This is a genomic window from Streptomyces sp. A0642 (genome assembly GCF_004795105.1).
Taxonomy (GTDB): domain Bacteria; phylum Actinomycetota; class Actinomycetes; order Streptomycetales; family Streptomycetaceae; genus Streptomyces.
Window position 1 is genome coordinate 1 of sequence record NZ_SSBL01000016.1, and the last position, 55868, is coordinate 55868.

The following is a 55868-nucleotide window of genomic DNA, read 5'->3' on the forward strand; positions in this document are numbered from 1 at the left end:
CGCCGGCCCCGCGGCGGTGAAAGGGCTTTGCGCTCCCCGCGACCGCCGTGGATGCTGGTGTGCCGGAGGTGGGGAAGATGACCGATGTCGTGCTGAGGCTCTCGGCCCGCGATCTGGTGCACGCGGATCTGGCCTCGTGCGGATGGGCGGGGTCCGCCCACCACCTGGCCAACGTGGCGCGGCAGTTGGAGCGCGTCCGAGCCGGTGAGGTCGACTACCTCGCGGTCTGCCCGCCGACCGGCATCCCCGTGGCGAAGGGCGGCGTCGACTACCGGGCCAAGGAGAACGCCGGCACTCTGTGGCAGCTGGCGGTCCACCCCGCGTTGCAGTCGTGCGGGATCGGGACGTTCCTCGTCCGGGCCGCGGAGGAGCGGATCAGGAACCGCGGGCTGCGCCACGCCGAACTGGCCGTGGAGGAGAGCAACCCGCGGGCCCGTGCGCTGTACGAACGACTGGGTTACACGGCGTACGACCGGCAGCCGGACTCGTGGGACGAACAGCGCCCCGACGGGTCGGTGCGCCGGTACGAGACGGTGTGCGCGTTGATGCGGAAGGAACTCTCCTAGACCGCGGGCTCTCTCAGACCGACGCCGGGAGCACGTCCTCCAGTTCCTGGAGCAGCCGGCGCTTGGGGCGGGCGCCGACCATCGACTTCACGGGTGCGCCGTCCCGGAAGACCATCAGGGTCGGCATCGACAGCACCGCGTAGCGGCCGGCGGTCTCCGGGTTGTGGTCCACGTCGATCTGCACCACCTTGAGCCGGCCGGTCTCCTCCTGGGCGATCGCGCTGAGCACCGGGGCCAGCTGGCGGCAGGGGCCGCACCAGTCGGCGGTGAATTCGACCAGGACCGGCAGCCCGGCTGCCAGCACCTCCGCGTCGAACGTCGTGTCGGTGACCTCGGCGACACCTTCTGCGTGGATCATCTCTCGTCCTCCCAGTTCAGTTCACATCGTGGTTCGGGGCCGCCCGGAAGCTCGGCGGACGCGTCGATCTCGGCCCGGGCCAGCTGGGCGCCCACCTCCGCGCGCACCGACTGCAGCCGGCCGATGAGGTCGTCCAGCTCGCCGAGCTTGCGCCGGTAGACGGCCAGCGAGGCCGGGCAGGAGTCGCCCGCCGGATGGCCGGCGCGCAGACAGTCGACGAAGGGGCGGGTCTCCTCCAGGTCGAACCCGAAGTCCTGGAGGGTCCGGATCTGCCGGATCAGCCGCAGGTCACCCTCGTCGTAGGTGCGGTAGCCGTTCTCCGCGCGGCGTGCCGGCAGCAGGCCTCGTGACTCGTAGTACCGCAGCGTCCGTGTCGTCGTCCCGGCGCGTTCGGCCAGTTCCCCGATTCGCATGCCACGACGGTAATCCTTGACGTCGGCGTCAAGGCAAGGGCGGTGGGGAACCTTCGGGAAGTAAAGCGGCCGAAGTCATTGACGCCCGGTCCGGGTGCAACTAAATAACTCTGAGAGCGCTCTCAACGGCAACCTTCCCGGCACCGTCCCCACCGGAGGTTCTTTTGCGTACGAGCCGCACCACCCCCCACAGACGCACCACCGTCCTCGCCGCCCTCACCGCGCTGGCCCTCTCCCTCGCCGGCGCGCTCACCGTCGCCGGCTCCGGGCCCGCCCGCGGCGACGTGCCGCCCGCCACCGGCTGGAACCTTCAGTGGAGTGACGACTTCAACGGCGCGAACGGCAGCCTGCCGTCCTCCGCGAACTGGCAGATCGACACCGGTCACGGCTACCCCGGCGGTCCTGGCAACTGGGGCACGGGAGAGATCCAGAACTACACCGCCAGCCCCGACAACGTCAGCCTCGACGGCAGCGGCAACCTCCGCATCACCCCGCTCCGCGACGGCGCGGGCAACTGGACCTCGGGCCGCGTCGAGACCAGGCGGGCGGACTTCAAGGCACCGGCCGGCGGCACCCTGCGCATCGAGGGCCGCGTACAGATGCCGAACGTCCCCGGCAACGCGGCGCTCGGCTACTGGCCGGCCTTCTGGGCGCTCGGCTCCCCGTACCGGGGCAACTACTGGAACTGGCCGGGCATCGGCGAATTCGACATCATGGAGAACGTCAACGGGATCAACTCCGTCTGGGGCGTGCTGCACTGCGGGGTCAACCCCGGCGGCCCCTGCAACGAGACCACCGGCCTCGGCAACAGCCGCACCTGCCCGGGGGCGAGCTGCCAGTCCGCGTTCCACACGTACCGCTTCGAGTGGGACCGCGCCGTCACCCCCAACGCCCTGCGCTGGTACGTCGACGACCAGCTCTTCCACAGCGTCACCCAGAACCAGCTGGACGCCACGACGTGGGCGAACATGACGGACCACGCCGGGTACTTCCTCCTGCTGAACCTCGCGATCGGCGGAGCCTTCCCGAACGCGCTCGGCGGCTCCACCCCGACCGCCGAGACCGTGCCGGGCCGGCCCATGCTGGTGGACTACGTGGGCGTCTGGACCAAGGGCGGCGGAGGCGGCACCCAGCCGCCGACCGACCCGCCCACGGATCCGCCGACCGGCTCCTCCACCCTCGCCCTGCGCAGCGCCGGCGGCCTCGGCGCCGCCCAGTCCACCGCCTCGTCGGTGACGGTCGCCTCGGCCGGGGGCGCCAACTACGACGGCACCCCGCACAGTCCGCAGACCTTCACCGCGACCGGCATCACCCGGGCGTACGACGGCGGCTCCACCCAGTTCGACGTCTTCGCCGACTCGGGCACCACCATCGCGAACGGCCAGCAGGTGCGGGTGAGTTACGACCGGACGGGCGACGGGACCTGGGACCGCACGGAGACGTACCACTACTTCGCCACCGATCCGGTCAACGGGTACGAGCACTACACCCAGGCCAAGGGACTCATGTCGTCCACCGGGAGCCACGGCAACCTGGTCAACGGCAAGGTGAAGGTCGAGATCTGGAACGCGATCGGCAACGGCACCAGCACGGTGGGCGTCGGCAACCAGTCCGTCGTCCACATCCCGTACGGCTGAGGCAGGGGCCGCCCGGGCGCACGGGTGCGGCCGGTACGGGAGCCCCGTGCCGGCCGCACCCGCGCCGCGTCAGACCTTCGCGAGCGAGGGCTGCTCGTCGCCGCCGTTCCTGGCCTCGGGGACGTGCGGCTCGTCACGGCCCTCGTCCGTGAGCATCGTCTCGTCGAACGGCAGTGACCCGGACAGGACCTGGTCCACCCGCTCCCTGTCGATCTCCTTGGTCCAGGTGCCGACGAGCACCGTGGCCACCGCGTTGCCCGCGAAGTTCGTGAGGGCGCGGGCCTCGCTCATGAAGCGGTCGATGCCGACGATCAGGCCGACGCCGTCCACCAGCTCGGGGCGGTGCGACTGGAGACCTCCGGCGAGGGTGGCGAGGCCGGCGCCGGTGACGCCCGCCGCGCCCTTGGAGGCGATCACCATGAAGACCAGCAGGGAGATCTGCTCGCCGATGCTCAGCGGGTCACCCGTCGCGTTGGCGATGAAGAGGGAGGCCATCGTGAGGTAGATCGCGGTGCCGTCGAGGTTGAACGAGTAGCCGGTCGGCACGGTGATGCCGACGACGGGCTTGCTGACGCCCATGTGTTCCATCTTCGCGATCAGCCGCGGCAGGGCCGACTCGGAGGAGGAGGAGGTGGACAGGATGAGCAGGAACTCCCGGCCCAGGTACTTCAGCAGCGCGAAGATGTTGACCCCCGCCACCAGGCGCAGGATCGTGCCCAGGATCAGGAACACGAAGAGCGCGCAGGTGATGTAGAAGCCGATCATGATGACCGCGAGGGATTTCAGCGCGTCCACGCCGGTCTCGCCGACCACGGCCGCCATCGCGCCGAACGCGCCGACCGGGGCCATCCACATGATCATGGCGAGGATGCGGAAGACGAGCCGCTGGATGTGGCCGATGCCGCGCAGCACCGGCTCGCCGGCCGAGCCCAGCGCCTGGAGCGCGAACCCCGCGAGCAGGGCGATGAGCAGGGTCTGCAGGACCTCGCCCTCGGTGAAGGCCGACACCATGGTGGTGGGGATGATGCCGAGCAGGAAGTCCGCGGTGGACTCACTGGCCCCCGAAGCCTGCTTCTCACCCGCGGCGCGGGCCGCCTCGGTGAGGTGGAGGCTGGAGCCGGGCTCCAGGAGGTTGCCGACGACCAGGCCGATGGCCAGGGCCACGGTCGACATCACCAGGAAGTAGCCGAGGGCCAGACCGCCGACGGCTCCGACCTTGGCGGCCTTGCGCACGGAGCCGACGCCCAGCACGATCGTGCAGAAGATGATGGGCGAGATCATCATCTTGATGAGGTTGACGAAGCCGGTTCCGATCGGCTTGAGCTCGACGGCGGCATCCGGGGCCACGAGGCCCACCAGGATTCCGAGGCCCACCGCCGCGATCACGGCGAGATACAGATATTTCGTACGGTCCCGCTTGGCGGCGGCCACTGGCACGGGGGTCTCCTCGGCTCGTCCTTGTCCCTCCCCCGTCCCTGGGGGCCCCGGCGACTATTCCGTCCTCTGTGACGGGGAGCACGCTTACGTGCATTTCGTTCACAAGAGGGGCCGCCCCCCGGTGCCCGGCCCCTCCGGATCTCCGCCCGGGGCAGACTGGGGGAATGCGTCTCCCGCTCCCCCGTACCCGCCCGCGCAGCCTCGCGGGCCAGCTCTTCGCCATGCAGGTGGTGCTGGTCGCGGCCGTCGTGGCGGGGTGCGCCTTCTTCGCGTACGTCTCCGGCAGCGGCCAGGCCAAGGAGACGGCGACGCGGCAGGTGCGGACGGCCGCGCTGGCGATAGCGGGTTCGCCGTCGGTGCGGGAGGCGATCCGCACCCCGGACCCGTCGGCGGTGCTCCAGCCGTACGCGGAACGGGTCCGCAAGGACACCGGGATCGCCTTCGTCACCATCATGGATCCGCACGGGGTCCGCTGGACGCACCCGCACGCCGAGCGGATCGGCGAGAGCTTCCTCGGGCACACCGCGCGCGCCCTGCGCGGTGAGACCTTCTCCGAGACGTACACCGGCACGCTCGGCCCGTCGATCCGGGTCGTCACCCCGGTGCGGGACGGCGGCCGGATCGTGGGCCTCGTCAGTGCGGGCATCACGGTCGAACGCGTCTCCTCGCAGGTGCGGGCCCAGCTCGGCGCCCTGGGACTCGCGGCGGGCGCGGCACTGGCGCTCGGCGGCCTCGGCACGTACGTGATCAACGCCCGGCTGCGCCGGCACACCCACGGGATGAACGCCGCCGAGCTGAGCCGGCTGCACGACTACCACGAGGCCACGCTGCACGCGGTGCGCGAGGGGCTGCTGATGCTCGACGGACAGCGCAGGATCGCCCTGATCAACGACGCGGGCCGCGAACTGCTGGGCCTGGCGCCCGGCACGGTCGGCCGCCGGGTCGCCGACCTCGACCTGCCCGCGCCGCTGACCGGGGCCCTGCTCGCCTCCGAGGAGCGGGTCGACGAGGTGCACCTGACGGCGGACCGGGTGATCGTGGTCAACACCCGCCCCGTGGTGGGCGGGGAGCGGCGCGGCACCGTCGTCACGCTGCGGGACCACACGGAACTCCAGGCGCTGTCCGGTGAGCTGGACTCGGAACGCGGGTTCACCCAGGCGCTGCGCTCGCAGGCGCACGAGGCGGCGAACCGGCTGCACACGGTGGTCTCGCTGATCGAGCTGGGCCGGCAGGAGGAGGCGGTCGGCTTCGCGACGGCGGAGCTTGAGCTGGCCCAGGCGCTCACCGACCGGGTCGTCGGCGCGGTCGGTGAACCGGTGCTGGCGGCTCTGCTGCTCGGCAAGGCGGCGCAGGCGAACGAACGCGGGGTGGAGCTGGTGCTGGCCGAGGACAGCCTGATCGACGACGGGGCGCTGCCGGCGACACTGCCGCAGCGCGACCTGGTGACCATTCTCGGCAACCTGGTCGACAACGCGGTGGAGGCGGCGTCGGAAGCGGTGACGGGCACGCCCGCCGACGGCGTCCCCGTCCAGCGCACGGGGCCCCGGCCGGCCCGGGCCCGGGTCACGGTCACCGCGCTCGCCGGCGACGGGGAGCTCCTGCTGCGCGTGGCCGACAACGGGGCGGGCGTCGGACCGGCCGAGGCCGATGAGGTCTTCCGCCGCGGCTGGTCGACGCACGGCGCGGGCCGGGGCCTCGGCCTGGCCCTCGTACGGCAGGCCGCGCACCGCAACGGCGGGTCCGTGTCGCTGGAGCGGGGCCCGGAGGGCGGCGCGGAGTTCACCGTACGGCTCCCCCTGCCGCAGGGCAGCGGTGCGCGGAAGGAGGCGGCCCTGTGACCTCCGTGATCCGGGTGCTGGTCGTCGAGGACGACCCCGTGGCCGCCGACGCCCATCAGCTGTACGTGAACCGCGTCCCGGGCTTCTCCGTGGCGGCGGTCGCGCACACCCGGGCGGAGGCGGTGCGGGCGCTGGACCGCGTCCCGGTCGATCTGCTGCTCCTGGACCTGTATCTGCCCGACGGGCACGGGCTGCAGCTCCTGCGTGCCCTGCGCGCGGCCGGGCACGCCGCCGATGTGATCGCGGTGACCTCGGCCCGCGACCTGGCCGTGGTCCGCGAGGGGGTCTCGCTCGGCGTCGTCCAGTACGTGCTGAAGCCCTTCACCTTCGCCACGTTGCGCGACCGGCTCGTGCGCTACGCCGAGTTCCGCGCCACGGCCGGTGAGGCGAGCGGCCAGGACGAGGTGGACCGGGCCCTGGCCACCCTCCGCTCCCCGCAGCCGGCCCGGCTGCCCAAGGGCCTCAGCGGCCCGACGCTGGAGGCGGTGACCCGGGTGCTGCGCGCGGCCCCGGACGGCGTGACGGCGGCGGCGGCCGGTCTGGAGCTCGGCATCTCCCGGATCACCGCGCGCCGCTACCTGGAACACCTGGTGACCGCCGGGCGGGCGGTGCGCAGTCCACAGTACGGACAGATCGGACGCCCGGAACTGCACTACAGATGGCTGCCGGAAGGGCGCTGACCAGGCACGCAGCACCCCGGGAGGAGTCCCCGGGGCCGCCTGGATGTTCCTACGAGCCGTGTTCCGGTGTGAACCCACCGTAGTCAGACCGCCTCCGACCTCCTACGGTGGGCCCGTGCACCCCACTCCGCCTTTCAACGCCCCCGCCGCGCGAAGACTTCGCGAGGCCCTGGGTATGGCTCCCGGTCATGTCGCATATGGCCTCGGCGCCCAGTACGGCCTCCGCGTCACCGCTGAGACGGTCGCGTCCTGGGAGCGCGGACTCGCCTGGCCGACCGACTACGAACTCACCGCGCTGGCAGGGGTGTTGTGGTGCGCCCCCGGCGAACTCCTCACCGCCGCGCGTACGCTGCGCGAGCACCGGGTCGCCCGGGAGGTGACCCCGGAGGAGCTGGCGGGACGGCTCGGGATGTCCGCGTCCGCGTATCTGCGGATGGAGGAGTCGGGCAGGTGGCGGGGCAATGAACGCCAGTCCGCCGCACTCAGCGAGGCGCTGGGCCTCAGCGCCGCCGCGTTCGTGACGGTCTCCGGACGGGACGAGGAACTGGCGGAACTGCTGCGCAGCGCGGTGACGACCCGCTGGCAGGGATACGTCAAGCCGGTGTCGAAGCTCGCACCGGTGGACCGGTCGGTGGTCCAGGAGATGCTCGACCGGCTGCACGCCGACTACCAGGCGCTCATGGTGTCCACGCTCAGCTGGAGCAGCACGGGCGCGGAGCGGTCGGGCGCGAGCGGGGACGCCGGCCGGGCGTTCCTCGCGGGGATCGTGGACCGGTTCTGGGAGACGGCGGACGCGTAGGTCGCACCGCGCCCGCCGGTACCGGCTCGCAACACCCGCGCCGGCACCGGCTCGGACACCGGCTCAGAAGACCGATTCGGCCTCGTGCATCCGGGCCAGGGGCACGGTCTTGAGCTGGGTGGTCGCGTGGGCCAGCGGCACCATCTCGATGTCGTTGCCCCGCAGCGCCGTCATGTTCCCGAAGTCGCCCCGGTGCGCCGCCTCCACCGCGTGCCAGCCGAAGCGGGTGGCGAGCACCCTGTCGTACGCGGTCGGCGTGCCGCCGCGCTGGACGTGACCGAGGATGACCGGGCGGGCCTCCTTGCCGAGCCTGGTCTCCAGCTCGACGGCGAGGCGGTTGCCGATGCCCTGGAAGCGCTCGTGGCCGTACTGGTCGATCTCGCCCTTGGCGTACGGCATGGAGCCCTCGGCCGGGTGCGCACCCTCGGCGACGCAGATGACCGCGAACTTCTTGCCGCGCGCGAAGCGCTCCTCGACCATCTTGACCAGGTCTTCGACCTCGAACTTCCGCTCGGGCAGGCAGATGCCGTGCGCGCCGCCGGCCATCCCGGACTCCAGCGCGATCCATCCCGCGTGGCGGCCCATCACCTCGACGACCATGACCCGCTGGTGCGATTCGGCGGTGGTCTTCAGACGGTCTATGGCCTCGGTCGCGACGCCCACGGCGGTGTCGAAGCCGAAGGTGCGGTCGGTGGCGGAGATGTCGTTGTCGATGGTCTTCGGGACGCCGACGACGGGCATACCGGCGTCCGACAGCATCCGGGCGGCCGTGAGGGTGCCCTCGCCGCCGATCGGGATCAGTGCGTCCATGCCGTAACGGCGGCTCAGCTCGGCGCAGTTCTCCGCGGCTTCGCGCAGCCGGGCGCGCTCCAGACGGGCGGAGCCGAGGATGGTGCCGCCGCGGGCGAGGATGCCGCTCACCGCGTTCAGGTCCAGGGGGCGGAAGTGGCCGTCGAGGAGGCCCTTGAAACCGTCCTCGAACCCGATGACCTCATCGCCGTGACCCACCACGGCACGGTGCACGACCGAGCGGATCACTGCGTTCAGGCCTGGGCAGTCGCCGCCTGCGGTGAGAACTCCGATGCGCATCGTGCTGTATCTCCTGCTCGCTGGGGCCCGTCGTGTGCCGTGCGGGCCGGGGGCAACGGCATCATCCCCCGTACCGTGAGTCACGACGATTGTCCCACGCCAGGCGCGCACCTCGCGCTTCCGGCTGCTCCGGGGGCGCGCGGGACGGCCGACGCGGCGTTGCGGCGGCCTCGGCCAGGGCATTCGTCCGGCGGGCGGCCCCTTGGTCCCCGCAGGTATCGTCAAACAGGCGATACGACTCGAACCGGACAACGTACCGGACAAGAGATGACGGGAGAGCACGCGTGACGCGCAGCGTGTACGTGACCGGGATCGACCGGGGAGACGGCCGCCAGGTCGTCGATCTGGGAGTCATGGAACTCCTGACGCGCCAGGTGGACCGGGTCGGGGTCTTCCGGCCCCTGGTCCACGACGACCCCGACCGGCTCTTCGAACTGCTGCGGGCGCGCTACCGCCTCTCGCAGGACCCGGGGACCGTCTACGGGCTCGACTACCACGAGGCCTCCGCGATACAGGCCGAACAGGGTACGGACGAGCTGGTCTCGCGGCTCGTCGAACGCTTCCACCGGGTGGCGGCCGCCTACGAGGTGGTGCTCGTCCTCGGCACCGATTTCGCCGCCACGCAGCTCCCCGACGAGCTGGCCCTGAACGCCCGCCTCGCCAACGAGTTCGGCGCCTCGGTGATCGCGGTGGTCGGCGGCCAGAAGCAGGACGCGGAGTCCGTGCGGGCCGAGACCCGCAACGCGTACCGCGCGTACGCCGGTCTGGGCTGCGACGTGCTGGCGATGATCGTGAACCGGGTGGCGTCCGCCGACCGCGAGGTCATCGCGGAGCGGCTCTCGGCCACCCTGCCGGTGCCCTGCTCGGTGCTGCCCGACGACCCGGCCCTGTCGGCGCCGACGGTCGCGCAGATCACCGCGGCGCTGGACGGCACGGTGCTGCTGGGCGACGACTCGGGCCTGGCCAGGGACGCGCTGGACTTCGTGTTCGGCGGCGCGATGCTGCCGAACCTGCTGAAGGCGCTGACCCCGGGGTGCCTCGTGGTGACGCCCGGGGACCGGGCCGACCTGGTGGTCGGGTCCCTGGCCGCGCACAGTGCCGGGACGCCGCCCATCGCGGGGCTGCTGCTGACGCTCGACGAGCGGCCGGGCGAGGAGATACTCAAGCTGGCCGCGCGCCTCGCTCCGGGCACCCCGGTCGTCTCGGTGGCCGGCGGCTCCTTCCCGACGGCCGGGGAGCTGTTCGCTCTGGAGGGCAAGCTGAACGCGGCGACGCCGCGCAAGGCCGAGACCGCCCTGGGGCTCTTCGAGCGACATGTCGACACAGCCGCGCTCCTGGACCGGATCTCGGTCGCCCGCAGCGGCCGGGTCACGCCGATGATGTTCGAGCACGAGCTGCTGGAGCAGGCACGCGCGGACCGGCGCCGGGTGGTGCTGCCGGAGGGCGGCGAGGAAAGGGTGCTGCGCGCCGCCGACGTGCTGCTGCGCCGCGACGTCTGCGAGCTCACGCTCCTCGGCGATCCCGACGCCATCCGCAAGAAGGCGGCCGACCTCGGCATCGACCTGGCCGGCACCCAGCTCATCGACCCGCAGACCTCCGAACTGCGCCAGGCGTTCGCCGAGCGGTACGCGCAGCTGCGCGCCCACCGCGGGGTGACGGTCGAGCTCGCGTACGACGTCGTCTCGGACGTGAACTACTTCGGCACCCTGATGGTCCAGGAGGGGCTCGCGGACGGCATGGTCTCCGGGGCCGTGCACTCCACGGCGGCGACGATCCGCCCCGCGTTCGAGATCATCAAGACGAAGCCGGATGCCTCGATCGTCTCGTCCGTGTTCTTCATGTGCCTCGCCGACAAGGTCCTGGTGTACGGCGACTGCGCGGTCAACCCCGACCCCGACGCGGAGCAGCTCGCGGACATCGCCGTCCAGTCCGCGGTCACCGCCGCCCGCTTCGGCGTGGAGCCCCGGATCGCGATGCTCTCCTACTCGACCGGGACCTCCGGCACGGGCGCCGACGTCGACAAGGTCCGCGAGGCGACGGACCGGGTGCGCGCGAGCCGCCCGGACCTGATGATCGAGGGCCCGATCCAGTACGACGCCGCGGTGGAGCCGAGCGTGGCGGCCACGAAACTGCCCGGCTCCGAGGTGGCGGGCCAGGCGACGGTCCTGATCTTCCCGGACCTGAACACCGGCAACAACACCTACAAGGCCGTGCAGCGCTCGGCGGGGGCCGTGGCCGTCGGCCCCGTCCTCCAGGGGCTGCGCAAGCCCGTCAACGACCTGTCCAGGGGCGCGCTCGTCCAGGACATCGTCAATACCGTGGCCATCACGGCGATCCAGGCACAGGGCGAGGAGCGACCCGCATGACCACCGAGAAGACCGAAGGCACCACCCCCGGAGCGACCCGGGTGCTCGTCCTCAACTCCGGCTCCTCCTCCGTGAAGTACCAGCTCCTCGACATGCGCGACCGCAGCCGCCTCGCGTCGGGCCTGGTGGAGCGCATCGGCGAGGAGACCTCCCGCCTCGTCCACACCCCGCTGGCCGGCGGCGGCGAGAGCCGGGAGCGCCACGGCCGGATCCCCGACCACGAAGCGGCACTCAAGGCCGCCGCCGAGGAGCTCGCGGCCGACGGGCTCGGCCTGGACTCCCCCGAGCTCGCCGCGATCGGCCACCGGGTGGTGCACGGCGGGCTGCGGTTCACCGAGCCGACCGTGATCACCGACGAGGTACTGAAGGAGATCGAGCGCCTGGTCCCGGTCGCGCCGCTGCACAACCCGGCGAACATCACCGGCATCCGCACGGCCCGGGCGCTGCGCCCCGACCTGCCGCAGGTGGCGGTCTTCGACACGGCGTTCCACACGACGATGCCGGAGTACGCGGCGCGCTACGCGATCGACGTGGAGACGGCCGACGCCCACCGGATCCGCCGTTACGGATTCCACGGCACCTCACACGCGTACGTCTCCCGCAAGGCGGCCGAGCTGCTGGAGAAGGCCCCCGAGGACGTCAACGTCATCGTGCTGCACCTGGGGAACGGCGCCTCGGCCTCGGCGGTGGCCGGCGGCCGGTGCGTGGAGACCTCGATGGGACTGACCCCCTTGGAGGGGCTGGTCATGGGTACGCGTTCCGGAGACATCGATCCGGCGGTCACCTTCCACCTCAAGCGGGTGGCGGGTATGTCGGCCGACGAGATCGATGAACTTCTCAACAAGAAGAGCGGTCTGGTCGGCCTCTGCGGCGACAACGACATGCGGGAGATCAGGCGCCGGGTCGACGAGGGCGACGAGCGGGCAGCGCTCGCCTTCGACATCTACGTCCACCGGCTGAAGAAGTACATCGGCGCGTATTCGGCCGTCCTCGGCCGGGTGGACGCCGTGGTCTTCACGGCGGGGGTCGGTGAGAACTCGGCTCCCGTGCGCCAGGCCGCCATCGCGGGCCTGGAGGAGCTGGGGCTCGTGGTGGACGCGGATCTCAACGCCGTACGATCCGGCGAACCCCGTCTGATCTCGCCGAATTACGCCCGCGTCGCCGTCGCCGTGGTGCCGACGGACGAAGAGCTGGAGATCGCCGGCCAGACCTTCGCACTGGTCGACAACTGAGCACCCCCGCGCCCCTTTGTATCTTCCACCAGACGGAATATTCCGCAGCGAAACAAACCGATAGGATCCGCCTCATGCGCCGTTCCAAAATCGTCTGCACCCTCGGTCCCGCCGTCGACTCCCATGAGCAGCTCGTCGCTCTGATCGAGGCCGGCATGAGCGTGGCCCGATTCAACTTCAGTCACGGTTCCCACGCGGAGCACCAGGGTCGTTACGACCGGGTCCGCAAGGCCGCCGCCGAGACCGGGCGGGCGGTCGGCGTGCTCGCCGACCTCCAGGGCCCGAAGATCCGCCTCGCGAAGTTCGCCGAGGGGCCGGTCGAACTGGTCCGCGGGGACGAGTTCGTCATCACCTCCGAGGACGTCCCCGGGGACAAGTCGATCTGCGGTACGACCTACAAGGGCCTGCCCGGCGACGTCGCCAAGGGCGACCCGATCCTGATCAACGACGGCAACGTCGAGCTGAAGGTCGTCTCCGTGGACGGCCCCCGCGTCCACACCATCGTCATCGAGGGCGGGGTGATCTCCGACCACAAGGGGATCAACCTCCCGGGTGCGGCGGTCAACGTCCCGGCCCTGTCCGAGAAGGACATCGACGACCTGCGCTTCGCCCTGGCGATGGGCTGCGACCTGGTCGCGCTCTCCTTCGTGCGCGACGCGAGCGACGTCAAGGACGTCCACAAGATCATGGACGAGGAGGGCCGCCGGGTCCCCGTCATCGCCAAGGTCGAGAAGCCGCAGGCCGTCGAGAACATGGAGGGCGTCGTCGCGGCGTTCGACGGCGTGATGGTCGCCCGTGGCGACCTCGCCGTCGAATACCCGCTGGAGAAGGTCCCGATGGTGCAGAAGCGCCTGGTGGAGCTCTGCCGGCGCAACGCGAAGCCGGTGATCGTGGCGACCCAGATGATGGAGTCGATGATCACCAACTCGCGGCCGACCCGCGCCGAGGCGTCCGACGTCGCCAACGCGATCCTGGACGGCGCGGACGCGGTCATGCTCTCCGCCGAGTCCTCGGTGGGCGCGTACCCGATCGAGACGGTCAAGACGATGTCGAAGATCGTCGTCGCCGCCGAGGAGGAGCTGCTCTCCAAGGGCCTCCAGCCCCTGGTCCCGGGCAAGAAGCCCCGCACCCAGGGCGGTTCGGTCGCCCGGGCCGCCGCCGAGATCGCGGACTTCCTGAACGGCAAGGCCCTGGTCGCCTTCACCAAGTCCGGCGACACCGCCCGCCGCCTCTCCCGCTACCGCGCCGCCCAGCCCATCCTGGCCTTCACCACCGACGAGGCGACCCGCAACCAGCTGGCCCTCAGCTGGGGCGTCGAGGCCTACGTGGTCCCGCACGTGGACAACACGGACGCGATGGTGGACCTGGTCGACGGGGAACTGCGGAAGCTGAACCGTTACAGCAACGGCGACACGATGGTCATCACGGCCGGCTCGCCTCCCGGCATCCCCGGCACCACCAACATGGTGCGCGTGCACCAGGTGGGCGGCCAGACCCGCGACTGACCGCCCAGCGGTCCCCTACGCGAGACGAGGGCGGCGCCCCGGTTCAGATCGAACCGGGGCGCCGCCCTCGGGCGTTGGATGGGTCCGGACGGGTCGAGCCCTGGGGTTCTCGCTCCAAGGGACGACTCCGGTCGGACTTCAGCGATCAGGAGAACATGACCCGGGAGGTGTTGTAGCCATGCCCGATCTCTCACCAAGTGCCGGTGGCGTCGCGCGCGACGATGTCCGTCTCGCCGTCGCCCGTGCGGTCGCCCTTGCCTGAGATCTGGGTGTACTGACCCAGCCGTTGCTTACGAAGCCGTGACTGCTGGCGCACCCGCCGGCCGTCGTCCAGACCCAGGTGTCGTCCGAGATGGACGTCTGCACGGTGTGCCCGGGGTAGGGAGAGGACCGATGGATCGTTCTACGGAGTTCACTTTCGGCATCCCGTGGGTCACGAGCTTCTTCCATCAGGACTGGAAGCTGGACGCGTCCACGGAAGCGAAAGCCGTGGCCGGTGAGTTCGTGGAGGAGCTGGATCCGGAAGCGGTGCTGTTGGTGCGCCGTGACGCCCGGCTCCTCCACGAGGGGCTCCCCGCCGGGCAGATCACCGTCCTGTGGGAGGGGTGTGTGGAGGGCGGGGAGTACTTCTTCCACTGCGGTCGCCTCACGGACGGTGCCGAGTGGATGCGACAGGTGATCGAGGTGTGCGACGCATGGCTCGCCCGCCGTCGGGACACTGTGACGCTCTCCGAGGCGGACCGCTACGAGGGGCGGGAGCTGACCGGTCAGGTCCGGTCCGCCATTGAGCTGTTCGACGGCTGGCTCCGCCGGGAGATGATCGAGGCGCTCACCGAGTGCGTCGGGCGCTGCACCCCTGATCTCGCCTTCCGGTTGCTTCTGCGAGCTCTGCCCAGGAGGAGCGCCGCGCTATCCCCGCATTACCTGTACCTGTCGAAGGAGCAGTACGCGCGGCTCGCCTCGCTAGGGCAGGAGTTCCGGTACGGGGAGTACGTCGTGAGTGACGTCAAGTACCTCGTGGACGCGTAGCCCTGCCTTCGATGGAGCCGGCCGCCACGTCCGGTGCCACCGGGAAACACGGCTGTGGGCCGCGCCTCCTGAAGAGGCGCGGCCCACAGCCGTTGTGCGGCTCCCGAACGGGTTCAGGGTGGGTCAGCCGTCGTGCGTGAAGTAGTTCTGCAGACCCGGCACCGTCAGCGTCCCGCCGAACTGGCCCGCCTGCTTCAGCTTCACGTTGGTGAAGAACGCGAACGGCACGTTCAGCGGCGGGGGCGTCTGAGGGCTGAAGGTGATCGGGATGAGGCCGAAGAGGTTGCCCTTCAGCTCGTCCGTGTACATCGTCACCTCACCGTCGCGGATGGTGGAGGTGGAGCCCTTGCGCGCCTTCACGTGGCCCGTCACGCCCGGCTGCGGGCCGACGGTCAGCTGGTGGAGGTCCTTGATGTCGATGGAGGAGGCGGTGAACTTCAGCACCTTCTTCGTGCTGCCGTCGCCCTTCTCCACCTCGACGATGCCCTTGTAGTCGAGCCCGACCAGGGTGAGCAGCGAGCTCTCCAGGACCCACGGGTCGTTCGGGAGGCGGGGGATGCCCGGCTCCAGCTTGGCGTTGGCCAGGGCCTCCGGGTCGGCGGTCGGGCACGGGAAGGGCTGCTTGGCCCCGTCCGCTATGTCCTCGTCCGCCTTCGGGTCGAGCCCCTTGACGTCCTCGTCGAGCTCCTCGACCGGCTTGCCGGCCTTGTCCGCAGCTTCGCGGATGGCGTCGGTGGTCTTGTCGACCGTGTCCTTCGCCGCGTCCGTGACCTTCTCGACGGGCTTGTCGGCCGCCTTCTCCGTGGGCTCCTCGGTGGCGGACTTCGAGGGCTCCGGAGTCGCCGTGGTGGCGCTGGGGGACGGGCTCGCCGTCTCCTGGTCCGGTCCGTCGAAGAGGTCCTTGAGCGCGTCGCCCACTCCCAGCGGGTCGAGCGGGTTCGTCGACTCCGTGGCGGTGGGACTCGGGCTGGCCGTCGCGGCAGGGGCGTCGGCGCTCTTCCGGTCCGTGTCAGCCGTGTCCGACGTGTCGGCCGTCGCTTCGTCCGTGGCGCTCGCCGACGCCGACGGGGTGGCGGTGGGCTTCGGAGTTGCCTCATCGCTCGCGTCCGGCGCGGGCTTGCTGCTCTCGGAGGCCGACGGGGAGGGCGTCTTCGACGCCGAGGGCGACGGGTCCGCCGACTCGCTCGGCTCGTCGGAACGGGTCACACAGGGGCCGGGCGCGAAGGGGATGTCGGTGGCGTCGTCGGCCATCGCGAGCCTGGGGGTGAGCCCCATCCCGACGAAGACGGCCGTCGGCATCGCGGCGAGCGCGAACGCCTTCTTGCCGGCGGGCATGTGCAGCTTCGTCAGCAGCGACTTCTTGGGGGCCGCGTGGCGCGGGCCCCGCTGCTCCTGGAGGCCACCCTCGCCCAGGGCGTTCACCTGCCTGTCGTCACCCCGCACGATGCCTCCCGCCGTCGGCTTCGACTGTCGTGTCGTACTGCGCCGGCTGCTGCTGCTCCGGGACTCCCATCCCGTGGAACGCGCCCTCGGGCTGGGCAGGGGCCTGCTGGTCGTTCCCGTACGAGAAGGCGTCCGGCGCTTCCGCACCGAGGAGTTCCGGCTCCTCCTCCTCACCCAGGAGGCGCTGCTCGGGATCGGCTTCGCCCGCGTTCGGGTCGCCCGGGACCCAGGACACGGAGAGCGCGCCACCGATCAGGGCGAAGAGGAAGCCGATGAGGAAGCCGCCGATGTTGGCGACGGGTATGGAGATCAGCGCCAGCAGAATCGAGGCGACACCGGCGAAGACCCGGACGATGCTGTGGAACCACATCGTCAGGCCCAGCGTGATGAGCAGGACCCCGATGATGAGCGATCCGGCGCCCGCGGTGGTGGACATGGCCAGCGTCATGTTGCCGAGGTGCATGTTCGCGTACGGGAAGTACGCGATGGGTACACCACCCAGCATGGTGAACAGGCCCGCCCAGAACGGCCGGTTACCCCGCCAGGTGCGGAACGCCCGCCGCGAGACGCTGAGTTGGTGCTCGTTCTGCCCTTGGGATTCGGGGCTCATGGAAAACAGCTCCCTGGAACCGGTACTGCTGTGAGAAAGAGAAGGGTGGGTGGCCGGGGATCCGCCGCGAGGCGTGCCCCGGCCACCCGGGCGAGTGCTTAGTAGCACTCCTTGACGCCCTTGTGCAGCTTCAGCGACAGGTCGGGAAGCTTGAACGTTCCTGCCGTGGTGGCCCATGCCTGCTGGCGAACCTTCGACAGCTTGGCGACCTCGGCGCGCTGCGAGAACCCGTACGGGTTGGCCTGCGTGCCGGGCTGGATGCCCGGGTTCTTCAGCGAACCGGCGGCCACACCGATGTCGATGTTCGTGAACTCGGCGTCCGCGTCGAGCTGCGAGACGTCGAGGTACAGGTCCTTGGCGTAGACCTTGTCCTTGCCCGTGCCGGCGTTGAGCTGCAGCGTGATGCTGCCGAGCCCGAACGGCAGGTCGGGCGTGACGACCGACTGGCACATGTTGGTGATGGTGGCCTCGCTGAACCCGGACACGGCGACCGGAGCGGCCATGTCCTTGCCCTTGAGGTCCTTGCCCGTCGCCACACTGCCGTACTGGACGAAGTCCTGGCCGACCAGCTCATCCGCGCTGACCTTGAACTCCTGGCCGGACACGCTGAACGACGCGGCGAGCGCGCCCTGTGCCAGACCGACACCCACCGCGGCGGTGGCTATGACGCTCGGCACCATGACGACAGCGAAACGCTTCCATCTCGTGCCACCGCGAACCTGGGAACTCATACTTTTCCTCCTTCTCGGACGTACATCTCCGGCCTGGCATCCTGCCCGACCTGGGAGGGGAGAAGTGCTACGTCCTCGGAAAGGAGAGCGCCTGCGGAAGGGGCCTGAACCATGCCCGAATCACCGGCGATCACCCCCGAGCGACAACCACTGGCCACGCGTTCGCGCAACCTGTTTCGGACAGGCCCTGCGGTCAGCAGGAACCCCCCTGTCCGGAATCGGCGCCACTGCCGCCGATCCACTCGGTGGGGACCCAACAGTGCCGCCGCACCGACTGGCAGCCGGACTGGCGTTATTGGACCGAGCGTGGCCGATCGTGGTCCATTCGCGGCCGTGGCACAAGGGGGTTCGTTACTCGCTAGTAACGGCCCGATAACCGACCCACGACCGCGCGACACCGGGCGGCCACACAGGGTTGCCCCGAGTGGGCAGACGAAAGCCACCATTGGTGAGCGAAGCCGGACAGATCCCAAAGATCGATTTACTGGGAGTAACAGGCCGTCGTTTTATCAAGATTTGGTAAAGCGGAGGGCTCTCTTATCGCCGGAACGCGAAAACGGCCGTGACCCCCACCCGGGGCCACGGCCGTGTTGTCAGATCAGAACAAGACGCGCGCGAGCGCGGTGCGCGCGGCGCCGACGCGCGGGTCGTCGGGGCCGATCACCTCGAAGAGCTCCAGCAGACGGACCCTCACCCGGTCCCGGTCGTCGCCGAAATTGCGGCGGACCGTCTCGACGAGACGCCCGAACGCGTCCTCGACATGACCGCCGACCAGATCGAGATCGGCCGCGGCGATCTGCGCGTCCGCGTCCCCCGGATTCTCCGCGGCTTCCTTGCGGACCTGCTGCGGGTCCATCTTCTGGACCCGGCCGAGCAGTTCCGCCTGCGCCAGGCCGAGCTTCGCCTCGCTGTTGGCCGGGTCGTCGGAGAGGACGTTCTTGTACGCCTGGACGGCCCCGGCGAAGTCATTGGCGTCCAGCGCCTGCGCGGCCGCCTCCAGCAGCGAGTCGTACGGCCCCGCGGGGGCCTCGGGGGCCTGCGCGGCCGCGTCCGCGCCCGCCGCGCCCTGGTCGACCGCGATGCCGGTGAGCCCGAACCGCTCCTCACCGACCTGGATCAGCTGGTCCAGGGTCTCGCGGATCTGGGCCTCCGGGGCCGCGCCCTGGAAGAGGGGCAGCGCCTGTCCCGCGACGACGGCGAAGACGGCCGGGATGCCCTGGATCCCGAACTGCTGCATCAGCATCTGGTTGGCGTCGACATCGACCTTGGCCAGCAGGAAGCGGCCGTTGTACTCACGGGCCAGGCGCTCCAGGAGCGGACCCAGCTGCTTGCACGGCTCGCACCACTCGGCCCAGAAGTCGATGACGACCGGGACTTCGGCGGAGCGCTGGAGGACGTCGCTCTCGAAGCCCGCCTCATCGACGTCGATCACGAGGGAGGAGGGGGACACGGCTGCGGGGCCGCCCTGCCGGGCGGACTCGGCGCGCGCCTGCTCCGCCTTCGCCTTGGCCTCACCGGCCGCCTTCACCGCGGCGAGGTCGACGACGCCGCTCATGGACATGTTCCTAGGCTGCATACGTACATCCTCCCCCCTCGGCACGCTGTTCCGGAAAGCGATGGGCGAACCGCACCCGTCCGCAGTCCTCGCCGGCATGCGAGGTGGGCGGACAGACACGGCCCAGGGGCCCCTGAAAGACCCGGTTCGGCGCCCGGTCCCCACCCGGCGCCTGTGGTTGTAGCTCGTTCGCAGCGCCACGACGGCAGGGCCATCGTTCTTACGCTACGACCCGTAGCGTAACTGGCCACCGCCCTCGGTGCACAAGAGTGTTCGGTGATCTGTCTCACGGGGAGCAGGGTCGGCTGAAACCAGTGCCTCGACCGGCAATGTCTGCCCATGGAGGAGCGTCGTCCAGTGCGTGCGATCGCAAGGCGGCCGAGAGTCCTCGTAGCGGAGCTACTGGGGCTTTCGGCCAACGCGGCGAGCGTGCGTGCTGGACGGCGCGACGGGGCAAAGCTTGCCGGTCGCGGCGCTGGCTACCGGCGGGTATGGTCGCGGGATGCTGAGCCGCAGCCACCCCAAACCCTCACGAACGGGACGTCCCCGCAGCGCCGCCGCCGACGAGGCGATCCTCGAAGCCACCAGAGCCTCGCTGGTCGACCTCGGCTGGTCGAAGCTGACGATGGGCGATGTGGCGACGCGTGCGGGGGTCGCGAAGACGACCCTGTACCGGCGGTGGGCGGGCAAGAACGAACTGGTCGTGGACGCCGTGGCGGTGCTCTTCGACGAGCTGGAACTCCCGGACCTGGGCAGCCTGTCCGCCGACGTGCAGGCGATGGTCCTGCAGTTCGCCGCACTGCTGGAACGGCCGGAGACCCAGACCGCGCTGATGGCGGTGGTCGCGGAGTCCACCCGTGACGAGGCGTTGCGCACCCGGATCCGCGACTCGATCGTGAACCGGCAGAAGCGCCTCGTCCTCCAGGGGCGGCAGCGTGCGCAGGAGCGCGGGGAGCTGCCCGTCGAGCCGGACGAGGCCACGGCGGCGCTGACCGCGGACCTGGTCTTCGACGTGATCGCCGGCGCGGTGGTGCACCGGGCACTGGTCAGCGCCGAGCCCGTCGACGCGGAATGGGCCCGGCGCTTCACACTGCTGCTGCTGGCAGGGCTGGGCGCGGCCGCCACGGGGTAGCGGCCGGCCGCGGTCCTGCGGGGCCGTCAGAAGCCCGGCGGCTCCGTGTACGTGCCCCACTCCTCACGGAGCACCCCGCAGATCTCGCCCAGCGTCGCCTCCGCGCGGACCGCGTCGAGCATCGGCGCGATCATGTTGGAGCCGTCGCGGGCGGCGGCCAGCATCGCGTCCAGCGCCGCGGTCACCCGGGCGTCGTCGCGGCCCTCCTTGCGGCCGGCCAGCTCGCGGACCTGCTCGCGCTCGACCTCGTGACTGACCCGCAGGATCTCCAGGTCGCCGGTGACCGAGCCGTGCGCCACGTTGACGCCGACGACCCGCTTGTCGCCCTTCTCCAGCGACTGCTGGTACCGGAAGGCGGACTCGGCGATCTCGCCGGTGAACCAGCCGTCCTCGATGCCGCGCAGGATGCCCGACGTCATCGGCCCGATCGGGTGCTGTCCGTCCGGGTGGGCGCGGGTGCCCCGCTCCTTGATCTGGTCGAAGATCTTCTCGGCTTCCGCCTCGATCCGGTCGGTGAGCTGTTCCACGTACCAGGAACCGCCCAGCGGATCGGCCACGTTGGCGACGCCGGTCTCCTCCATCAGCACCTGCTGGGTGCGCAGCGCGATCTCGGCGGCCTGCTCGGAGGGGAGCGCGAGGGTCTCGTCGAGGGCGTTGGTGTGCAGGGAGTTGGTGCCGCCGAGGACCGCGGACAGCGCCTCGACGGCGGTCCGTACGACGTTGTTGTACGGCTGCTGCGCGGTCAGCGAGACACCGGCGGTCTGGGTGTGGAAGCGGAGCCACTGCGCCTTGTCGGTCTTCGCTCCGTACGTCTCCTTCATCCAGCGGGCCCAGATCCGGCGGGCCGCGCGGAACTTGGCGATCTCCTCGAAGAAGTCGAGGTGCGCGTCGAAGAAGAAGGAGAGGCCGGGGGCGAAGGTGTCGACGTCGAGGCCGCGGGAGAGGCCGAGCTCCACGTAGCCGAAGCCGTCGGCGAGGGTGTACGCGAGCTCCTGCGCGGCCGTGGCTCCGGCCTCGCGGATGTGGTAGCCGGAGACGGAGAGCGGCTTGTAGGCGGGGATGTCGCGGGCGCAGTGCTCCATCAGGTCGCCGATGAGGCGCAGGTGGGGCTCGGGCTGGAAGAGCCACTCCTTCTGTGCGATGTACTCCTTGAAGATGTCCGTCTGCAGCGTGCCGTTGAGCACGGCCGGGTCGACGCCCTGGCGCTCGGCGGCGACCAGGTACATGCAGAAGACGGGCACGGCGGGACCGCTGATCGTCATCGAGGTGGTGACGTCGCCGAGCGGGATGTCCTGGAACAGGACCTCCATGTCGGCGGCGGAGTCGATGGCCACACCGCAGTGGCCGACCTCGCCGAGTGCGCGGGGGTCGTCGGAGTCCCGGCCCATCAGCGTCGGCATGTCGAAGGCGACGCTCAGCCCGCCGCCGCCCGCGGCGAGGATCATCTTGTAGCGCTCATTGGTCTGCTCGGCGTTGCCGAAGCCGGCGAACTGGCGGATGGTCCAGGTGCGGCCGCGGTAGCCGGTCGGGTGCAGGCCCCGGGTGAAGGGGTACTCGCCGGGCCAGCCGATCCGCTCGAAGCCCTCGTACGCGTCCCCGGGGCGGGGGCCGTAGACGGGGTCGACCGGGTCCCCGGAGAGCGTGGTGAAGTCCGCGTCACGCTTGCGGGCCTTGTCGTAACGGGCCTGCCAGCGGCGGCGGCCTTCCTCGATCGCGTCAGCGTCCATGCCACCAATTTACTAGGACGTCCTAGTAAATGTCGATGACAAACCGCCCGGCGCTTCGCGCGGGGCGGTTCGGGGTCAGCTGTCAGGCCTTCGCGGGGGCCGCGGGCGTCGGGTCCGCGATCAGAGGCTCGACCTCGCGGACGACCTTGCGCTCGACGAAGAACGCGGCCGTCGGGATCGTGCCGGAGAGCAGCACCCAGGCCAGCTTGCCCATCGGCCACTTCGCCTTGGACCCGAGGTCGAAGGCGAAGATCAGGTAGATGATGTACAGCACGCCGTGGATCTGGGAGACGACGAGGGTCAGCCCCTCACCCTTCTCGAAGCCGTATTTGAAGATCATGCACACGCAGAGGATCAGCAACATGACGGCGGTGACGTAAGCCATCACCCGATAGCGGGTCAGCACACTGCGTTTCATGCCATCGAGCGTAACCGGCAGCCCGGGGCGATCTTGCGGCGGGCCCGCGGCCGGAGAGGGCCCGCTCAGTTCTCCTCGAAGTCGTGGGCGGCGATGCGCAGCGGACGCAGGAGCGCGAAGATCTCCTCGCACTCCTCGGCGTCGTACACGCCGAGGCCGAACTCCATCGCGACCAGGTCACGGGTGGCGGACTCCACGACCTCGCGGCCCTTGTCCGTGATGGACGCGAGCGTTCCGCGGCCGTCGTTCGGGTTGGGGCGCTTGGCGACGAGCCCGGAGCGCACCAGCCGGTCCACGGTGTTCGTCACGGAGGTGGGGTGGACCATCAGCCGCTCGCCGATCTTGGACATCGGCAGCTCGCCGGCCTTCGAGAAGGTGAGCAGCACCAGCGCCTCGTACCGCGCGAAGGTCAGTCCGTACGGTCTGACGACCGCGTCCACCTCGGCGAGCAGGATCTGCTGCGCCCGCATGATCGAGGTGATCGCCCCCATCGAGGGCACCGGGCCCCAGCGCTGCTGCCAGAGTTCGTCGGCGCGGGCGATGGGATCGAAGGGGAGACTGAGGGGCTTCGGCACGGCCACGACCTTACCCATGAGGAACTTCCGGCTCCTCCCCGTCTCGAACTTCGGTCCGATCACGGGCCGCGGGCACGATTCTGCGCACCTCGGCGACGAGCGGGACGAGGCACAGGGTGCCGATCAGCCCCGCACCGGCGACGACCTGGTGCACCGGGAAGAACTCGGCGGCCAGCCCCGCCAGGGCCATGCCGACGCCCTGGAGCGTCATCAGCCCGGAGGTGAGCAGGGTCATCGCCCGGCCGCGCAGCGCTTCGGGTACGGCGTCGACGAACCACTGGTCGAGCCCGATGTTGTACGCCGCTCCCACCCCGGCCAGCGCGAGTGCCACCAGCGTCAGCACGAGGCCGGGGCGCGTGGCGTACAGCAGGAGCGGCAGCAGCCCCGTGGCGGCGACCGGCAGGACGATCCGCGAGCGCACACGCGGGGTCAGCCGGCCGCCCACGTACAGCTCGGCGGCGATGTGCCCGACCGGCATCGCACACATCAGCAGACCGAGCGCGGCCGGGCCGAGGCCGATCGCGTCCGCGTACGGGGCGGCGAGGGCCTCCGGTGCGACGACGAACAGGGCGGGCACCCAGAAGAGCAGCATCAGCGCGCGGATGCGGCGGTCGGCGAGGACTGCGCGGGCCCCGGCCGGCGACCCCTTGAGCAGCGCTCCGCCTCGCTCGCCCCCGGTCCTGGCGGGCCGGTCGCGGGTGCCGAACCGGAGCAGGGCCGCGGAGCAGAGGAACGTGCCGGCGGTGAGGGTGATCGCCCCGCGCGCGGAGAGCGCCGCGAGCAGCACACCGCCGACGCCGAAGCCGGTCAGCAGCGCGCTCTGGGAGACGATGCGCAGCAGCGAGCGGCCCAGTACGTAGAGGTCTCCCTCGCCGAGGATGTCGGTGAGGGCGGCCATCCGCGTCCCGGTGAAGACCGGCGAGACGGCGGCGACGAGACAACGCAGCGCGAGGAGCCCGCCGACCGGGGTGCCCGGCAGCACCATGACCGCGACGCAGCCCGCGCAGATCAGATCGCAGGTGACCAGGACCCGGCGGGCCGGGTAGCGGTCGGCGACCCCGGCGAAGAGGGTGCCGCCGACGAGATACGGGAGGAAGCCGAGCGCGAAGGTGAGGGCGCTGAGCAGGGGCGAGGCGGTGAGGTCGTAGACGAGGACGGTGAGCGCGAGTTCGCTGACGACGACGCCGAGCAGCGAGAGCAGATGGGCGGCGAAGACGGCCCGGAACTCCCGCACCGCGAAGACCGCGCGGTATCCGCGGGGGGAGGGCTCGGAGGGTGCTTCGGGTGCCCGGTCCCGGAGCGCGGGCGACGGCTTCGGGTCAAGGGGGTCGGCGCGCTCCGGGGAAGGGGCCGGGGCCGGCACCGGTACGGAGGGGTGGGCGGTCGCGGCGCGGGGTGGGGCCGGCGCGGCGCAGGGGCCCGCCGGACCGGGTGGGGTGTCCGTCACGTCGCGGGGGCCGCCCGCCGGAGAGGAGCTGTTGCTCGGCATGACGGCAGCTTGGAGGCGCCGGGGCCCCCGTCCGTAGACTTTCGGCTGACGCCGAATCCCCGCGAGGCCCTTCATGCCGTTCCATCTCCATTTCGACGAGAACGACCTGCTCCGCTGCCGGTTCGCGCTCTCGCCGCTCTGGGAGACGCAGGCCGCGGTGCGCACCCTTCTGCGGCCCGGGCGGCACGGGTACCACGAGCCGTGGCTGCGGCGCATCCGGGAGGCGGCCGCGGGTCTCGACCTCGGACCGCTCTGGTCGTTGATGACGGACGGCGGACACAATCCGGACTTTCTCTGTCCGCCGCCGCTGGGGCCCTACGCCTCGTTCGAGGAGGAGATCGCCGGCGTACGCGCCACCGACCCCGCACTCATCCGGGAGGACCTGGCCCTGACGCTCGCCGACCAGCCCGGCGGGCTGGACTCCCCCGCCGGGCAGGCGCTGCTCGCCGACCCCGCGCGGGCGCTGCACGAGCTCACCGCGCTGCTCGAAGAGGCCTGGGGGACCCTGGTCGAGCCCGACTGGCCACGTCTGCGCGCCCTGCTGGAGGCCGACATCGCGTACCACTCGCGCCGGCTGGCCGAGGTCGGCTTCGCGCGGCTGCTCGGTGAGCTGAGCCCCCAGCTCCGGTGGACGGACTCCACCCTCACCCTGGTCGGGATGCGGGGCCGGCACTCGCGGGTGCTCGGGGGGCAGGGGCTCGTCCTGATGCCGAGCGTGTTCGCCTGGCCGGATGTGGTCAGCGGGTACGAACCGCCCTGGCTCCCCGCGGTGATCTACCCCGCGCGCGGGATCGGCGGGCTGTGGACCGAGGCGGGCGACAGCACCCCGGACGCCCTCGCCCGGCTGCTGGGACGGGCCAGGGCCGATGTGCTGTGCGCACTCGGCGAACCGGCCGGGACGAGCGCGCTCGCCCACCGGCTGGGCCTCGCCCCGTCCTCCGTCTCGGCCCATCTCTCGGTGCTGCGGGCGGCGGGACTGCTGACGTCGCGGCGGTACGGACACCAGGTGCTGTACGAACGGACACCGCTGGGGATCGCGCTGGCAGCGCCGCAATGACGGAAGCCCCCGCCCGGTGGGCGGAGGCTCCGGACGCGCGGCGCGGGGGCGTCAGTCCGCCAGGTAACGCTCCACCGTCTCGACCTTGGAGGTCAGACCGTCGGTGACGCCCGGGCGGATATCGGCCTTCAGCACGAGGGAGACGCGTCCGGCACGCGCCTCGACGGCCGCGACGGCGCGCTTGACGACGTCCATGACCTCGTCCCACTCCCCCTCGATGGACGTGAACATGGCGTCGGTGCGGTTGGGCAGCCCCGATTCGCGGACCACCCGGACGGCGTCGGCGACGTACTCGCCGACGTCCTCGCCGACCCCCAGCGGGCTGACGGAGAAGGCGACGATCATGCGCTGACCGTGCCTTCCCGGCGGGCGCGGGCGGCGATGACGCCGTCGGCCTCGTAGCGCTTGAGAACCTTGTCGCCGTACAGGCCGCCGAACGGCAGCACGCAGAGCAGGAAGAAGAACGCGACGCGCTTGAACGGCCACTTGGTCTTGTTCCAGACGTCCAGCAGCAGGACGACGTAGATCACGAACAGCACGCCGTGCAGCATGCCGAGCGGCATCATCAGGAAGTCGATGTCGGAGACCCGGCTCAGGACCGAGCCGAAGATGATCAGCGCGGGGAAGGACAGCGCCTCGGGAATCGAGATGAGGCGCAGCCGGTGCAGGGCGGTAGCGGTCTTGATGTCCACGGGGGCACCTTCGGTGGGAGGACGGTGACAGCTTGTGAACGCAGGCACAAGCGGCACCCATTGTGGCATCGCCGCGTGCGCTGCCCGGCGGCGGGGGCGGCACGCGCGGCCTCGCCGCCGCGTCCGTTCCGCAAGGGATACGTCCCGATAGCGTCCGCATCGGGTACCGGATCCGTATCAGGGGTGATTCAGGGGCCTGATCGCGTCCCCGGCCCTGTTCCGGCGGCGGTCCGTACCGCTACCTTCGCCGGGTGGCAATGTTCCGACTCCAAGGCAGCAAGACGCTCGCCGTCGACCTGGCCGGCGACGCCGTCAAGGCGAAGAACGGTTCGATGGTCGCGTACGACGGCCGGATGACCTTCAAGAAGATGACCGGCGGCGGTGAGGGCCTGCGCGGCATGGTGACCCGCCGGCTGACCGGTGAACAGATGGCCGTGATGGAGGTGTCGGGGCACGGCACCTGCTATTTCGCCGACCGCGCGACGGAGATCAACCTGGTCTCGCTGCGCGGCGAGAAGCTGTACGTCGAGGCGAGCAATCTGCTCTGCACCGACGCCGGGCTGCGCACCGGCACCACCTTCACCGGGCTGCGCGGCGGCGGGGCGGGCAACGGCCTGTTCACCACCACGGTCGAGGGCACCGGCCAGGCGGCGATCATGTCGGACGGCTCAGCGGTGGCCCTGCGCGTGTCCGCCCCGTACCCGCTCTCCGTGGACCCGGGCGCCTACATCGCCCACCAGGGCAACCTCCAGCAGCACTTCCAGTCCGGGGTGAACTTCCGGACGCTGATGGGCGAGGGGTCCGGCGAGTCCTTCCAGATCCGGTTCGAGGGCGAGGGGCTCGTCTACGTCCAGCCCAGCGAGCGGAACACGATCGGGGGTGATGTCTGATGCCGTTCCGAGAGATCAACTCGAAGATGGTCGAGGCGACGGTGGTCCCCGGCCAGAAGATGTTCAGCCAGCGCGGTGCGATGCTCGCCTACCGAGGCGAGGTCTCGTTCACGCCGAACATCCAGGGCGGGCAGGGCGGCGTGATGTCGATGATCGGCCGCCGGATGGCCAACGAGGCGACCCCGCTGATGACGGTCGAAGGCAGCGGCACGGTGATGTTCGGCCACGGCGGCCATCACATCCAGGTGATCAACCTGACCGGGGAGACCCTGTACGTGGAGGCCGACCGGCTGCTCGCCTTCGACGGGACGCTCCAGCAGGGCACCATGTTCATGGGCTCGCAGGGCGGGGTGATGGGCATGGTGCGCGGCCAGGTGACCGGGCAGGGCCTGTTCACCACCACCCTCAAGGGCCACGGCGCGGTGGCGGTGATGGCGCACGGCGGAGTCGTCGAGCTGCCGATCACTCCGGGCCGCGAGGTGCATGTGGATCCGCAGGCGTACGTCGCGCACCACGGCGACGTGACCAACAAGCTGTCCACCGCGCTCGGCTGGCGGGAGATGGTGGGGCGCGGTTCCGGCGAGGGGTTCCAGCTGGAGCTCAGCGGCAGTGGTGCGGTGTACGTCCAGGCGTCGGAGGAGAAGCTGTGAGCGGGCCCGTGGTCTTCGACCCGATGACGCTGCCGTCGGACGACAACGTCAACGCGTACACCTTCTGTGTGGAGCTCAAGGGGAGCCAGTGGTTCCTCCAGAAGGGGAAGATGATCGCCTACTACGGGCGGATCGACTTCAACGGCATCGGCCACGGCCGCTTCCAGGGCCTGGTCCGCACGAGCTTCCACTCGCCGCTGCACGCGAGCGACTGGGTGGTGGCCGAGGGCAGCGGCAAGATGCTGCTCGCGGACCGGGCCTTCGATGTGAACTCGTACGACCTGGACGACGGCAATCTGACGATCCGGTCCGGCAACCTCCTCGCGTACCAGCCGACGCTGGCCCTGAAGCAGTCGATCGTGCCGGGGTTCCTGACGCTGATCGGCACGGGGAAGTTCGTCGCCGCGTCCAACGGTCCGGTGGTCTTCATGGAGCCGCCGCTGCGGGTCGACCCGCAGGCGCTGGTCGGCTGGGCGGACTGCCCGTCGCCGTGCCACCACTACGACCACGGCTACATGGCGGGCGTGCTGGGCGGGCTGCGGGCGTTCACGGGGATCGGGGGCGCCTCGGGCGAGGAGCACCAGTTCGAGTTCGTGGGGGCCGGTACGGTGCTGCTCCAGTCCACCGAGGTGCTGATGGCCGAGCGCCAGGTGGGGGTTGTGGCGCAGCATTAGGGCTCGGGGGGCAGGGGTCAACCTGGATCCGTGCCCGGATGCCGGGCCGGCCGGGGACCTCCGGCACCGCTTCGGTCGGTGAGCGGTAGTCTGCGGAGTGTGACGTCGAACGTGTGCGCCCAGCCTGCGAGCGCGTGCCGGGCGTCACATCCCCCACTTCGTCCGGCTTTCAACTTCTTAGGTAGAATCCATATATGGAGACCGAGACGGCCACCCGCTGGCTGAGCGACGCGGAGCAGTGCGCCTGGCGCACCCACCTGGACGTCAGCAGGCTGCTGATGCACCAACTGGAGAAGGACCTCCAGCCGTTCGGCCTGACCAACAACGACTACGAGATCCTGGTGAATCTCTCCGAGTCGGACGACCAGCGCATGCGGATGAGCGACCTCGCCGGCGCCACCCTGCAGTCCAAGAGCAGGCTCTCGCACCAGATCACCCGCATGGAGACCGCGGGCCTGGTCCGCCGGGAGAACTGCGAGTCCGACCGCCGGGGACTGTACGCGGTCCTCACCGAAGCCGGCGCCGAGACGATGCGCAAGGTCGCGCCGCACCACGTCGCGTCGGTCCGCAAGCACTTCATGGACCTGCTCACGCCGGAGGCCCTGGAACAGCTGCACGCTGCCCTGACACCCGTCGCCGAGCACCTCCGCGGGCGGCGCGGCAAGCTCTGACCCCCCGGGGTCGTCAGCGGGCGTCCGGCAGCCACAGCGCGAACCGGGCGCCCCGCTCCCCCGCATCCGCCACCGTCAGCCGGCCCCCGTGCCGCACGGCCACATCGCGCGCGATGGCCAGGCCCAGGCCCGCCCCTCCCTCGTCGCGGCTGCGGGCGTCGTCGAGGCGGACGAACCGTTCGAAGATCCGCTCGCGCTCCGCCGCGGGCACCCCGTCCCCGTCGTCGGCGACCTCGACGGCCACGCCCCCGCCCTCCGCGCGCACGGCGACCGTCACCGCGGCCCGGGCGTGCCGTTCGGCGTTGTCCAGCAGATTGCCGATCACCCGGGCCAGCTGCGCACGCGAGCCGGCCACCTCGAAGCCCCCGCCCCCTCCCGGCACGGACACGGTGACCGGAATGCGGTCGCCGGTGCGCTGCGCGACCTCCTCACGGACCAGCGCGCCGAGATTTAGCACGGCCCCGCCCGGCCGCTCCCCGGCGTCCAGCCGGGCCAGCAGCAGCAGGTCGGCGGCCAGCGCCTGGAGCCGTACGGTGTCGGCGACCGCGCCCGGCACGTCCAGCAGCTGCGGGTGCGCGGCGCCCACCTCCAGCTGGGTGCGCAACGAGGCGATGGGGCTGCGCAGTTCGTGCGAGGCGTCGGCGACGAAGCGCCGCTGCCGCTCGACGGAGGCCTCCAGCGCGGTGAGCGTCTCGTTGGTCGTGCGGGCCAGGCGGGCGATCTCGTCGTGCGAACCGGGCTCCGGCACCCGCCTGCTCAGATCCTCGGACGCGGTGATCGCGGCCATCTCACGCCGGATGCCCTCGACCGGCCGCAGCGCCCGCCGCGTCACCAGCCACGTCACCCCGGCGACGACGAGGAGCACGACGGGCAGTCCGGCCAGCATCGCGCCGCGCACACTGCCGACGGCCCGCTGTTCGGCGGCGAGCGGCGCGCCCGCGTGCACGGTCAGGGTCACGCCCGCCGGGTCCGTGGCCTCGACGGAGGCGAAACGGTAGGCGGCGCTGTCGCCGTCGACTGTGGCGGCGCCGTTGGTGAAGTCCGGGTCGCCGGTGGAGACCTCGCCGCGGGGCGGGCCGGCGCCTCCCGGCCCCCGCTCGTCGTCATCGTCGTCGCCGTCCTCGCCACCGTGGCGGCCGGGGCCGGCGGAGGACCGCGCCACGGGCGTGACCCGCTCGCTACCGGTGCCGGAGATCGCCTCCAGGTCCTTGGAGACGGCCACCACCCGGCCGTCCTCATCGGTCACCTGGACCGGATGCTCCTCCTCGTCGCCCGTCCGCAGCTCGTCGTCCGGGACGCCGAGGGCCAGTTGCCCAGCGACCTCCCGGGCCGCGACCTCGGCCTGGAGGCCGGCCTGGTCGGTGAGGTTGGCGCGCAGGACGAGGAGGACGGCGAGCCCGGCGCCGGCCAGCGCCGGCGCGACCACCACGGTGGCCCCGAGCGCCGCCCTGGCCCGTACGGATCTCACCGCGCCTCCAGCCGGTAGCCCGCGCCGCGCACCGTCCGGATGGCCGCCGCGCCGAGCTTGCGGCGCAGGGCGCTGACGTACACCTCGACGATGTTCGGGTCGCCGTCGTAGGCGAAGTCCCAGACGTGCTCCAGGATGTCCGCCTTGCTCACCACCTGCCCCGCCCGCAGCACGAGCTGTTCCAGGACGGCGAACTCCTTCGTGGTGAGGGCGATCTCGTCCTCGCCGAGGCGGACCCTGCGGGCGGCGGTGTCCATGCGCAGGGAGCCGGCCGTGACCACCGGCGAGGCGGCGCCCGCCCGTCGCCGCAGCAGCGCCCGGATCCGGGCCACCAGCACCACGTAACTGAACGGTTTGGTCAGGTAGTCGTCGGCTCCCGTGTCGAGCCCCTCGGCCTCGTCGTACTCCCCGTCCTTCGCGGTCAGCATGAGGACGGGCACGTCGTGTCCGGCGGCGCGCAGGGCGCCGCAGACCCGGTAGCCGTTCATCCCCGGCAGCATGATGTCCAGGACGACGAGGTCGTAGACGCCTTCGGAGGCGCGGTGCAGCCCTTCGAGGCCGTCATGGACCACATCGACGGCGAACCCCTCGGCGGTGAGCCCCCGGGCCAGGGAGACCGCCAGCCGCTTCTCGTCCTCCACGATCAACAGACGCATGCGCACAGCGTCGCAAACCGAAGCTGAAGAAGGCTTCAGGTGGCTTCAGGGTGCGTTCAGCATCGCCCCGGCACGGTGGACCGCATCGCAACGGACATCCGACCGGGAGGAACCTCTCATGAAGCGAAAGATCGCCATCGCCGCCGTCACCGCGGCCGTACTCGTCGGCGGCGGGACCGCGACGGCCGTGGCCCTCGCGGACGACGACGGCCGGGACGCGGGCGTGGGCACCGCCCGCGTCACGGCCGCCGACGCGGCCTCCTCCGCTGTCCGGGCCGTCCCCGGGACGGTGAGCGAGGCGGAGCTCGACGACGAGGACGGCGGGCCGGTCTGGGAGCTGGATGTGTACGGCCCCGACGGGGTCCGGCACGAGGTGACGGTGGACGCGGACAACGGCAAGGTGCTCGGGAAACACACGTCCGACGGCGACGACCGCAACCGCCCCGCCCCGCGGTCGGCCCCGGTCACGCTGGGCACGGCTGCGGCCGCGGCGCTCAAGGCGTCCCCGGGCACGGTGACCTCGATCGAGCTGGACGGCCACGGCGGGAAGGCGGTGCGCTGGGAGGTCGGCGTCCGGGGCGGGGACGGCACGGCGCACGAGGTGGACGTGGACGCGAAGTCGGCCGCGGTCACCGTGGACCGCTCGGACGACGGGCGCGACGCGGACGACGACTGAGGCCGGTTCCCGGGGTGCACGCCGCGGCCCCGGCCCCCTCCCGGTGCGGCCGCACGCCGCACCGGGAACGGAGCCGGTCAGGCCTCGCCGGTGAGTCCCGCCACCAGTTCGTCCGCCGCCGCGTACGGATCGAGGCGGCCGGCCACGATGCGTGCGGCGAGGGCGTCCAGGCGGCGGTCGCCGTGGAGGTCGCCGATGCGTTCGCGCAGGCGGGTGACGGCGATCGTCTCGACCTCGCGGGCGGCGCGGGCGGTGCGCCGCTCGGCCAGGACGCCGTGCTCCTCCATCCACGCCCGGTGCTTCTCCAGGGCCTCGACGACCTCGTCGATGCCCTCGCCCCGGGCGGCGACCGTCTTCACGATCGGCGGCCGCCAGTCGCCGGGTCCCCGGGACTCCCCGAGGCCCAGCATGTGGTTGAGCTCGCGGGCGGTGGCGTCGGCGCCGTCCCGGTCGGCCTTGTTCACGACGTACACATCGCCGATCTCCAGGATTCCGGCCTTGGCCGCCTGGATGCCGTCGCCCATGCCCGGGGCGAGGAGGACGACGGAGGTGTCGGCCTGGGAGGCGATCTCCACCTCCGACTGGCCGACGCCGACCGTCTCCACCAGGATCACGTCGAATCCCGCCGCGTCCAGCACCCGGATCGCCTGCGGCGCCGACCAGGCGAGACCGCCCAGATGGCCGCGGGTGGCCATCGAGCGGATGTAGACACCCGGGTCCGAGGCGTGGTCCGACATCCGGACCCGGTCGCCGAGGAGCGCGCCGCCGGAGAACGGCGACGACGGGTCGACGGCGAGCACGGCGACCCGCTTGCCCTGGCGCCGGTAGGCGGCGACGAGCGCCGACGTCGATGTCGACTTGCCGACACCCGGCGATCCCGTCAGGCCGACGACACAGGCGTTGCCCGCCAGGGGCGCCAGCGCCGCCATCACCTCACGCAACTGCGGCGACGCCCCCTCCACCAGGGAGATGAGCCGGGCCACGGCCCGCGGCCTGCCCTCCCGTGCCTGCTCGACCAGGGTGGGGACGTCCACCTTCACGCTCGGCCTCCTCGCTCGCCCGTACCGACTACTTGCCCGGCACGCGGATGATCAACGCATCGCCCTGACCGCCGCCGCCGCAGAGCGCCGCCGCACCGGTGCCGCCGCCGCGCCGCTTGAGCTCCAGCGCCAGGTGCAGCACCACGCGGGCGCCGGACATCCCGATCGGGTGGCCGAGCGCGATGGCGCCGCCGTTGACGTTGACCTTGTCCGAGGTGACGCCGAGGTCCTTCATGGACTGGACGGCGACAGCCGCGAACGCCTCGTTGATCTCGATCAGGTCGAGGTCCTCGACGCCGATGCCCTCCTTCTTGAGGGCGTGACGGATGGCGCCCGAGGGCTGCGACTGGAGCGAGTTGTCCGGGCCGGCCACATTGCCGTGGGCGCCGATCTCGGCGATCCAGTCCAGGCCCAGCGCCTCGGCCTTGGCCTTGCTCATCACGACGACGGCGGCCGCACCGTCGGAGATCTGCGAGGAGGTGCCGGCCGTGATCGTGCCGTCCTTGGTGAAGGCCGGGCGCAGCTTGCCGAGGGACTCGGTGGTCGTCTCGGGGCGGATGCCCTCGTCCTTGGAGAAGAGGACCGGGTCGCCCTTGCGCTGCGGGATCTCGACCGGGGTGATCTCGGCCTCGAAGAGACCGTTCTTCTGCGCCGCGGCGGCCCGCTGGTGGGACAGGGCGCCGATCTCGTCCTGGGCCGCACGCGCCAGGCCGAGACGGGTGTTGTGCTTTTCGGTGGACTCGCCCATCGGGATGTTCTCGTAGGCATCGGTCAGGCCGTCGTACGCCATCGAGTCGAGCATCTCGATCGCGCCGTACTTGTAACCCTCGCGGGACTTCGGGAGCAGGTGCGGGGCGTTCGTCATGGACTCCTGGCCGCCGGCCACGACCACGTCGAACTCACCGGCGCGGATCAGCTGGTCCGCCAGGGCGATGGCGTCGAGCCCGGAGAGGCACACCTTGTTGACGGTGAGCGCCGGGACGTTCATCGGGATGCCGGCCTTGACGGCCGCCTGGCGCGCCGGGATCTGCCCTGCCCCGGCCTGCAGCACCTGGCCCATGATCACGTACTCGACCTGGTCGCCGCCGATGCCGGCCCGGTCCAGGGCCGCCTTGATGGCGAAGCCGCCGAGGTCGGCTCCGGAGAAGCTCTTCAGGGAGCCGAGGAGGCGGCCCATGGGCGTACGGGCGCCCGCGACGATCACTGAGGTGGTTCCGGTCGTTCCTGACATGAGGCGCAGCCCCTTGGGATCGATTGTGAACGAGGGTTTACATGAATGTACTGAGCGGTACCGCGCCCGTCATCCGGCAGCGGGTGTGATCGCGCGCACGTTGCGTAACCATCCGCCGAGCGCTGCACTGGTTCCATGCTGACGCGAATCGACCACATCGGGATCGCCTGTTTCGACCTCGACAAGACCGTCGAGTTCTACCGCTCGACCTACGGGTTCGAGGTGTTCCACTCCGAGATCAACGAGGAGCAGGGCGTACGGGAGGCCATGCTCAAGATCAATGAGACGTCCGACGGCGGCGCCTCGTACCTCCAGCTGCTGGAACCGACCCGCGAGGACTCCGCCGTGGGCAAATGGCTGGCCAAGAATGGCGAGGGCGTGCACCACATCGCCTTCGGCACGGCGGACGTGGACGCGGACGCCGCGGACATCCGGGAGAAGGGCGTCAGGGTGCTCTACGACGAGCCCAGGACGGGTTCGATGGGGTCCCGGATCACCTTCCTCCACCCCAAGGACTGCCACGGTGTGCTGACCGAACTGGTCACCTCCCGGACGGAGCACTGACCGTCCGGGGCCGCGGGAGCCGGACAACAGCTTCTCAGGGATACCCGGCCCGGTAGAGTGGGCGGTTCCGGGCCGGGGCCGGGTCGGGGCCGCGCCGCGTCCTCAACCGTTGACCTGTCACCATTCCCCGGGGGACCGTTCGCCGGCGAACGGTACTCGTTTGGGTTTGCGACCAGGGTTGGGTTCTCCCCTGCTCAGTGGGGCATCCCCTGCTCGAACGAAGTTGAGAGCTTGGGGAAGAAGTTGAGAGCTCGGGGAAGGATGGGACGGCGCAGTGCGGGGCTACGAACGCCAGGAGAGCCACCGAGCTGAAGACGACCATCTCTCGCGGTTCGAAGCCGAGATGGACCGGCTGAAGACCGACCGGGAGAAGGCCGTCCAGCACGCCGAGGACCTCGGCTACCAGGTCGAGGTCCTGCGTGCCAAGCTGCACGAGGCCCGGCGCAGCCTGGCGACCCGTCCCGCCTACGACAGCGCGGACATCGGTTACCAGGCGGAGCAGTTGCTCCGTAACGCCCAGATCCAGGCCGACCAGCTGCGCAACGACGCCGAGCGCGAGCTGCGCGACGCCCGCGCGCAGACGCAGCGGATCCTTCAGGAGCACGCCGAGCACCAGGCGCGGCTCCAGGCCGAACTGCACAACGAGGCCGTGCAGCGCCGCCAGCAGCTCGACCAGGAGCTGGCGGAGCGCCGCCAGACCGTCGAGTCCCACGTCAACGAGAACGTGGCGTGGGCCGAGCAGTTGCGGGCCCGGACCGAGGCCCAGGCCCGCCGGCTGCTGGACGAGTCCCGGGCCGAGGCCGAACAGGCGCTGAGCGCCGCCCGCGCCGAGGCCGCCCGGCTGGCCGACGAGACGCGTCAACGCCTCGGCTCCGAGGCCGAGTCCGCCCGTTCGGAGGCCGAGTCGATCCTGCTGCGCGCCCGCAAGGACGCGGAGCGGCTGCTGAACGCCGCCTCCAGCCAGGCGCAGGAGGCCACCGCCCACGCCGAGCAGCTGCGCACCTCGACGACCGCCGAGACCGAGCAGACGCGCCAGCAGACCACTGAGCTGAACCGGGCCGCCGAGCAGCGCATGCAGGAGGCCGAGACGCAGCTGCGCGAGGCCCGTGTCGAGGCCGAGAAGGTCCTGTCCGAGGCGAAGGAGGCCGCCGTCAAGCGGCTGGCCGGCGCCGAGTCGCAGAACGAGCAGCGCACCCGTACCGCCAAGTCGGAGATCGCCCGGCTGGTCGGTGAGGCCACCAAGGACGCCGAGGCCCTCAAGGCGGAGGCCGAGCAGGCCCTCGCCGACGCCCGGGCCGAGGCGGACCGGCTCCGCTCGGAGGCGGCCGAGAGCGCGCGCACCGCCGCGGCGGAGGACGCCGCGGCCCAGCTCGCCAAGGCCGCCCGTGCCGCCGAGGAGGTGCTGACCAAGGCGTCCGAGGACGCGAGGTCGACCACCCGGGCGGCGAGCGAGGAGGCCGACCGGATCCGCCGCGAGGCGGAGGCCGAGGCGGACCGGCTGCGCGGCGAGGCCGCCGAGCAGGCCGACCAGCTCAAGGGCGCGGCCAAGGACGACACCAAGGAGTACCGGGCCAAGACGGTCGAGCTCCAGGAGGAGGCGCGCCGGCTGCGCGGCGAGGCCGAGCAGCTGCGCTCCGAAGCGGTCGCCGAGGGCGAGCGCATCCGCGGCGAGGCCCGCCGCGAGGCCCTCCAGCAGATCGAGGAGGGCGCGAAGACCGCCGAGGAGCTGCTGGCCAAGGCCAAGGCGGACGCGGAGGAGCTGCGCGGCGCCGCGGGCGCCGAGAGCGAGCGGGTCCGCAGCGAGGCCACCGAGCGGGCGGCGGCGCTGCGCAAGCAGGCGGAGGAGGCCCTGGAGCGGGCCCGCGCCGAGGCCGAGCAGCTGCGCACCGAGTCCGAGGAGCAGGCCGAGTCGGTGACGGCCGCGGCCGAGCAGGCGGCGGCCGCGCTGCGCGAGGAGACCGACCGCGCGATCGCGGCGCGGCAGGCGGAGGCGGCCGAGGAGCTGGCCCGGCTGCACGGCGAGGCCGAGACCCGGGTCACCACCGCCGAGCAGACGCTGGGCGAGGCGCGTGCCGACGCGGAGCGGATCCGTCGCGAGACGAACGAGGAGTCCGAGCGGCTGCGCGCGGAGGCCGCCGAGCGGCTGCGCACCCTCCAGGAGCAGGCCGAGGCCGAGGCCCAGCGGCTGCGCGACGAGGCCGCGGCCGATGCCGCCCATTCGCGTGCGGAGGGCGAGTCCGTCGCCGTACGGCTGCGCAGCGAGGCGGCCGCGGAGGCCGAGCGGCTGAAGACCGAGGCGCAGGAGAGTGCCGACCGGGTGCGGTCGGAGGCGGCGGCCGCCGCCGAGCGGGTGGGCGCGGAGGCCGCCGAGGCACTCGCCGCCGCGCAGGAGGAGGCGAACCGGCGCCGCCGGGAGGCCGAGGAGACCCTCGACGCGGCGCGTACCGAGGCGAACCAGGAGCGCGAGCGGGCCCGCGAGCAGAGCGAGGAGCTGCTGGCTTCCGCCCGCAAGCGGGTCGAGGAGGCGCAGTCCGAGGCCCAGCGCCTGGTCGAGGAGGCGGACGCGCGGGCGACCGAGATGGTCTCCGCGGCCGAGCAGACCGCCCAGCAGGTCCGCGATTCGGTCAGCGGGCTCCAGGAGCAGGCCGAGGCGGAGATCGCCGGGCTGCGCTCCGCCGCCGAGCACGTCGCGGAGCGGACGAAGTCCGAGGCGCAGGAGGAGGCGGACCGGGTCCGTTCCGACGCCTACGCGGAGCGGGAGCGGGCCGGGGAGGACGCGGCCCGGGTCCGCCGGGTGGCGCAGGAGGAGACGGACGCCGCGAAGGCGATGGCCGAGCGGACGGTCTCCGAGGCGATCGCGGAGTCGGAGCGGCTGCGCGCCGACACCGCGGAGTACAGCCAGCGGATGCGTACGGAGGCGTCCGACGCCCTGGCGTCGGCCGAGCAGGACGCCGCGCGCAGCCGGGCCGAGGCCCGCGAGGACGCCAACCGGATGCGGTCCCAGGCCGCGGAGCAGGCCGACAGCCTGATGACGGAGGCCACGGGCGAGGCCGAGCGGCTGAGGTCCGAGGCCGCGGCGGAGGCCGAGCGGGTCCGCGCCGAGGCGGCGCAGCAGGCGGCCCGGCTCGGTGACGAGGCGGCGGGCGAGGCGGAGCGGCTGCGGGCGGAGGCGGCGGCGACCGTCGGTTCCGCGCAGGAGCACGCGGCCCGGACCCGCGAGGAGTCGGAGCGGCTGCGGAGCGACACCGAGGCGGCGGCCGAGCAGATGCGTGCCGAGGCGCGGCAGGAGGCCGACCGCCTGCTGGACGAGGCGCGCGAATCGGCCTCGAAGCGCCGTGCCGACGCCGCCGAGCAGGCGGATCAGCTGATCAACAAGGCCCAGGAGGAGGCGCTGCGCGCCGCCACCGAGGCCGAGGAGCAGGCCGACACCATGGTCGGGGCGGCCCGCAAGGAAGCTCAGCGGATCACCTCCGAGGCGACCGTCGAGGGCAACACCCTGGTGGAGCGGGCCCGGGCGGACGCGGACGAGCTGCTGGTCGGCGCCCGCCGGGACGCCACGCAGATCCGGGAGCGGGCCGAGGAGCTCAGGACGCGCCTGGAGAGCGAGATCCAGGAACTGCACGACCGCGCCCGGCGGGAGACGTCCGAGCAGATGAAGACGGCCGGCGAGCGCGTCGACAAGCTGATGAAGGCGGCGACCGAGCAGCGCGAGGAGGCCGCCGCGAAGGCCAAGGAACTCCTGTCCGACGCGAACTCCGAGGCGAGCAAGGTCCGGATCGCCGCGGTGAAGCGGGCCGAGTCGCTGCTCAAGGAGGCCGAGCAGAAGAAGGCCAGCCTGGTGCGCGAGGCCGAGAAGCTGCGGGCCGACGCCGAGGCCGAGGCCAAGCGGATCGTGGAGGAGGGCCGGCGCGAGCTGGACGTCCTGGTGCGCAGGCGCGCGGACATCAACACGGAGATCTCCCGTGTCCAGGATGTCCTGGAGGCGTTGGAGTCTTTCGAGACCCCGGGCGCGGGCGGCAAGGCCGCGGGCGCCGGACCGCCCGGCGGCGTGAAGGCCACGGCGGCGGCGGGCACGCGGACGGGTGGCAAGCAGTCGGACGGGTAGCCACCCGGTGCTCTCCGCCGGTTCGACGGATCCGGCGGATCCGGCAGACGGCCACCAGGTGTTCCCCCGCGGTCCGGCGGGTGACCACCCGGTGCTCTGCCATGGTCCGGCAAGGACGTTCAGCCCTCCGAGTGGCAAGGGTTACGGGGGTTAGCCACTCAAAAGGGGTGTCATTCTCCAGATCAAAAGGGCATCTGCTCGATGACACGCCGTTCTGGCCCCTAGGATTCCCTCTATCACCTCACCGGTCTCACTTCGACAGGAACCCCATGAGTGACCCTTCCTCCCCCTTCGGCTTCGAGCTCGTGCGGCGTGGTTACGACCGCGGTCAGGTGGATGACCGCATTACCAAGCTCGTCGCCGACCGTGATAGTGCTCTCGCCCGCATCACGTCTCTGGAAAAGCGCATCGAGGAGCTCCACCTCGAAACGCAGAACGCCCAGGCCCAGGTGAACGACGCGGAGCCGTCGTACGCGGGTCTCGGCGCGCGTGTGGAGAAGATTCTCCGCCTTGCCGAGGAGGAGGCCAAGGACCTGCGTGAGGAGGCCCGTCGCGCCGCCGAGCAGCACCGCGAGCTCGCCGAGTCCGCCGCCCAGCAGGTGCGCAACGACGCCGAGACCTTCGCCGCCGAGCGCAAGGCCAAGGCCGAGGACGACGGTGTCCGCATCGTCGAGAAGGCCAAGGGTGAGGCCACCACGCTCCGCTCGGACGCGCAGAAGGACGCGGCCCAGAAGCGCGAGGAGGCCGACGCCCTCTTCGAGGAGACCCGCGCCAAGGCCGCCCAGGCCGCCGCGGACTTCGAGACCAACCTGGCCAAGCGCCGCGACCAGTCGGAGCGCGACCTCGCGTCCCGTCAGGCGAAGGCCGAGAAGCGTCTGGCCGAGATCGAGCACCGTGCCGAGCAGCTCCGTCTGGAGGCCGAGAAGCTCCGCACGGACGCCGAGCGCCGCGCCCGTCAGACGGTGGAGACCGCTCAGCGCCAGGCCGAGGACATCGTGGCCGACGCCAACGCGAAGGCCGACCGGATCCGCAGCGAATCGGAGCGCGAGCTGGCGGCGCTCACCAACCGCCGCGACTCGATCAACGCGCAGCTGACCAACGTCCGCGAGATGCTGGCCACGCTGACGGGTGCCGCGGTCGCCGCCGCGAGCTCGCCCGCCGACGAGGAGCCCGCCACCCGCGGCGTCCCGGCCCAGCAGACCCGCTGACCCCTTTGCCGGCCCGATCCCTCGCGCGCGCCCGGTTCCGCCTTTGTGGTGGCGCCGGGCGCGCGGCCGTTCTAGCGTGTGCGCATGATCGAGCTTGAGGGCCTCACCAAACGCTTCGGTTCCAAGGTCGCCGTCGACGGGTTGTCGTGCCGGATCAGACCGGGAATGGTGACGGGTTTCCTGGGGCCCAACGGGGCGGGCAAGTCCACCACCATGCGGATGATGCTCGATCTCGACAACCCCACCAGCGGATCGGTGCGCATCGACGGCAAGCACTACCGAGAGCTGTCGGAGCCCCTCAAGCACATCGGCGCGCTCCTGGACGCCAAGTCGATGCACGGCGGCCGCAGCGCGTACAACAACCTGCTCTGCCTCGCCCAGAGCAACCGCATCCCGGAGAGCCGGGTGGCGGAGGTGCTCGACACCGTCGGCCTGACCGCGGTGGCGAAGAAGAAGTCCAAGGGATTCTCCCTCGGCATGGGCCAGCGCCTGGGAATCGCGTCGGCACTCCTCGGTGATCCCGAGATCCTGATGTTCGACGAACCCGTCAATGGTCTGGACCCCGAGGGAATTCACTGGATCCGCAATCTGATGAAAGCGCTCGCCGCGGAAGGCCGGACGATCTTCGTCTCCTCCCATCTGATGAGCGAAATGGCGCTGACGGCAGACCATTTGATCGTGATCGGACAGGGCCGGCTGCTCGCCGACACCACGATGGCCGACTTCATCCATCAGAACTCCCGCAGTTATGTGCGGCTGCGCTCCCCGCAGCAGGAGCGGCTGCGGGACGTCCTGCACGCGGAGGGCATCGTCGCGGTCGAGTCGGGCAACGGCACGCTGGAGATCGACGGCGCCACCACCGAGGACCTGGGCGAGCTCGCCGCCCGGCACGCGATCGTGCTGCACGAGCTGAGCTCGCAGCGAGCCTCTCTGGAGGAGGCGTTCATGCAGATGACGGCGGACTCGGTGGAATACCACGCGCATTCGGAGAGCGGGGCCGCGCCGCCACCGGTGGGACCGCACTGGGGCGATCAGCCCGGCGGCGCCACCGGGACTCCCGGCGGTCCCGGCACCGGAACGGGGGTGTGACGATGGCATCGGTACCCGCGGTCCTGACCTCCGAATGGACCAAGATCCGTACGGTTTCCTCGACGACGTGGACGCTGATCTCCGCGTTCCTCGTCACCGTCGCGATGAGCGCCGCGCTCTGCGCGGTGATGAACTCCCAGTTCGACGACCTCTCCGATGCGGAGCGGGCCACCTTCGACCCCACCTTCATCAGCTTCTCCGGGATGATTCTCGGCCAGCTGGCGATGGTGGTCTTCGGCGTCCTGGTGGTCGGTACGGAGTACAGCTCCGGCATGATCCGCACCTCCCTGGCGGCCGTGCCGCAGCGCGCCACGTTCCTCTTCAGCAAGATGCTGGTCGCCGGCGTGCTGGCCCTGGTGGTCGGGATGATCACCAGCTTCGTGTCGTTCTTCCTCGGCCAGGCCCTGCTCGGCGACCACAGCATCGGCATCGGCGAGGACAACGTGCTGCGGGCCGTCTTCGGAGCCGGTCTCTACATGGGGCTCATCGCGCTCTTCTCCATGGGGGTGGCGGCGATGCTGCGCAGCTCCATGCTGTCGCTCGGCATCCTGATGCCGTTCTTCTTCCTGGTCTCGCAGATCCTGTCGGCGGTCCCGGGGGCCAAGAGCGTCGCCCAGTACTTCCCCGACCAGGCAGGCTCCAAGATCATGCAGGTGGTGCCCGACGCGATGAACAGCGATCCGGCTCCGTACGGACCGTGGGCCGGGCTGCTGATCATGGTGGCGTGGGTGGCGGCGGCGGTGATCGGCGGTTTCCTCGTACTCAAGAAGCGCGACGCCTGAGCGGGTGGCGCGCGCCCCGGACCACGCCCTCCCAGGGGGATGCGGGAAGGGACTCGCCCCGTAACGACTTGGCCGGAACCGTCAGGGCCTGGATATCCTCCTCACTCATACGGGGGGCGTGCGGCCGACGGCCTGTGCCCCGACGACAGATAAGTCGATGGGGCTGGAGCATGATCGAGGCAGTCGGCCTGACCAAGCGCTATGGCGCGAAGACGGCCGTGTACAACCTTTCCTTCCAGGTGCGGCCCGGTGCCGTCACCGGGTTCCTCGGTCCCAACGGGTCGGGGAAGTCGACCACGATGCGGATGATCCTCGGCCTGGACCGGCCGACGGCCGGCCGGGTGACCATCGGCGGCCACGATTTCCGCAATCTGCCGAACGCACCCCGTCAGGTGGGCGCCCTGCTCGACGCCAAGGCCGTGCACGGCGGGCGCAGCGCCCGCAACCACCTGCTCTCGCTCGCCCAGCTCGCCGGCATCCCGGCCGCACGGGTCGACGAGGTGCTGGGGGTCGTCGGCCTCCAGCAGGTGGCCACGAAGCGGTCCAAGGGCTTCTCGCTGGGTATGGGGCAGCGCCTGGGCATCGCGGCCGCGCTGCTGGGCGACCCGCAGGTGCTGCTCTTCGACGAGCCGGTCAACGGTCTCGACCCGGAGGGCATCCTCTGGGTCCGCAACCTGATGAAGATGCTGGCGTCCGAGGGCCGTACGGTCTTCGTCTCCAGCCACCTGATGAGCGAGATGGCCCTCACCGCCGACCACCTGATCGTGATCGGCCGGGGCCAGCTGATGGCCGACATGAGCATCACGGAGTTCATCTCCGCCAACTCGGCCGATTTCGCCCGGGTCCGGGTGTCGGACGACGGGCCCGAGCAGCGCGAGAAGCTCACCGCCACCCTCACCGAGGCGGGCGGCCAGGTCATGTCGGAGCCGGACGGGGCCCTGCGGATCACCGGGCTCCGGCTGCCGCGGATCAGCGATCTGGCCCATGAGGCCGACGTCCGCCTGTGGGAGCTCTCGCCGCACCAGGCCTCGCTGGAGGAGGCGTACATGCGCATGACGCAGGGCGCCGTGGACTACCGCTCGACGGCCGACCAGGTGGCCCACCTGCAGGCTCCGCCGCCGCCCGGCGGGTACGGACCGCAGCTGGGGTACGCGCCGCCGACCGCCCCCGAGGTGCCGCAGCAGGGCTGGTACGCCCCGCCGCCGCCCGGACAGAATCCGTACGCGGCCGCGCAGGCGCCCGCGGCGGTTCCTGCCGCTCCCCCGGCGGCCCCGGCAGCACCCGCGGCCCCGGCAACCCCCGTGGCGCCCGCGGCCCCCGCAGCCCCGGCGGTCCCGGCGGCCGCTCCCGCCCCGGCGGCGCCCGCCGGGCCCCCCGCAGACCTGACCAAGCGCGAGACCAGCGAGGACTCCCGATGACGACGCCGTCCACGCCGCCGACGCCGCAGGCGCCGTACCAGCAGCAGGCGTATCAGCAGCCCCCCGCCCCGCAGCAGTTCGGGCCGGGCCCGCAGGCCGGTCACTACGCCTCGCCGATCCCGGTGCGTCCCGCGACGCTCGGCGACGCGATCGCCTCGGAGTGGACCAAGATCCGTTCCGTGCGCTCCACGATGTGGACGCTCGGCGTCATGATCGTGCTGCTGCTCGGCATCGGCTTGCTCTCGGCGGTCGCGGTCAGCACCTCCGACGCCGACCTGGAGGGCACACCGGTGCTCAGCCTCGGCTTCTTCGGCGTGCTCCTGGGGACGATCTGCGTGATCACGCTCGGCGTGATGACCATCGCCTCGGAGTACGGCACCGGCATGATCCGTACGACGCTGACGGCGTGCCCGAGCCGGGCCCGGGTGCTCAGCGCGAAGGCGATCGTCTTCTTCCTGCTCACCTTCGTCCTGACGACCGTGATGACCACGATCGTCGCCCTGCTCCAGACCTCGATCCTGGACGCCGCGGCGCCCAGCGGGGACGAGTGGCTGCGCAGCACGGTCGGGGTCGGGCTCTACATCGCGACGCTGGGGCTGCTCTCGCTGGCGGTCGGCGCGCTGATCCGGCACTCGGCCGGGGCCATCACCATCATGATCGGGGTGGTCCTGCTGCCGCTCGTGCTGGCCATCTTCATGTTCGCCGAGTCCCTGTCGTCGCTCCAGGAGTGGCTCCTGAAGTACTCGATCCCCAACCAGCTCAGCGTCTTCTACGACAACTCGGTCACCTCGTCCGGCGGGCCGTCCGGCTGGGACCCGCTGTGGATCATGCTCGGCGTGACCGCCGCGGCCCTGGGCGGCGCCTACCTGGCGATGAACAACCGGGACGTCTGACGCGGGCGGCCCCCTGCACGGCCGCTCAGTACCGAGGCGCGTTCCTGGACCGCTGCACCCGCGTGGTGCGGCGGTCCTTCGCGTTCCAGCACGCCTTGTGCCAGTGCCTGCGGTCGTCGATCCCGCCGTACTCGGACCAGGCCACCAGGTGCGGGACGCCCGAGGGGATCTCCTGGTCGCAGCCGGGGCACCGGTAGCGCTTGCCCTGCGCGCTCGCCCCGTTCACCGGGCGGACCGACCACTCCTCGCCCTGCCACTCCTCAGAGCGCCCACCGCCGCCGTACCGGTCCCCCGCCGCGCTCGCGCTGCCGGTGGGACTCTCGCCGCCTCGGGGGCGGTTGCGGCGCGGGGACACGTGACACCTCACAAGGCGGGCCGGGCGGTTCCCGTCAAGCGTAGGGCCATTCAGAGGGGGCATACGTCCCGCACCGCCCGGGCCGGGACGGGTTACCGGAAAATCGCAACAACTTCTCCGTGGACCGTGCCTTTGGCACGTGTCAGACGTTGATGCCAGTAGGGGAGAGCCGCGTCGGCCGCAAGGAGGTATCTGGCGATGCGTGTGGGAACGTTCGTATTGGCAGCCCAGTTTCCGGGCCAGGGGCCGGGAGAGGCGCTGCATCGCGCGATCCGGTCCGCCGAGGTCGCGGAGGAGTCCGGTCTCGACTCGGTCTGGCTGGCCGAACATCATTTCGTGCCGTACGGGGTCTGTCCGTCGGCCGTGACGCTGGCCGCGCTGCTGCTGGGCCGCACCCGCAGAATCCGCGTCGGCACGGCGGTGAGCGTGCTGCCGACCCAGCATCCCGTGGCGCTCGGCGAACAGGCCGCGCTGCTGCACCTCACCAGCGGCGGCCGGTTCACCCTGGGCGTGGGCCGGGGCGGCCCCTGGATCGACCTGGAGGTGTTCGGCGGCGGTCTCGAGGCGTACGAGAACGGCTTCCCGGAGTCCCTGGCGCTGCTGCTCGGCTGGCTGCGCGAGGCGCGGGTGGCGGGCCGCGGGAAGCGCTACGGCTTCCGTGAGGTGGCGGTGGTCCCCCGGGCCGACGAGCTGCTCGACGAGGAGAGCGGGGAGAGCCCCGGCGGCCCCGAGGTGATCGTCGCGTGCACGTCGCCGAAGAGCGTGAAGCTCGCCGCCGAGAACGGCCTGCCGATGCTGCTCGGCATGCACTGCGGCGACGAGGAGAAGGCCGAGATGGTCGCCCTCTGGCGCTCCTGCGCCCTCGCCGCGGGCCATGCGCCGGAGAGCGTACGGGAGGCGGGGCATGTGTCCGCGGGGGTGGCCCAGATCGCGGACCGGGCCGAGGAGGCCCGCGAGACCCTCGTCAAGGCGATGCCCGGCTGGCTGCGGCAGGGGCTCGACGCCCATGTGACGGTGGACGGCCGGCACCGCGTGATGCGCGACCCGGTCGGATACACGGAGCTGCTGTGCGGCCTTCATCCGGTGGGCCCGCCCCGGCTCGCGGCGGACCGCCTCGCGGCCACGGCGGAGCGCACGGGCATCACCCGCTTCGCTCTCCTGGTGGAGGGTTCCGGAGACCTCGTGGCCACGGAGGAGAACGTAGCGCGGCTGGGCACCGAGGTGCTGCCGCTCCTCGAATGACCCACACGGACGGGTTTCACGGTGTGCGTACGGGAGCTGCCGCCCCGGACCAGTTGCACCTCCCGCGGCCCGGGGCGGCAGCGGAAGCGTTCAGCAGTCCCGGAGTTCGGGCGACTGGTTGAGCAACTGGCCCCTCACCGAGGTGAATCGGGCCAGCCGGTCGTCGACCGAGGCGTCCAGCGGGAACACCGCGACGCGGTGGCAGTTCTGGAATGCCAGTCGCACCCCGAAGTGCCGCTGCAGCGCGCCGCGTATCGCATCACTCGCGAGCGCACGCAGCAGCTGACCACGTGCCTGCTCGTTGGGCGGCGGCGTCTGGTTGTCGGCGAACTCCCCGCCGTCGACCTTCAGCTGAGCGACCAGCGAGCTGATCATCTCCCATGCGTAGGGCAGGGAGGTCCGGACGCAGTCGACGAAGTCGGCTTCGTCGACCTCGCCTCGCTCGGCCTGTTCCAACAGCGCCGGTGAGACGTCGAGCGACATGGGTTCTCCTCTCGCGACCCCGACGGAGGGCCGGGGCCTTACGGGCAGGGAAGAAGGACGGCGACGCAGCGTGCACGCACGGCGACCTCCTGCATCCACGGTAAGGGCGCAGTCCGGGCCGCACCAGGAGATTGGGAACACAACCGGCCAATAACGAAGGGGTTCAAAGAGGGGCAAGGCAGAGCGCCGCTCCGGGCCGGGGAGGGAGTGACGGATGGGTGAATCGCGTCGAGTGCCCGTCGTCGAGTAGCGTTGCCGACCATGCGTCTCGTCATCGCCCGCTGCTCCGTGGACTACGCGGGCCGGCTCACGGCCCACCTGCCCTCCGCTCCCCGTCTGATCCTGGTGAAGGCGGACGGGAGCGTGTCGATTCACGCCGACGACAGGGCGTACAAACCGCTCAACTGGATGTCGCCGCCCTGCACCCTGAAGGAGGGCGCCGACGACACCGCGGGCGTCTGGACCGTGGTGAACAAGGCGGGCGAAAAACTGATCATCACGATGGAGGAAATCCTCCATGACTCGTCCCACGAGCTGGGTGTCGACCCCGGTCTGATCAAGGACGGCGTGGAGGCGCACCTCCAGGAACTGCTCGCCGACCGGATCGAGACGCTCGGCGAGGGCTACACGCTCATCCGCCGCGAGTACTTCACCGCCATCGGCCCCGTGGACATCCTGTGCCGCGACGCCGACGGGCAGACGGTGGCGGTCGAACTGAAGCGCCGTGGCGACATCGACGGCGTGGAGCAGCTGACCCGCTACCTGGAACTGCTCAACCGCGACCCCCACCTGGCGCCGGTGAAGGGCATCTTCGCCGCCCAGGAGATCAAGCCCCAGGCCCGCGTCCTGGCGACGGACCGGGGTATCGGCTGCGTGATCCTCGACTACGACGCGATGCGCGGCATCGAGGACGACAAGCTGAGACTGTTCTGACCCACGGCCTTCGGCGGGCCGAGCGCCTCGGGCCCCGAAGCCCGAGCGGCCCGCCTCACCGGCCCCTCGGGTGCTCGAGGACGGGGACCCCATCAAACCCGTCCGGTGCTTGGGGACGGTGCCCTCTCGCCCGAGCCCGGCGAACTCACCGGCCGGGCACCCACATCGAGCCCGTCCGGTGTTCAGGACAGGGCGCCCCAGGGCGCCCCGGCTCAGGTCACCGACGGACTCGCGCCCGTGACCCCCGAGGGGCCGCTCGCCGAGTCGGACGTATCCGGCACGGACGGCGCCGTCTCCGACTCCGTGGGCGTCGGGTCGGTGGAGTCCGACGGCGACGGCGGCGGACTGACCGACGACGGACCGGACCTCGTCGGCGTCGGCTTCGTCGTCTCCGACGCCGTCTCCGTCGGCGACGGCCGGTCCGGAGTCTCCTCACCCGTCGACGGCGGAGCCGACGCAGAGGAAGCGGTGGCCCCCGCGGACGAGCCCCCGTCACCCGGCACGGCCGATCCGCTCCCCGACGGCCCCGGGGTCACCGGCGTCGACGCGGAACCGGATCCGGACGCCTTGGCGGACGGAGTGGTGCCGTCCGTCGTCTCCTCGGCCGGCAGCTCGTCCTCCGTGTCGCCGCCCCCGGTCACCGACTGCTCGGTCGAGGCCCCCGGGTCCCCCTGAGGATCGCTGTTCGAGGTGAGGCCGAGGGTCACCACCGTGCCGAGCACCCCCGCCAGCAGCACTCCCGCACCGGCCGCGACCAGATTGCGCCGGGCCCCGCCCAGCATCGCGAAACGGCCGCCGCCCTCGTCGCCGTTCTCCGGCGCGCTCTGCCGGGCCACGACGGTGGCCTCGTCCGTGTAGGGCCGCGGCACCGAGACAGGGATCGCGGCCGGCAGACCGCGGGGCGGCGAGGCCTCGAAGCGGTAGGCCGGGATCAGGTCGGCCGCCGGAGCGCCGCCCGACGGGGCACTGCCCGCCGGAACACCGCTCACGGCCGGTCCACCGGAACGGTCCTCGACCAGGGCGAGAGCCCGGCGCCCGGCCACCGCGCCGGACTTGTCGGCGAGCGCCCCGCGCATGCTGATGGACGTCTCCAGCTCGGCCCTGGCCCGGTCGAGGTTCCCGGCGCAGAGGGCGAGAACACCCAACTCATGGTGGAAGTACGCCTCTTCGGCGACCTCACCGGCGATCCGGCCCGCCTCCTGGCCGATCCGCAGGGCCCTCTCCCAGGCGCTCCAGTGCAGCCCGGCGGCGAAGGCGGGCGAGGCGCTGCGGGCCAGGAGCACGGCGACGCTGGTCTGCCCGGCCCCGTCCCCCGGCACCAGCTGCGCCATCGCCGCGACGATCGCGTCGGCCTCGGCGACCACCCGTGCGGGGGTGACGGAGGGGTGACCGGCCCACCAGGCGTAGTGCTGGGCCACCGTCCGGGCCCGGTCCGTGGCGTCGTCGCCGTATCCGGCGGCCTCCAGCTGGGCGAGGACGCCGGCGGCCAAGCGGTAGCGGGAGCCGGCCGGGGACAGCAGTCCGCAGCCGGCCAGCTCGCCGAGTGCCGCGTCGGCGTGGGTGTCGCCCACGAGCGCCGGCAGATGCGCCTGGTGCGGCACCTCGCCGCCGAGCGCGACCGCGAAGCGCAGGGCGTCCCGAGCCGCCCCGCTCAGCCGTGAGGCGAGCAGCGCGGCGGGGGCGGCGCCCTCACCGAGACTGGGCAGCGCGACCTCGGCGGCCTCCGCGTCCTCGGCCTCGTCGGCCGCCGGCGACTCGGTGACGGGCGCGACGGGCCGGTTCTCCAGGTACCCGTACTCGTCGTACGCGGTCGGGTCGGTGGTCAGCATGTCGCGCTGACGCAGCAGTGCCCCCGCCTGCACGAAGCGCAGCGGAAGGCCCTCGGACTCGAACCAGAGGTCGCCCGCCCAGTTGGCCTCCTCCTCGGTGAGCTTGCGCTCGACCACCCGCTCCATGAGGTCGACCGACGCGGCGCGGTCGAGACCGTCGAGGAAGACCTCGTCGAGGTGGGAGTCGGGGCCGGGCGCGGCGACGTCGGGCGTGGCGGCCAGCAGGAAGGCGCATTCGGGCGTCGCGCCGAGCAGTTCGTCCAGCGCGGCGCCGCCGAACTCGAGGTCGTCCAGGACGACGACCGCGCCGGTCGCCCGCAGCTTCGCCCGCAGCAGTTCCCGGTCCGGGCGGTGCAGCGGCGCGTCGTGAACGGCCTCGAAGAGTCCGTGGAGGATGTCGGTGACGGTGCGCTTGTGGCCGTTCAGCCGGACGACTCCGTCCGGGGCGAGTTCCGCGCAGTCGGCGGCCACGGCGTCCAGCAGCGCGGTACGGCCGGAACCGGCCGGTCCGGTGAGCCGTACGGAGCGGCCGCGGGCCAGCAGGCGCGTCAGCCGTTCGTGAACGTCCTCGCGCTGCAGCAGGGGAAGCCGGGGAACGGGAGGGCCGGGCGGGACCGGGGGCGCGGCGGCCCGCTCACGGTCGGCCCGCTCCGCGGGAGTGCGCCGGGCGGGTGCTGAGGGCTGCTCTCCGGGCGGACACGGTTCGACCTCGCTGCCGTCGACGGGGTTGACGGTGAGCAGGAGGTCGCCGGATATGAGGGTGACGACGCGGGCCTGTTGCGGTGTTTGCTGACTGAAATCGGGGGTCAGCGGATCGCGTGCAGGACGGCGCCGGCCGGCTTCCTCGGCGAAGCCGTCGCTGTCGTGGCCGTACTCTTCCGGCCCCCGGTGTGTCGGGTCCATCGCCAAAGCCCCCAAGACGCGTCGAGCGCGGTTGTCCCTCCCGGCCTCGCACGCCCAGCTGTCGCTCCGGTCCGGTGTCCGCCAGGTGGGTCCGTCAATCGGCAGACGGCCGAACCCTAAACCTTCGCACAGTATCTACGAACATCCGGGGTGGCGCGCCGCCCCGCAGATCACGGTCTCGTGAGGATTGTGTGGCTCCGTCCGGCCCCCGGAACGCCCCCGGCCGGAGCCGGGAGGGACGCCCGCAGCCGGCCCCGGCGACGGGGTCCGCGGCCGGGCACCCTCAGACGCGCGGGAGCGATTCCGCGGCGATCCCGCCTTCGATGGCCAGGATGCGGTGCAGCCGGGTGGCCACCAGCAGGCGTTGCATCTGCGGCGGTACGCCGCGGAGCACCAGCCGCCGTCCGGCGCGCCCGGCCCGGCGGTGCGCTCCCATGATGACGCCCAGCCCGGTGGCGTCCCACGAATCCAGCTCGGTCAGGTCGAGCACCAGATCGCCGGCTCCGTCGTCGAGAGCCGAGTGCAGGACCGTACGGGCGTCCGCCGCGCTTCGGACATCGAGGCGGCCCCCGACGACCAGCTCGGCGTGGTCGCCCCTGATGTGCATATGCGCTCCCCTGGAAGGCTCCGTGGCGTGGTTCGGTCTGTCTGAAACTGTCTCTGCCCCAACTGACTGCGGCAGCGACAGGGAGGTTGCCGTCTGTAAGCGAACCGATACCGAATTCACTCCGTGGAGTGACCGAGGCCCGCCGTGGAACCCCTGCCGGCCCTGTGCTTCCGGAAGACGGCCCCCGGAACCCCGGGCCCGACCGACGGCGGATCAGGCAGCCCGGGCCCCGGAAACGATCAGTAGGTGTAGAAGCCCTGCCCGCTCTTGCGGCCGATGTCACCTGCATCGACCATCCGGCGCATCAGCTCCGGAGCGGCGAACTTCTCGTCCTGGGACTCGGTGTAGATGTTGCCGGTGGCGTGCAGCAGGATGTCGACGCCGGTCAGGTCCGCGGTGGCGAGGGGGCCCATGGCGTGGCCGAAGCCGAGCTTGCAGGCGATGTCGATGTCCTCGGCCGAGGCGACGCCCGACTCGTACAGTTTGGCGGCCTCGACGACGAGCGCCGAGATCAGCCGGGTGGTGACGAAGCCGGCCACGTCACGGTTGACCACGATGCAGGTCTTGCCGACCGACTCGGCGAACTCCCGCGCGGCGGCGAGCGTTTCGTCGCTGGTCTTGTAGCCGCGTACGAGTTCGCAGAGCTGCATCATCGGAACCGGCGAGAAGAAGTGCACGCCGACGACGCGCTCGGGGCGCTCCGTCACGGCCGCGATCTTGGTGATCGGGATGGCGGAGGTGTTGGAGGCGAGCACCGCGTCCTCCCGGACGATCTTGTCGAGGCTCCGGAAGATGTCGTGCTTCACCTCCAGCTTCTCGAAGACGGCCTCGACGACGACGTCCGCGTCGGCGACGGCGTCGAGATCGGTGGTCGTGGTGATGCGGGCGAGCGCCGCCTCGGCGTCGGACTCCGCCAGCTTGCCCTTGGAGACGAACTTGTCGTACGAGGCCTTGATGCCGTCACGGCCACGGGTCAGCGCCGCGTCGGTGACATCACGCAGCACGACGTCCCAGCCCGCCTGGGCGGAGACCTGCGCGATACCGGACCCCATGAGTCCGGCGCCGATGACGGCGAGCTTCCTGGCCACGTTGGCACCCCTATGCATTCTCGGCGGTTCTTGTTCCGTGCTCTCCGGCGGAGGTTAGTACCCGTGAGGGGTGCTGGGGCAGCGAAGAGATGCGCGTCACGTCTCAAATGACGGACATCACACCGGGATGCGTCATTCGGCGGGGAGCCGGGCGTAGTTGAGTACCTTTTCGCCCAGCAGGTCCTCGATGTCGTCGAGCAGGACGAGGGCGTCGCGGGACACCTCGGCGGCCTTGCGGCCCGCCACCATCTCGCCGCCGATGTACGCCATCAGCGTCGCGTGCACCCAGGAGAGCTGACCGGCCACCAGGGAGGCGGTCCGGTCCCCGGGCCCGCTCCCGCACTCCTCCCGAAGCGTTCCCTCCAGATGCCGGAGGGCCTCCTGCTGGATGTGCCAGAGGCGGGCCTTGAGGCTGTCCGCGCCCTCGATGACCCGCATGAACCGCTCGTAGCCCTCCATCAGGCCGACGGTGGGGGACACGCCCTCGACCTGGATGCGCAGTTCGCGCAGGACGGCGTCGGCCGCGGACTCGCCCCTGTCCCGGCCCCGGACGTACCGCGAGAGGCGGTCGACGACGCCCCGGCTGCGATCGAGGAAGAGGTCCTCCTTGGTCGGGAAGTAGTTGTAGACCGTGTTCACCGAGACGTCGGCGGCCCGGGCGATCTCGGCGATCGTGACCGCGTCGAATCCCCGCTCCAGGAAGAGACCGGTGGCCACGTCCGAGAGGTACTGCCTGGTCTGGCGCTTCTTGCGCTCCCTGAGTCCCTCAGCCATGACCCCATCGTAGGACGCTCTGGGGTCCTTGAATATTTGGCGTCATTGCAATTTTTCAATCTGTCTGTTTTTGTGGTCGCTATGCCAATCATCAGCACCGCCGGGCTGGCCCGGACGTTCGACACCAAGGCCGGCCCGGTGGAGGCCGTCCGCTCGATCGATCTGACCGTCGCGACCGGCGAGATCGTCGGCCTCCTCGGCCCCAACGGCGCGGGCAAGACCACCACCCTGCGCATGCTCACGACCCTGCTCGCCCCCACCGGCGGAGCCGCCACCGTCGCGGGCTGCGACCTGATCGCGAACCCGGCGGGCGTACGCAGGAAGTGCGGGTACGTCGCTCAGTCCGGCGGCGTGGACCCCCACATCACCGTGCGGGAGGAGCTCGTCACCCAGGGCCGGATGTACCGGCTCGCCAGGACCGAAGCGGTCGCCCGGGCCGTCGAGCTGGCCGGGGACCTGGGCCTGTCGGACCTGCTGGACCGCAGGACGCTCACGCTCTCCGGAGGACAGCGGCGGCGGCTCGACCTCGCGATGGGGCTCACCCACCGCCCGGCCGTGCTCTTCCTCGACGAGCCGACCACGGGCCTCGACCCGGGCAGCCGCGCCGATCTGTGGCAACTGGTGCGCGGGCTGCGCGACACGTACGGCACGACCGTCGTGCTCACCACCCATTACCTCGACGAAGCCGACGCGCTGGCCGACCGGCTCGTCGTGGTCGACGGCGGCCTGGTCGTGGCCGAGGGCACGCCGGCCGCGCTGAAGAGCCGCTACGCGGGCTCGTCCACCGCCTCCCTCCAGGACGCCTTCCTGGCGATCACCGGCCGCTCCCCCGCCTCCGCCGACGCCACTCCCGTCGCCGTCTAGGAAACGAGTCCCATGCTTCTCCACGACACCGGAATCATCTTCGGCCGGTACGTCCGCCAGACCCTGCGCTCGAAGTTCCAGATCCTCTTCGGCGTCCTCATGCCGCTGCTGTACCTGCTCTTCTTCGGCCCGCTGCTCACCGGGCTCCCGCTCGGCCCGTCCGGTGATTCCTGGCAGATCCTGGTCCCCGGGCTGCTGCTCCAGCTCGGCCTGTTCGGGGCCTCGTTCGCCGGTTTCGCCCTCATCATCGACAAGTCGACCGGCGTCGTGGAACGGATGCGGGTCACCCCGGTCAGCCGGATGGCGCTGCTCCTGGGCCGGGTGCTGCGCGATGCGCTGCTGTTCATGTTCCAGGCGGTGCTGCTGGTCCTGGCCGCCCTGCTCATGGGGTTGCGCGCCCCGCTGCCCGGCGTCCTGATCGGCTTCGCGTTCGTGGGTCTCCTGACGGTCTCGCTGGCCTCGCTGTCGTACGCCCTGGCCATGAAGGTCAGTACGCCGCAGGGGTTCGGCCCCCTGGTCAACGCGGTCACGATGCCGGCCATGCTGCTCTCCGGGCTGATGCTGCCGATGAGCCTGGGCCCGGGATGGCTGGACGTGCTGTCGCACCTCACACCGTTCCGCTACCTCGTCGACGCGGTACGGGACGCGTACGTGGGCTCGTACGCCACCGCGCACATGCTGTACGGCGTCCTGGTCGCCCTCGGATGCGCGGCACTGGCCGTGACAGTGGGCACACGCGTCTTCCGCGGGGCCGGTGCGTAACTAGGCTGACCGCATGGTCAACCTGACACGCATCTACACCCGCACCGGCGACACGGGCACCACCGCCCTCGGCGACATGAGCCGGACCGCCAAGACCGATCTGCGGATCTCCGCGTACGCCGACGCCAACGAGGCCAACGCGGTCATCGGCACGGCGATCGCGCTCGGGCAGCTGAGCGAGGACGTCGTCAAGGTCCTCGTCCGGGTGCAGAACGACCTGTTCGACGTGGGCGCGGACCTGTCGACTCCGGTCGTCGAGTCGCCGAAGTACCCGCCGCTGCGGGTCGAGCAGTCGTACGTCGACAAGCTGGAGGCGGACTGCGACCACTTCCTGGAGCAGACCGAGAAGCTCCGCAGCTTCATCCTGCCGGGCGGCACCCCGGGCGCGGCGCTGCTGCACCAGGCGTGCACGGTCGTCCGGCGCGCGGAGCGGTCCACCTGGGCGGCGCTGGAGGTGCACGGCGACGTGATGAACGCGCTGACGGCGACCTATCTCAACCGGCTCTCGGACCTGCTCTTCATCCTCGCCCGGGTGGCGAACAAGGAGGTCGGCGACGTGCTGTGGGTGCCGGGCGGCGACCGCTGACCGGGCCCGCACAGGGTCTCCCGCGGGTCCTCGCCCGCGGGCGGCCCCGGCATCCAGCGGGTCCTCACCCCGCGGGCGGCCCCGGCACGTGCTTCGTGTCGCCCGCGGGAGCCCGCTTCGGGAAGAGCGTGTAGCTCCCCGCGATCACCAGGTTGAGCCCGAGCAGGAACAGCATCCTCTCCTGCCAAGCCCGCAGCGAAGCCGTGTCCCCGTCTCCGCCCACGTACCAGACCGCCGCCTGCAACAGGGCCAGCGCCGTCACCGAGGCCACCGTCCACCGCCTGGCCACCCGCCACTCGTGCACGGCCCGCGCCCTCCCGTAGTTCGGCGGCTTCACCGGCGGCGGGCCGCCCGCGAAGCGGTGGGCGACCCGGGCGTCGATCCACTTGATGGTGGAATGACCGAGGCCCAGCGTGAAGCCGATGTAGACGGCGGCCAACCCGTGCTTCCAGTCCGGGTCGGCGCCGTTCTTCAGGTCGACGGCCGTCACCACCAGCAGCACGACCTCCAGCAGCGGCTCGCACAGCAGCACGGCGGCGCCCATGCGCGGCTTCTTCGCCGCGTAGCGCAGCGCGAGCCCGGCGGCCAGCAGCACCCAGAAGCCGATCTCGCAGAGAACGATCAGTGTGACGATCACGGTCCGTCTCCTTTCCCTCCCTTCCAGCGTCGCGGCCCCGCCGTCCCGGATCATCGGCCCCGTTGACGAAAGGCCACTGCATCCTTCGATGTAGTGCCGCCTCGCTCCCGGTACGGACGTGGGCCGCGGACCGGACGTGTTGGATGGGAGGGTGTTCTCACCGGCCACCCGCCTCCGCCGCCCGGCCCGCCCCCACCCCGGCGACGTCCTCATCGCGGTCGTCGGGCTGCTCGGCGGAGCGGTCCTCGCGCTGCTCGGTCTGCACATGCAGACGGGCCGGCTCTTCGACCCGCCCTGGCTCCCCCTCATCCCGCTCGCCGTGGTCTCGGGGGCCGAGCTGCTGCGCCGGAGCGCCCCCCAGACGGCGCTGGTCGTCGGCACGTTCGCCCTCGTCGCCGACCAGTTCACCCCG

At 71.4% G+C, this 55868-nt stretch carries 54 protein-coding genes (1 of these 54 running past the window's edge); 29 read left to right on the forward strand and 25 right to left on the reverse strand.

Going from position 1 to position 55868, the window contains the following annotated elements; genetic code table 11:
• The first annotated feature begins 77 nt into the window (after positions 1–77).
• A complete protein-coding gene (locus E6R60_RS23980; RefSeq protein WP_136328701.1) occupies positions 78–566 on the forward strand; it encodes a GNAT family N-acetyltransferase in 489 nt (162 codons plus the stop codon).
• Between the two features lie 13 nt (positions 567–579).
• Here E6R60_RS23980 and trxA read toward each other — a convergent pair whose 3' ends face one another.
• Entirely contained in the window at positions 580–924 is a 345-nt protein-coding gene (trxA, locus tag E6R60_RS23985; RefSeq protein ID WP_136328702.1) for a thioredoxin, read from the reverse strand.
• A complete protein-coding gene (locus tag E6R60_RS23990) occupies positions 921–1337 on the reverse strand; it encodes a MerR family transcriptional regulator (protein ID WP_136328703.1) in 417 nt (138 codons plus the stop codon). Before E6R60_RS23990 ends, trxA begins: the two co-directional genes overlap by 4 nt.
• A 164-nt stretch (positions 1338–1501) precedes the next feature.
• Between E6R60_RS23990 and E6R60_RS23995 the strand changes: the two genes are divergently transcribed.
• Positions 1502–2974 carry a glycoside hydrolase family 16 protein gene (locus E6R60_RS23995; RefSeq protein WP_136328704.1) on the forward strand — a complete coding sequence of 491 codons (1473 nt, stop codon included), beginning with the start codon at positions 1502–1504 and terminating at the stop codon, positions 2972–2974.
• Positions 2975–3043: 69 nt separating this feature from the next.
• Here the strand turns inward: E6R60_RS23995 and E6R60_RS24000 are convergent, their stop codons facing one another.
• Entirely contained in the window at positions 3044–4411 is a 1368-nt protein-coding gene (locus E6R60_RS24000) for a cation:dicarboxylase symporter family transporter (RefSeq protein ID WP_136328705.1), read from the reverse strand.
• A 164-nt stretch (positions 4412–4575) separates the two neighbouring features.
• Here E6R60_RS24000 and E6R60_RS24005 point away from each other — a divergent pair, with 164 nt between their 5' ends.
• From E6R60_RS24005 to E6R60_RS24015, 3 genes are all read left to right on the forward strand, one after another.
• Positions 4576–6249 carry an ATP-binding protein gene (locus E6R60_RS24005; RefSeq protein WP_136328706.1) on the forward strand — a complete coding sequence of 558 codons (1674 nt, stop codon included), beginning with the start codon at positions 4576–4578 and terminating at the stop codon, positions 6247–6249.
• A gap of 5 nt (positions 6250–6254) precedes the next feature.
• Positions 6255–6929 carry a response regulator gene (locus tag E6R60_RS24010; RefSeq protein WP_136328824.1) on the forward strand — a complete coding sequence of 225 codons (675 nt, stop codon included), beginning with the start codon at positions 6255–6257 and terminating at the stop codon, positions 6927–6929.
• Between the two features lie 175 nt (positions 6930–7104).
• The gene (locus E6R60_RS24015) at positions 7105–7728 is read left to right on the forward strand and encodes a helix-turn-helix transcriptional regulator (protein ID WP_136328825.1); all 624 of its coding nucleotides are present in this window, start codon (positions 7105–7107) and stop codon (positions 7726–7728) included.
• Between the two features lie 63 nt (positions 7729–7791).
• On the opposite strand, the gene E6R60_RS24020 is transcribed toward E6R60_RS24015, so the two are convergent.
• Positions 7792–8817 carry an ATP-dependent 6-phosphofructokinase gene (locus E6R60_RS24020; RefSeq protein WP_136328707.1) on the reverse strand — a complete coding sequence of 342 codons (1026 nt, stop codon included), beginning with the start codon at positions 8815–8817 and terminating at the stop codon, positions 7792–7794.
• 284 nt (positions 8818–9101) lie between these two features.
• Between E6R60_RS24020 and pta the strand changes: the two genes are divergently transcribed.
• From pta to E6R60_RS24045, 4 genes are all read left to right on the forward strand, one after another.
• Positions 9102–11183 (forward strand): phosphate acetyltransferase, encoded by a 2082-nt coding sequence (pta, locus tag E6R60_RS24025; RefSeq protein ID WP_136328708.1) that lies wholly within the window; start codon positions 9102–9104, stop codon positions 11181–11183.
• Positions 11180–12415, forward strand: coding sequence for an acetate kinase (locus tag E6R60_RS24030; protein WP_136328709.1), 1236 nt, complete (start codon positions 11180–11182; stop codon positions 12413–12415). Before pta ends, E6R60_RS24030 begins: the two co-directional genes overlap by 4 nt.
• A gap of 74 nt (positions 12416–12489) precedes the next feature.
• A complete protein-coding gene (gene pyk / locus E6R60_RS24035; protein ID WP_136328710.1) occupies positions 12490–13920 on the forward strand; it encodes a pyruvate kinase in 1431 nt (476 codons plus the stop codon).
• Positions 13921–14313: 393 nt separating this feature from the next.
• The gene (locus E6R60_RS24045) at positions 14314–14949 is read left to right on the forward strand and encodes a hypothetical protein (RefSeq protein ID WP_136328711.1); all 636 of its coding nucleotides are present in this window, start codon (positions 14314–14316) and stop codon (positions 14947–14949) included.
• Positions 14950–15072: 123 nt separating this feature from the next.
• On the opposite strand, the gene E6R60_RS24050 is transcribed toward E6R60_RS24045, so the two are convergent.
• From E6R60_RS24050 to E6R60_RS24070, 4 genes are all read right to left on the reverse strand, one after another.
• Positions 15073–16392, reverse strand: a complete 1320-nt coding sequence (locus E6R60_RS24050) for a hypothetical protein (protein ID WP_136328712.1) — start codon at positions 16390–16392, stop codon at positions 15073–15075.
• A complete protein-coding gene (locus E6R60_RS24055; protein WP_136328713.1) occupies positions 16382–17002 on the reverse strand; it encodes a DUF6114 domain-containing protein in 621 nt (206 codons plus the stop codon). The genes E6R60_RS24050 and E6R60_RS24055 overlap by 11 nt, the downstream gene beginning before the upstream one ends.
• Positions 17003–17100: 98 nt before the next feature.
• Positions 17101–17733: a DUF6230 family protein gene (locus E6R60_RS24060; RefSeq protein WP_136328714.1), complete on the reverse strand. Its 633-nt coding sequence runs from the start codon at positions 17731–17733 to the stop codon at positions 17101–17103.
• Positions 17734–18331: 598 nt separating this feature from the next.
• Complete coding sequence (locus E6R60_RS24070) at positions 18332–19309, reverse strand: tetratricopeptide repeat protein (protein WP_206309499.1); 978 nt, start codon at positions 19307–19309, stop codon at positions 18332–18334.
• A 481-nt stretch (positions 19310–19790) separates the two neighbouring features.
• Here E6R60_RS24070 and E6R60_RS24075 point away from each other — a divergent pair, with 481 nt between their 5' ends.
• On the forward strand, positions 19791–20420 hold the full coding sequence (locus tag E6R60_RS24075; RefSeq protein ID WP_136328715.1) for a TetR/AcrR family transcriptional regulator: 630 nt from the start codon (positions 19791–19793) through the stop codon (positions 20418–20420).
• Between the two features lie 26 nt (positions 20421–20446).
• Here the strand turns inward: E6R60_RS24075 and E6R60_RS24080 are convergent, their stop codons facing one another.
• From E6R60_RS24080 to E6R60_RS24095, 4 genes are all read right to left on the reverse strand, one after another.
• The gene (locus tag E6R60_RS24080) at positions 20447–22147 is read right to left on the reverse strand and encodes a methylmalonyl-CoA mutase family protein (protein ID WP_136328716.1); all 1701 of its coding nucleotides are present in this window, start codon (positions 22145–22147) and stop codon (positions 20447–20449) included.
• Positions 22148–22229: 82 nt separating this feature from the next.
• The gene (locus tag E6R60_RS24085; RefSeq protein ID WP_136328717.1) at positions 22230–22565 is read right to left on the reverse strand and encodes a DUF3817 domain-containing protein; all 336 of its coding nucleotides are present in this window, start codon (positions 22563–22565) and stop codon (positions 22230–22232) included.
• 65 nt (positions 22566–22630) lie between these two features.
• Positions 22631–23140, reverse strand: a complete 510-nt coding sequence (locus tag E6R60_RS24090; RefSeq protein ID WP_136328718.1) for a MarR family transcriptional regulator — start codon at positions 23138–23140, stop codon at positions 22631–22633.
• Between the two features lie 10 nt (positions 23141–23150).
• Entirely contained in the window at positions 23151–24629 is a 1479-nt protein-coding gene (locus tag E6R60_RS24095; RefSeq protein ID WP_136328719.1) for an MFS transporter, read from the reverse strand.
• Positions 24630–24702: 73 nt separating this feature from the next.
• On the opposite strand from E6R60_RS24095, the gene E6R60_RS24100 reads away from it, so the two are divergent.
• Positions 24703–25686, forward strand: coding sequence for a DUF5937 family protein (locus E6R60_RS24100; RefSeq protein ID WP_136328720.1), 984 nt, complete (start codon positions 24703–24705; stop codon positions 25684–25686).
• 51 nt (positions 25687–25737) lie between these two features.
• Here E6R60_RS24100 and E6R60_RS24105 read toward each other — a convergent pair whose 3' ends face one another.
• Together E6R60_RS24105 and E6R60_RS24110 are read right to left on the reverse strand one after the other, a co-directional pair.
• On the reverse strand, positions 25738–26031 hold the full coding sequence (locus E6R60_RS24105) for an MTH1187 family thiamine-binding protein (protein WP_030971479.1): 294 nt from the start codon (positions 26029–26031) through the stop codon (positions 25738–25740).
• Positions 26028–26378 (reverse strand): DUF3817 domain-containing protein, encoded by a 351-nt coding sequence (locus tag E6R60_RS24110; RefSeq protein WP_136328721.1) that lies wholly within the window; start codon positions 26376–26378, stop codon positions 26028–26030. Before E6R60_RS24110 ends, E6R60_RS24105 begins: the two co-directional genes overlap by 4 nt.
• Before the next feature lie 257 nt (positions 26379–26635).
• On the opposite strand from E6R60_RS24110, the gene E6R60_RS24115 reads away from it, so the two are divergent.
• The 4 genes from E6R60_RS24115 to E6R60_RS24130 all read left to right on the forward strand — a co-directional run bounded on the left by E6R60_RS24115 (position 26636) and on the right by E6R60_RS24130 (position 29263).
• Positions 26636–27268, forward strand: a complete 633-nt coding sequence (locus E6R60_RS24115; RefSeq protein WP_136328827.1) for an AIM24 family protein — start codon at positions 26636–26638, stop codon at positions 27266–27268.
• Positions 27268–27918 (forward strand): AIM24 family protein, encoded by a 651-nt coding sequence (locus E6R60_RS24120; protein WP_136328722.1) that lies wholly within the window; start codon positions 27268–27270, stop codon positions 27916–27918. The genes E6R60_RS24115 and E6R60_RS24120 overlap by 1 nt, the downstream gene beginning before the upstream one ends.
• Positions 27915–28592 carry an AIM24 family protein gene (locus E6R60_RS24125; RefSeq protein ID WP_136328723.1) on the forward strand — a complete coding sequence of 226 codons (678 nt, stop codon included), beginning with the start codon at positions 27915–27917 and terminating at the stop codon, positions 28590–28592. Before E6R60_RS24120 ends, E6R60_RS24125 begins: the two co-directional genes overlap by 4 nt.
• 194 nt (positions 28593–28786) lie before the next feature.
• A complete protein-coding gene (locus E6R60_RS24130; protein WP_136328724.1) occupies positions 28787–29263 on the forward strand; it encodes a MarR family transcriptional regulator in 477 nt (158 codons plus the stop codon).
• A 13-nt stretch (positions 29264–29276) separates the two neighbouring features.
• Here E6R60_RS24130 and E6R60_RS24135 read toward each other — a convergent pair whose 3' ends face one another.
• Both E6R60_RS24135 and E6R60_RS24140 read right to left on the reverse strand, forming a co-directional pair.
• Positions 29277–30731 (reverse strand): HAMP domain-containing sensor histidine kinase, encoded by a 1455-nt coding sequence (locus E6R60_RS24135; protein ID WP_136328725.1) that lies wholly within the window; start codon positions 30729–30731, stop codon positions 29277–29279.
• Positions 30728–31387 carry a response regulator transcription factor gene (locus E6R60_RS24140; RefSeq protein ID WP_136328726.1) on the reverse strand — a complete coding sequence of 220 codons (660 nt, stop codon included), beginning with the start codon at positions 31385–31387 and terminating at the stop codon, positions 30728–30730. The genes E6R60_RS24135 and E6R60_RS24140 overlap by 4 nt, the downstream gene beginning before the upstream one ends.
• A 118-nt stretch (positions 31388–31505) precedes the next feature.
• On the opposite strand from E6R60_RS24140, the gene E6R60_RS24145 reads away from it, so the two are divergent.
• A complete protein-coding gene (locus E6R60_RS24145; protein WP_136328727.1) occupies positions 31506–32063 on the forward strand; it encodes a PepSY domain-containing protein in 558 nt (185 codons plus the stop codon).
• 77 nt (positions 32064–32140) lie between these two features.
• On the opposite strand, the gene meaB is transcribed toward E6R60_RS24145, so the two are convergent.
• Positions 32141–33103: a methylmalonyl Co-A mutase-associated GTPase MeaB gene (gene meaB, locus E6R60_RS24150; RefSeq protein ID WP_136328728.1), complete on the reverse strand. Its 963-nt coding sequence runs from the start codon at positions 33101–33103 to the stop codon at positions 32141–32143.
• A gap of 28 nt (positions 33104–33131) precedes the next feature.
• Positions 33132–34334: an acetyl-CoA C-acetyltransferase gene (locus E6R60_RS24155; protein ID WP_136328729.1), complete on the reverse strand. Its 1203-nt coding sequence runs from the start codon at positions 34332–34334 to the stop codon at positions 33132–33134.
• Positions 34335–34469: 135 nt separating this feature from the next.
• Here E6R60_RS24155 and mce point away from each other — a divergent pair, with 135 nt between their 5' ends.
• From mce to E6R60_RS24190, 7 genes are all read left to right on the forward strand, one after another.
• Positions 34470–34898, forward strand: coding sequence for a methylmalonyl-CoA epimerase (gene mce / locus E6R60_RS24160; protein WP_136328730.1), 429 nt, complete (start codon positions 34470–34472; stop codon positions 34896–34898).
• 274 nt (positions 34899–35172) lie between these two features.
• A complete protein-coding gene (scy, locus tag E6R60_RS24165; protein ID WP_136328731.1) occupies positions 35173–39003 on the forward strand; it encodes a polarized growth protein Scy in 3831 nt (1276 codons plus the stop codon).
• Between the two features lie 269 nt (positions 39004–39272).
• A complete protein-coding gene (locus tag E6R60_RS24170; RefSeq protein WP_136328732.1) occupies positions 39273–40211 on the forward strand; it encodes a cellulose-binding protein in 939 nt (312 codons plus the stop codon).
• A gap of 84 nt (positions 40212–40295) precedes the next feature.
• Positions 40296–41300 carry an ATP-binding cassette domain-containing protein gene (locus tag E6R60_RS24175; RefSeq protein WP_136328733.1) on the forward strand — a complete coding sequence of 335 codons (1005 nt, stop codon included), beginning with the start codon at positions 40296–40298 and terminating at the stop codon, positions 41298–41300.
• A 2-nt stretch (positions 41301–41302) separates the two neighbouring features.
• Positions 41303–42082 (forward strand): ABC transporter permease subunit, encoded by a 780-nt coding sequence (locus tag E6R60_RS24180; protein ID WP_136328734.1) that lies wholly within the window; start codon positions 41303–41305, stop codon positions 42080–42082.
• Between the two features lie 170 nt (positions 42083–42252).
• On the forward strand, positions 42253–43500 hold the full coding sequence (locus E6R60_RS24185; RefSeq protein WP_136328735.1) for an ABC transporter ATP-binding protein: 1248 nt from the start codon (positions 42253–42255) through the stop codon (positions 43498–43500).
• A complete protein-coding gene (locus E6R60_RS24190; protein ID WP_136328736.1) occupies positions 43497–44393 on the forward strand; it encodes an ABC transporter permease subunit in 897 nt (298 codons plus the stop codon). Before E6R60_RS24185 ends, E6R60_RS24190 begins: the two co-directional genes overlap by 4 nt.
• A gap of 25 nt (positions 44394–44418) precedes the next feature.
• Here E6R60_RS24190 and E6R60_RS24195 read toward each other — a convergent pair whose 3' ends face one another.
• Positions 44419–44748, reverse strand: coding sequence for an ATP/GTP-binding protein (locus tag E6R60_RS24195; RefSeq protein ID WP_136328737.1), 330 nt, complete (start codon positions 44746–44748; stop codon positions 44419–44421).
• 198 nt (positions 44749–44946) lie between these two features.
• Between E6R60_RS24195 and E6R60_RS24200 the strand changes: the two genes are divergently transcribed.
• Entirely contained in the window at positions 44947–45990 is a 1044-nt protein-coding gene (locus E6R60_RS24200) for an LLM class flavin-dependent oxidoreductase (protein WP_136328738.1), read from the forward strand.
• A 90-nt stretch (positions 45991–46080) separates the two neighbouring features.
• Here E6R60_RS24200 and E6R60_RS24205 read toward each other — a convergent pair whose 3' ends face one another.
• Positions 46081–46473, reverse strand: coding sequence for an SCO5389 family protein (locus tag E6R60_RS24205; protein ID WP_136328739.1), 393 nt, complete (start codon positions 46471–46473; stop codon positions 46081–46083).
• Between the two features lie 261 nt (positions 46474–46734).
• On the opposite strand from E6R60_RS24205, the gene nucS reads away from it, so the two are divergent.
• A complete protein-coding gene (gene nucS / locus E6R60_RS24210) occupies positions 46735–47406 on the forward strand; it encodes an endonuclease NucS (protein ID WP_136328740.1) in 672 nt (223 codons plus the stop codon).
• Between the two features lie 212 nt (positions 47407–47618).
• On the opposite strand, the gene E6R60_RS24215 is transcribed toward nucS, so the two are convergent.
• The 4 genes from E6R60_RS24215 to E6R60_RS24230 form a co-directional block, all read right to left on the reverse strand.
• On the reverse strand, positions 47619–50138 hold the full coding sequence (locus E6R60_RS24215; RefSeq protein WP_136328741.1) for an ATP-binding protein: 2520 nt from the start codon (positions 50136–50138) through the stop codon (positions 47619–47621).
• 283 nt (positions 50139–50421) lie between these two features.
• Positions 50422–50745, reverse strand: coding sequence for an STAS domain-containing protein (locus tag E6R60_RS24220; protein WP_136328742.1), 324 nt, complete (start codon positions 50743–50745; stop codon positions 50422–50424).
• Positions 50746–50984: 239 nt separating this feature from the next.
• Entirely contained in the window at positions 50985–51833 is an 849-nt protein-coding gene (locus E6R60_RS24225; RefSeq protein ID WP_136328743.1) for a 3-hydroxyacyl-CoA dehydrogenase family protein, read from the reverse strand.
• Between the two features lie 132 nt (positions 51834–51965).
• The gene (locus E6R60_RS24230; protein WP_136328744.1) at positions 51966–52607 is read right to left on the reverse strand and encodes a TetR/AcrR family transcriptional regulator; all 642 of its coding nucleotides are present in this window, start codon (positions 52605–52607) and stop codon (positions 51966–51968) included.
• A gap of 81 nt (positions 52608–52688) precedes the next feature.
• Between E6R60_RS24230 and E6R60_RS24235 the strand changes: the two genes are divergently transcribed.
• Genes E6R60_RS24235 through E6R60_RS24245 form a run of 3 tightly spaced genes read left to right on the forward strand, consistent with a single transcriptional unit; the run spans position 52689 to position 54819 of the window.
• A complete protein-coding gene (locus E6R60_RS24235; RefSeq protein WP_136328745.1) occupies positions 52689–53471 on the forward strand; it encodes an ATP-binding cassette domain-containing protein in 783 nt (260 codons plus the stop codon).
• A 12-nt stretch (positions 53472–53483) separates the two neighbouring features.
• The gene (locus tag E6R60_RS24240; protein ID WP_136328746.1) at positions 53484–54233 is read left to right on the forward strand and encodes an ABC transporter permease; all 750 of its coding nucleotides are present in this window, start codon (positions 53484–53486) and stop codon (positions 54231–54233) included.
• A 13-nt stretch (positions 54234–54246) separates the two neighbouring features.
• A complete protein-coding gene (locus E6R60_RS24245) occupies positions 54247–54819 on the forward strand; it encodes a cob(I)yrinic acid a,c-diamide adenosyltransferase (protein WP_136328747.1) in 573 nt (190 codons plus the stop codon).
• A gap of 64 nt (positions 54820–54883) precedes the next feature.
• On the opposite strand, the gene E6R60_RS24250 is transcribed toward E6R60_RS24245, so the two are convergent.
• Positions 54884–55456, reverse strand: coding sequence for a hypothetical protein (locus tag E6R60_RS24250; protein WP_136328748.1), 573 nt, complete (start codon positions 55454–55456; stop codon positions 54884–54886).
• 151 nt (positions 55457–55607) lie between these two features.
• Here E6R60_RS24250 and E6R60_RS24255 point away from each other — a divergent pair, with 151 nt between their 5' ends.
• On the forward strand, positions 55608–55868 hold the 5' portion of the coding sequence (locus E6R60_RS24255; RefSeq protein WP_136328749.1) for a histidine kinase. 957 nt of this gene lie beyond the right edge of the window; 261 of the gene's 1218 nt are visible here — the first part of the coding sequence; its start codon is at positions 55608–55610; the stop codon falls past the right edge of the window.

Coding starts and splice junctions, on each gene's coding strand:
- E6R60_RS24220 (WP_136328742.1), bottom strand. CDS start 50,745: ATGCACATCAGGGGCGACCACGCCGAGCTGGTCGTCGGGGGCCGCCTC.
- E6R60_RS24245 (WP_136328747.1), top strand. CDS start 54,247: ATGGTCAACCTGACACGCATCTACACCCGCACCGGCGACACGGGCACC.
- E6R60_RS24190 (WP_136328736.1), top strand. CDS start 43,497: ATGACGACGCCGTCCACGCCGCCGACGCCGCAGGCGCCGTACCAGCAG.
- E6R60_RS24100 (WP_136328720.1), top strand. CDS start 24,703: ATGCCGTTCCATCTCCATTTCGACGAGAACGACCTGCTCCGCTGCCGG.
- E6R60_RS24200 (WP_136328738.1), top strand. CDS start 44,947: ATGCGTGTGGGAACGTTCGTATTGGCAGCCCAGTTTCCGGGCCAGGGG.
- E6R60_RS24170 (WP_136328732.1), top strand. CDS start 39,273: ATGAGTGACCCTTCCTCCCCCTTCGGCTTCGAGCTCGTGCGGCGTGGT.
- E6R60_RS24015 (WP_136328825.1), top strand. CDS start 7,105: ATGGCTCCCGGTCATGTCGCATATGGCCTCGGCGCCCAGTACGGCCTC.
- E6R60_RS24005 (WP_136328706.1), top strand. CDS start 4,576: ATGCGTCTCCCGCTCCCCCGTACCCGCCCGCGCAGCCTCGCGGGCCAG.
- E6R60_RS24140 (WP_136328726.1), bottom strand. CDS start 31,387: ATGCGTCTGTTGATCGTGGAGGACGAGAAGCGGCTGGCGGTCTCCCTG.
- E6R60_RS24130 (WP_136328724.1), top strand. CDS start 28,787: ATGGAGACCGAGACGGCCACCCGCTGGCTGAGCGACGCGGAGCAGTGC.
- mce (WP_136328730.1), top strand. CDS start 34,470: ATGCTGACGCGAATCGACCACATCGGGATCGCCTGTTTCGACCTCGAC.
- E6R60_RS24180 (WP_136328734.1), top strand. CDS start 41,303: ATGGCATCGGTACCCGCGGTCCTGACCTCCGAATGGACCAAGATCCGT.
- E6R60_RS24120 (WP_136328722.1), top strand. CDS start 27,268: ATGCCGTTCCGAGAGATCAACTCGAAGATGGTCGAGGCGACGGTGGTC.
- E6R60_RS24240 (WP_136328746.1), top strand. CDS start 53,484: ATGCTTCTCCACGACACCGGAATCATCTTCGGCCGGTACGTCCGCCAG.
- trxA (WP_136328702.1), bottom strand. CDS start 924: ATGATCCACGCAGAAGGTGTCGCCGAGGTCACCGACACGACGTTCGAC.
- E6R60_RS24070 (WP_206309499.1), bottom strand. CDS start 19,309: ATGCAGCCTAGGAACATGTCCATGAGCGGCGTCGTCGACCTCGCCGCG.
- E6R60_RS24060 (WP_136328714.1), bottom strand. CDS start 17,733: ATGAGTTCCCAGGTTCGCGGTGGCACGAGATGGAAGCGTTTCGCTGTC.
- pyk (WP_136328710.1), top strand. CDS start 12,490: ATGCGCCGTTCCAAAATCGTCTGCACCCTCGGTCCCGCCGTCGACTCC.
- E6R60_RS24020 (WP_136328707.1), bottom strand. CDS start 8,817: ATGCGCATCGGAGTTCTCACCGCAGGCGGCGACTGCCCAGGCCTGAAC.
- E6R60_RS24230 (WP_136328744.1), bottom strand. CDS start 52,607: ATGGCTGAGGGACTCAGGGAGCGCAAGAAGCGCCAGACCAGGCAGTAC.
- E6R60_RS24085 (WP_136328717.1), bottom strand. CDS start 22,565: ATGAAACGCAGTGTGCTGACCCGCTATCGGGTGATGGCTTACGTCACC.
- E6R60_RS24145 (WP_136328727.1), top strand. CDS start 31,506: ATGAAGCGAAAGATCGCCATCGCCGCCGTCACCGCGGCCGTACTCGTC.
- E6R60_RS24185 (WP_136328735.1), top strand. CDS start 42,253: ATGATCGAGGCAGTCGGCCTGACCAAGCGCTATGGCGCGAAGACGGCC.
- E6R60_RS23980 (WP_136328701.1), top strand. CDS start 78: ATGACCGATGTCGTGCTGAGGCTCTCGGCCCGCGATCTGGTGCACGCG.
- E6R60_RS24235 (WP_136328745.1), top strand. CDS start 52,689: ATGCCAATCATCAGCACCGCCGGGCTGGCCCGGACGTTCGACACCAAG.
- E6R60_RS24030 (WP_136328709.1), top strand. CDS start 11,180: ATGACCACCGAGAAGACCGAAGGCACCACCCCCGGAGCGACCCGGGTG.
- nucS (WP_136328740.1), top strand. CDS start 46,735: ATGCGTCTCGTCATCGCCCGCTGCTCCGTGGACTACGCGGGCCGGCTC.
- E6R60_RS24215 (WP_136328741.1), bottom strand. CDS start 50,138: ATGGACCCGACACACCGGGGGCCGGAAGAGTACGGCCACGACAGCGAC.
- E6R60_RS24055 (WP_136328713.1), bottom strand. CDS start 17,002: ATGAGCCCCGAATCCCAAGGGCAGAACGAGCACCAACTCAGCGTCTCG.
- E6R60_RS24105 (WP_030971479.1), bottom strand. CDS start 26,031: ATGATCGTCGCCTTCTCCGTCAGCCCGCTGGGGGTCGGCGAGGACGTC.
- E6R60_RS24095 (WP_136328719.1), bottom strand. CDS start 24,629: ATGCCGAGCAACAGCTCCTCTCCGGCGGGCGGCCCCCGCGACGTGACG.
- E6R60_RS24075 (WP_136328715.1), top strand. CDS start 19,791: ATGCTGAGCCGCAGCCACCCCAAACCCTCACGAACGGGACGTCCCCGC.
- E6R60_RS24205 (WP_136328739.1), bottom strand. CDS start 46,473: ATGTCGCTCGACGTCTCACCGGCGCTGTTGGAACAGGCCGAGCGAGGC.
- E6R60_RS24045 (WP_136328711.1), top strand. CDS start 14,314: ATGGATCGTTCTACGGAGTTCACTTTCGGCATCCCGTGGGTCACGAGC.
- E6R60_RS24155 (WP_136328729.1), bottom strand. CDS start 34,334: ATGTCAGGAACGACCGGAACCACCTCAGTGATCGTCGCGGGCGCCCGT.
- E6R60_RS24115 (WP_136328827.1), top strand. CDS start 26,636: ATGTTCCGACTCCAAGGCAGCAAGACGCTCGCCGTCGACCTGGCCGGC.
- E6R60_RS24175 (WP_136328733.1), top strand. CDS start 40,296: ATGATCGAGCTTGAGGGCCTCACCAAACGCTTCGGTTCCAAGGTCGCC.
- E6R60_RS24080 (WP_136328716.1), bottom strand. CDS start 22,147: ATGGACGCTGACGCGATCGAGGAAGGCCGCCGCCGCTGGCAGGCCCGT.
- E6R60_RS23990 (WP_136328703.1), bottom strand. CDS start 1,337: ATGCGAATCGGGGAACTGGCCGAACGCGCCGGGACGACGACACGGACG.